This is a genomic window from Dokdonella sp., assembly GCF_019634845.1.
Classification (GTDB): Bacteria; Pseudomonadota; Gammaproteobacteria; order Xanthomonadales; family Rhodanobacteraceae; genus Dokdonella_A.
The window spans coordinates 1-54,007 of record NZ_JAHCAQ010000016.1 but is presented as its reverse complement, the minus strand read 5'-3'; the positions used below and the strand labels follow the sequence as shown (position 1 = coordinate 54,007).

57 protein-coding genes, 1 tRNA gene and 1 pseudogene are annotated in these 54,007 nt (G+C 69.6%); 38 read left to right on the top strand and 21 right to left on the bottom strand.

Features of this window, described 5'->3' with window-relative positions; genetic code table 11:
- Nucleotides 1-170 precede the first annotated feature (170 nt).
- Complete coding sequence (locus KF903_RS11890) at nt 171-1,313, top strand: hypothetical protein (protein ID WP_291215043.1); 1,143 nt, start codon at nt 171-173, stop codon at nt 1,311-1,313.
- A 59-nt stretch (nt 1,314-1,372) separates the two neighbouring features.
- Here KF903_RS11890 and KF903_RS11885 read toward each other — a convergent pair whose 3' ends face one another.
- From KF903_RS11885 to KF903_RS11875, 3 genes are all read right to left on the bottom strand, one after another.
- Complete coding sequence (locus KF903_RS11885; protein ID WP_291215041.1) at nt 1,373-2,770, bottom strand: PhoH family protein; 1,398 nt, start codon at nt 2,768-2,770, stop codon at nt 1,373-1,375.
- Between the two features lie 79 nt (nt 2,771-2,849).
- The gene (locus KF903_RS11880; RefSeq protein ID WP_291215038.1) at nt 2,850-3,311 is read right to left on the bottom strand and encodes a peroxiredoxin; all 462 of its coding nucleotides are present in this window, start codon (nt 3,309-3,311) and stop codon (nt 2,850-2,852) included.
- A 2-nt stretch (nt 3,312-3,313) separates the two neighbouring features.
- Nucleotides 3,314-3,901, bottom strand: coding sequence for a glycine cleavage system protein R (locus tag KF903_RS11875; protein ID WP_291215035.1), 588 nt, complete (start codon nt 3,899-3,901; stop codon nt 3,314-3,316).
- A 185-nt stretch (nt 3,902-4,086) separates the two neighbouring features.
- On the opposite strand from KF903_RS11875, the gene dapA reads away from it, so the two are divergent.
- Together dapA and KF903_RS11865 are read left to right on the top strand one after the other, a co-directional pair.
- Nucleotides 4,087-4,998 (top strand): 4-hydroxy-tetrahydrodipicolinate synthase, encoded by a 912-nt coding sequence (gene dapA, locus KF903_RS11870; RefSeq protein ID WP_291215033.1) that lies wholly within the window; start codon nt 4,087-4,089, stop codon nt 4,996-4,998.
- Between the two features lie 52 nt (nt 4,999-5,050).
- Nucleotides 5,051-5,653, top strand: coding sequence for a hypothetical protein (locus tag KF903_RS11865; RefSeq protein WP_291215031.1), 603 nt, complete (start codon nt 5,051-5,053; stop codon nt 5,651-5,653).
- A 50-nt stretch (nt 5,654-5,703) separates the two neighbouring features.
- Here the strand turns inward: KF903_RS11865 and fdxA are convergent, their stop codons facing one another.
- On the bottom strand, nt 5,704-6,027 hold the full coding sequence (gene fdxA, locus KF903_RS11860) for a ferredoxin FdxA (RefSeq protein ID WP_291215029.1): 324 nt from the start codon (nt 6,025-6,027) through the stop codon (nt 5,704-5,706).
- Between the two features lie 156 nt (nt 6,028-6,183).
- Nucleotides 6,184-6,259, bottom strand: a tRNA-Glu gene (locus tag KF903_RS11855).
- Between the two features lie 107 nt (nt 6,260-6,366).
- Between KF903_RS11855 and pcnB the strand changes: the two genes are divergently transcribed.
- The 6 genes from pcnB (at nt 6,367) to KF903_RS11825 (ending at nt 11,387) form a co-directional block, all read left to right on the top strand.
- On the top strand, nt 6,367-7,710 hold the full coding sequence (pcnB, locus tag KF903_RS11850) for a polynucleotide adenylyltransferase PcnB (RefSeq protein ID WP_291215027.1): 1,344 nt from the start codon (nt 6,367-6,369) through the stop codon (nt 7,708-7,710).
- 77 nt (nt 7,711-7,787) lie between these two features.
- The gene (gene panB / locus KF903_RS11845) at nt 7,788-8,603 is read left to right on the top strand and encodes a 3-methyl-2-oxobutanoate hydroxymethyltransferase (RefSeq protein ID WP_291215023.1); all 816 of its coding nucleotides are present in this window, start codon (nt 7,788-7,790) and stop codon (nt 8,601-8,603) included.
- Nucleotides 8,603-9,457: a pantoate--beta-alanine ligase gene (gene panC / locus KF903_RS11840; RefSeq protein ID WP_291215021.1), complete on the top strand. Its 855-nt coding sequence runs from the start codon at nt 8,603-8,605 to the stop codon at nt 9,455-9,457. Before panB ends, panC begins: the two co-directional genes overlap by 1 nt.
- A gap of 52 nt (nt 9,458-9,509) precedes the next feature.
- Nucleotides 9,510-9,923, top strand: coding sequence for a hypothetical protein (locus KF903_RS11835; RefSeq protein ID WP_291215018.1), 414 nt, complete (start codon nt 9,510-9,512; stop codon nt 9,921-9,923).
- A 396-nt stretch (nt 9,924-10,319) separates the two neighbouring features.
- Entirely contained in the window at nt 10,320-10,703 is a 384-nt protein-coding gene (gene panD, locus KF903_RS11830) for an aspartate 1-decarboxylase (protein ID WP_291215015.1), read from the top strand.
- A gap of 144 nt (nt 10,704-10,847) precedes the next feature.
- Complete coding sequence (locus KF903_RS11825; RefSeq protein WP_291215012.1) at nt 10,848-11,387, top strand: cytochrome b; 540 nt, start codon at nt 10,848-10,850, stop codon at nt 11,385-11,387.
- Nucleotides 11,388-11,418: 31 nt separating this feature from the next.
- Here the strand turns inward: KF903_RS11825 and queG are convergent, their stop codons facing one another.
- Nucleotides 11,419-12,492 (bottom strand): tRNA epoxyqueuosine(34) reductase QueG, encoded by a 1,074-nt coding sequence (queG, locus tag KF903_RS11820; protein ID WP_291215010.1) that lies wholly within the window; start codon nt 12,490-12,492, stop codon nt 11,419-11,421.
- 50 nt (nt 12,493-12,542) lie between these two features.
- Here queG and KF903_RS11815 point away from each other — a divergent pair, with 50 nt between their 5' ends.
- From KF903_RS11815 to KF903_RS11775, 9 genes are all read left to right on the top strand, one after another.
- Nucleotides 12,543-14,033 (top strand): NAD(P)H-hydrate dehydratase, encoded by a 1,491-nt coding sequence (locus KF903_RS11815; protein WP_291215007.1) that lies wholly within the window; start codon nt 12,543-12,545, stop codon nt 14,031-14,033.
- Entirely contained in the window at nt 14,030-14,503 is a 474-nt protein-coding gene (tsaE, locus tag KF903_RS11810; RefSeq protein ID WP_291215006.1) for a tRNA (adenosine(37)-N6)-threonylcarbamoyltransferase complex ATPase subunit type 1 TsaE, read from the top strand. Before KF903_RS11815 ends, tsaE begins: the two co-directional genes overlap by 4 nt.
- A gap of 189 nt (nt 14,504-14,692) precedes the next feature.
- The gene (locus KF903_RS11805; RefSeq protein ID WP_291215005.1) at nt 14,693-16,057 is read left to right on the top strand and encodes an N-acetylmuramoyl-L-alanine amidase; all 1,365 of its coding nucleotides are present in this window, start codon (nt 14,693-14,695) and stop codon (nt 16,055-16,057) included.
- Between the two features lie 44 nt (nt 16,058-16,101).
- On the top strand, nt 16,102-17,895 hold the full coding sequence (mutL, locus tag KF903_RS11800; RefSeq protein ID WP_291215003.1) for a DNA mismatch repair endonuclease MutL: 1,794 nt from the start codon (nt 16,102-16,104) through the stop codon (nt 17,893-17,895).
- Between the two features lie 135 nt (nt 17,896-18,030).
- Nucleotides 18,031-18,894: a DUF1684 domain-containing protein gene (locus KF903_RS11795; RefSeq protein WP_291215136.1), complete on the top strand. Its 864-nt coding sequence runs from the start codon at nt 18,031-18,033 to the stop codon at nt 18,892-18,894.
- A 168-nt stretch (nt 18,895-19,062) separates the two neighbouring features.
- Entirely contained in the window at nt 19,063-19,713 is a 651-nt protein-coding gene (locus tag KF903_RS11790) for an FKBP-type peptidyl-prolyl cis-trans isomerase N-terminal domain-containing protein (RefSeq protein ID WP_291215000.1), read from the top strand.
- Between the two features lie 179 nt (nt 19,714-19,892).
- The gene (locus KF903_RS11785) at nt 19,893-20,087 is read left to right on the top strand and encodes a DUF1289 domain-containing protein (protein ID WP_291214998.1); all 195 of its coding nucleotides are present in this window, start codon (nt 19,893-19,895) and stop codon (nt 20,085-20,087) included.
- Nucleotides 20,084-20,695 (top strand): CoA pyrophosphatase, encoded by a 612-nt coding sequence (locus tag KF903_RS11780; protein WP_291214995.1) that lies wholly within the window; start codon nt 20,084-20,086, stop codon nt 20,693-20,695. The genes KF903_RS11785 and KF903_RS11780 overlap by 4 nt, the downstream gene beginning before the upstream one ends.
- Nucleotides 20,692-21,549 carry a sulfurtransferase gene (locus KF903_RS11775; protein ID WP_291214992.1) on the top strand — a complete coding sequence of 286 codons (858 nt, stop codon included), beginning with the start codon at nt 20,692-20,694 and terminating at the stop codon, nt 21,547-21,549. The genes KF903_RS11780 and KF903_RS11775 overlap by 4 nt, the downstream gene beginning before the upstream one ends.
- 296 nt (nt 21,550-21,845) lie before the next feature.
- Here KF903_RS11775 and KF903_RS11770 read toward each other — a convergent pair whose 3' ends face one another.
- The 4 genes from KF903_RS11770 to KF903_RS11755 all read right to left on the bottom strand — a co-directional run bounded on the left by KF903_RS11770 (nt 21,846) and on the right by KF903_RS11755 (nt 25,784).
- The gene (locus KF903_RS11770) at nt 21,846-22,610 is read right to left on the bottom strand and encodes an enoyl-CoA hydratase/isomerase family protein (protein ID WP_291214989.1); all 765 of its coding nucleotides are present in this window, start codon (nt 22,608-22,610) and stop codon (nt 21,846-21,848) included.
- Between the two features lie 62 nt (nt 22,611-22,672).
- Nucleotides 22,673-23,551, bottom strand: coding sequence for a CPBP family intramembrane glutamic endopeptidase (locus KF903_RS11765; protein ID WP_291215133.1), 879 nt, complete (start codon nt 23,549-23,551; stop codon nt 22,673-22,675).
- 203 nt (nt 23,552-23,754) lie between these two features.
- Nucleotides 23,755-24,315 carry a hypothetical protein gene (locus KF903_RS11760; protein WP_291214987.1) on the bottom strand — a complete coding sequence of 187 codons (561 nt, stop codon included), beginning with the start codon at nt 24,313-24,315 and terminating at the stop codon, nt 23,755-23,757.
- 23 nt (nt 24,316-24,338) lie between these two features.
- On the bottom strand, nt 24,339-25,784 hold the full coding sequence (locus KF903_RS11755) for a hypothetical protein (RefSeq protein ID WP_291214984.1): 1,446 nt from the start codon (nt 25,782-25,784) through the stop codon (nt 24,339-24,341).
- 62 nt (nt 25,785-25,846) lie between these two features.
- Here KF903_RS11755 and KF903_RS11750 point away from each other — a divergent pair, with 62 nt between their 5' ends.
- Nucleotides 25,847-26,287, top strand: coding sequence for a copper chaperone PCu(A)C (locus KF903_RS11750; protein ID WP_291214982.1), 441 nt, complete (start codon nt 25,847-25,849; stop codon nt 26,285-26,287).
- Nucleotides 26,288-26,359: 72 nt separating this feature from the next.
- On the opposite strand, the gene KF903_RS11745 is transcribed toward KF903_RS11750, so the two are convergent.
- On the bottom strand, nt 26,360-26,809 hold the full coding sequence (locus KF903_RS11745; RefSeq protein ID WP_291214979.1) for a thioesterase family protein: 450 nt from the start codon (nt 26,807-26,809) through the stop codon (nt 26,360-26,362).
- A complete protein-coding gene (gene uvrA / locus KF903_RS11740; protein ID WP_291214976.1) occupies nt 26,806-29,676 on the bottom strand; it encodes an excinuclease ABC subunit UvrA in 2,871 nt (956 codons plus the stop codon). Before uvrA ends, KF903_RS11745 begins: the two co-directional genes overlap by 4 nt.
- 349 nt (nt 29,677-30,025) lie before the next feature.
- On the opposite strand from uvrA, the gene rplU reads away from it, so the two are divergent.
- From rplU to cgtA, 3 genes are all read left to right on the top strand, one after another.
- Nucleotides 30,026-30,343, top strand: a complete 318-nt coding sequence (rplU, locus tag KF903_RS11735) for a 50S ribosomal protein L21 (protein WP_291214974.1) — start codon at nt 30,026-30,028, stop codon at nt 30,341-30,343.
- A 14-nt stretch (nt 30,344-30,357) separates the two neighbouring features.
- Nucleotides 30,358-30,615, top strand: coding sequence for a 50S ribosomal protein L27 (rpmA, locus tag KF903_RS11730; protein WP_291214971.1), 258 nt, complete (start codon nt 30,358-30,360; stop codon nt 30,613-30,615).
- Nucleotides 30,616-30,734: 119 nt separating this feature from the next.
- Entirely contained in the window at nt 30,735-31,760 is a 1,026-nt protein-coding gene (gene cgtA / locus KF903_RS11725; RefSeq protein WP_291214968.1) for an Obg family GTPase CgtA, read from the top strand.
- A gap of 32 nt (nt 31,761-31,792) precedes the next feature.
- On the opposite strand, the gene KF903_RS11720 is transcribed toward cgtA, so the two are convergent.
- Entirely contained in the window at nt 31,793-32,353 is a 561-nt protein-coding gene (locus tag KF903_RS11720) for a nucleoside deaminase (RefSeq protein ID WP_291215130.1), read from the bottom strand.
- Between the two features lie 5 nt (nt 32,354-32,358).
- Complete coding sequence (locus tag KF903_RS11715; protein WP_291214965.1) at nt 32,359-34,101, bottom strand: glutamine--tRNA ligase/YqeY domain fusion protein; 1,743 nt, start codon at nt 34,099-34,101, stop codon at nt 32,359-32,361.
- Nucleotides 34,102-34,241: 140 nt separating this feature from the next.
- Here KF903_RS11715 and KF903_RS11710 point away from each other — a divergent pair, with 140 nt between their 5' ends.
- Nucleotides 34,242-34,520 carry a DUF2007 domain-containing protein gene (locus tag KF903_RS11710; protein WP_291214962.1) on the top strand — a complete coding sequence of 93 codons (279 nt, stop codon included), beginning with the start codon at nt 34,242-34,244 and terminating at the stop codon, nt 34,518-34,520.
- A gap of 12 nt (nt 34,521-34,532) precedes the next feature.
- On the opposite strand, the gene KF903_RS11705 is transcribed toward KF903_RS11710, so the two are convergent.
- From KF903_RS11705 to KF903_RS11695, 3 genes are all read right to left on the bottom strand, one after another.
- On the bottom strand, nt 34,533-35,057 hold the full coding sequence (locus tag KF903_RS11705; protein ID WP_291214959.1) for a hypothetical protein: 525 nt from the start codon (nt 35,055-35,057) through the stop codon (nt 34,533-34,535).
- 64 nt (nt 35,058-35,121) lie between these two features.
- Nucleotides 35,122-35,856, bottom strand: coding sequence for a 16S rRNA (uracil(1498)-N(3))-methyltransferase (locus KF903_RS11700; RefSeq protein WP_291214956.1), 735 nt, complete (start codon nt 35,854-35,856; stop codon nt 35,122-35,124).
- A 208-nt stretch (nt 35,857-36,064) separates the two neighbouring features.
- The gene (locus KF903_RS11695) at nt 36,065-37,435 is read right to left on the bottom strand and encodes an adenosylmethionine--8-amino-7-oxononanoate transaminase (protein ID WP_291214953.1); all 1,371 of its coding nucleotides are present in this window, start codon (nt 37,433-37,435) and stop codon (nt 36,065-36,067) included.
- Nucleotides 37,436-37,480: 45 nt separating this feature from the next.
- On the opposite strand from KF903_RS11695, the gene gspG reads away from it, so the two are divergent.
- The 9 genes from gspG to KF903_RS11650 all read left to right on the top strand — a co-directional run bounded on the left by gspG (nt 37,481) and on the right by KF903_RS11650 (nt 44,009).
- A complete protein-coding gene (gspG, locus tag KF903_RS11690) occupies nt 37,481-37,927 on the top strand; it encodes a type II secretion system major pseudopilin GspG (RefSeq protein ID WP_291214950.1) in 447 nt (148 codons plus the stop codon).
- A gap of 13 nt (nt 37,928-37,940) precedes the next feature.
- On the top strand, nt 37,941-38,453 hold the full coding sequence (gene gspH / locus KF903_RS11685; protein WP_291214947.1) for a type II secretion system minor pseudopilin GspH: 513 nt from the start codon (nt 37,941-37,943) through the stop codon (nt 38,451-38,453).
- Nucleotides 38,450-38,830, top strand: coding sequence for a type II secretion system minor pseudopilin GspI (gene gspI / locus KF903_RS11680; RefSeq protein ID WP_291214944.1), 381 nt, complete (start codon nt 38,450-38,452; stop codon nt 38,828-38,830). Before gspH ends, gspI begins: the two co-directional genes overlap by 4 nt.
- A gap of 50 nt (nt 38,831-38,880) precedes the next feature.
- Entirely contained in the window at nt 38,881-39,597 is a 717-nt protein-coding gene (gspJ, locus tag KF903_RS11675) for a type II secretion system minor pseudopilin GspJ (RefSeq protein WP_291214942.1), read from the top strand.
- Complete coding sequence (gene gspK / locus KF903_RS11670; RefSeq protein ID WP_291214940.1) at nt 39,591-40,580, top strand: type II secretion system minor pseudopilin GspK; 990 nt, start codon at nt 39,591-39,593, stop codon at nt 40,578-40,580. The genes gspJ and gspK overlap by 7 nt, the downstream gene beginning before the upstream one ends.
- A gap of 66 nt (nt 40,581-40,646) precedes the next feature.
- A complete protein-coding gene (gspL, locus tag KF903_RS11665; RefSeq protein ID WP_291214938.1) occupies nt 40,647-41,843 on the top strand; it encodes a type II secretion system protein GspL in 1,197 nt (398 codons plus the stop codon).
- A complete protein-coding gene (gspM, locus tag KF903_RS11660) occupies nt 41,840-42,331 on the top strand; it encodes a type II secretion system protein GspM (RefSeq protein ID WP_291214934.1) in 492 nt (163 codons plus the stop codon). The genes gspL and gspM overlap by 4 nt, the downstream gene beginning before the upstream one ends.
- An 81-nt stretch (nt 42,332-42,412) precedes the next feature.
- Entirely contained in the window at nt 42,413-43,183 is a 771-nt protein-coding gene (locus KF903_RS11655) for a type II secretion system protein N (RefSeq protein ID WP_291214932.1), read from the top strand.
- A gap of 1 nt (nt 43,184) precedes the next feature.
- Nucleotides 43,185-44,009, top strand: a complete 825-nt coding sequence (locus KF903_RS11650; RefSeq protein WP_291214930.1) for an inositol monophosphatase family protein — start codon at nt 43,185-43,187, stop codon at nt 44,007-44,009.
- 29 nt (nt 44,010-44,038) lie between these two features.
- On the opposite strand, the gene KF903_RS11645 is transcribed toward KF903_RS11650, so the two are convergent.
- Complete coding sequence (locus tag KF903_RS11645; protein ID WP_291214929.1) at nt 44,039-45,124, bottom strand: hypothetical protein; 1,086 nt, start codon at nt 45,122-45,124, stop codon at nt 44,039-44,041.
- A 110-nt stretch (nt 45,125-45,234) separates the two neighbouring features.
- Between KF903_RS11645 and nudE the strand changes: the two genes are divergently transcribed.
- From nudE to KF903_RS11625, 4 genes are all read left to right on the top strand, one after another.
- A complete protein-coding gene (gene nudE, locus KF903_RS11640) occupies nt 45,235-45,795 on the top strand; it encodes an ADP compounds hydrolase NudE (protein ID WP_291214926.1) in 561 nt (186 codons plus the stop codon).
- Nucleotides 45,792-46,607 carry a 3'(2'),5'-bisphosphate nucleotidase CysQ gene (gene cysQ / locus KF903_RS11635; RefSeq protein ID WP_291214924.1) on the top strand — a complete coding sequence of 272 codons (816 nt, stop codon included), beginning with the start codon at nt 45,792-45,794 and terminating at the stop codon, nt 46,605-46,607. Before nudE ends, cysQ begins: the two co-directional genes overlap by 4 nt.
- Nucleotides 46,608-46,611: 4 nt before the next feature.
- Nucleotides 46,612-47,430, top strand: a complete 819-nt coding sequence (mazG, locus tag KF903_RS11630) for a nucleoside triphosphate pyrophosphohydrolase (protein WP_291214921.1) — start codon at nt 46,612-46,614, stop codon at nt 47,428-47,430.
- A 105-nt stretch (nt 47,431-47,535) separates the two neighbouring features.
- Entirely contained in the window at nt 47,536-48,669 is a 1,134-nt protein-coding gene (locus tag KF903_RS11625) for a choice-of-anchor Q domain-containing protein (RefSeq protein WP_291214919.1), read from the top strand.
- Between the two features lie 9 nt (nt 48,670-48,678).
- Here KF903_RS11625 and KF903_RS11620 read toward each other — a convergent pair whose 3' ends face one another.
- Nucleotides 48,679-49,017: a DMT family protein gene (locus KF903_RS11620; protein WP_291214916.1), complete on the bottom strand. Its 339-nt coding sequence runs from the start codon at nt 49,015-49,017 to the stop codon at nt 48,679-48,681.
- Nucleotides 49,018-49,160: 143 nt separating this feature from the next.
- On the opposite strand from KF903_RS11620, the gene dcp reads away from it, so the two are divergent.
- Nucleotides 49,161-51,314 (top strand): peptidyl-dipeptidase Dcp, encoded by a 2,154-nt coding sequence (gene dcp / locus KF903_RS11615; RefSeq protein ID WP_291214913.1) that lies wholly within the window; start codon nt 49,161-49,163, stop codon nt 51,312-51,314.
- A gap of 153 nt (nt 51,315-51,467) precedes the next feature.
- Nucleotides 51,468-52,454 (top strand): isoaspartyl peptidase/L-asparaginase, encoded by a 987-nt coding sequence (locus KF903_RS11610; RefSeq protein WP_291214910.1) that lies wholly within the window; start codon nt 51,468-51,470, stop codon nt 52,452-52,454.
- Nucleotides 52,455-52,503: 49 nt separating this feature from the next.
- Here KF903_RS11610 and ppk2 read toward each other — a convergent pair whose 3' ends face one another.
- Complete coding sequence (ppk2, locus tag KF903_RS11605; RefSeq protein WP_291214907.1) at nt 52,504-53,280, bottom strand: polyphosphate kinase 2; 777 nt, start codon at nt 53,278-53,280, stop codon at nt 52,504-52,506.
- 49 nt (nt 53,281-53,329) lie between these two features.
- A pseudogene (locus KF903_RS11600) lies at nt 53,330-54,007 on the bottom strand (hypothetical protein); the annotation flags it as partial.

Sequence of the window (54,007 nt, the reverse complement as noted above, 5' to 3'; positions counted from 1 at the left end):
GGGAACGGCATGAAACAGGCGTTCTGGCGGGGTTTTGTGGCAAAAATGTGAACCGCTGCGCTTGACTTGTGTTGTGTTTTCGCCAACGATAGCGCCTCATTGCAACACAACTTACTGCAGAGGCCGCAGGCAGGGCGATGCGGGCACAGCGAACCAGCTTGGGGAGATGGATGGGAGCGCTCGGCACAGGGCTGGCGCTCCCGTTTTTTTCGTTGCCGCTCGCGGCCACGCCGAACCATGCCGCCGATGCACTGCAGGCGGCCGCCAGTTCGTCGGTGATGGCGCGCTGGCACGAGTACGCACGCTCGAGCATCACGCCGCAATTTTCGTGGGCGATCCAGCCGCAGCCGTTCGCTGCGCCTGGCGTGCTCGACAGTTACGTCGAGCCGGCGCAACGGCCCTCGCTGTTCGGCACGGGCGGCAGCGGCGCTTCGCAATTGTCGATATCGATTGCCAGTGGCCTCGTCGCCGACACGCCGAGCGTGCTGCCGGGCGGTCAGTCCACGCAGTTCACGGGCTTGGGCAACGCGGGGCTGCAGCGCACGGTGATCGCGCCCAGCCTGGTCACGCGGTGGGGTGAGCACGGCGACGTGCGTCTGACCGGAATCTTCGCCTACCAGCGCTTTGCCAGCCTCGACATCGGCACGCTCGGCGGTGGTTGGGCCTTGGCACCCGCCCAGCTCGGGACGAGCTATGGCGCCGGTGCGCGGGTCGACTTCGACAACCGGCTCGGCGAGCAGTTGCGCTGGAGCGTCGGCATGCAGTCGCGCGTTGGCATGACGCCGTTCAACAACTACCGCGGCGTGTTCGCCGACAATGGCGATTTCGATATTCCTGCCAGCGCCACGCTGTCGTTGAGCTGGCTGCTCACGCCCGATTTCTCGCTCGATGCGGGCCTGCAGCGCGTGCAGTACAGCGACATCCGGCCCTTCACGAGCCAGAATCTGCCGCGCCGCTTCCTCGCCCTGCTCGGCGACAGCTCGAGCCCGGTGTTCGCGTGGCGTGACCTCGACATCTACAGCGTGGGCTGGACCTGGCGCGACGACACGCTGGGCAACCTGCAGATGCGTTACACCACGCGGCAGCAGCCCGTGCCGACCTCGCGCCTGCTGGCCGAGGCACTGGCGCCGGTGACGGCCAACCGCATGCTGTCGGCCAGTTGGTCGCGCGCGTTCGGACCGTGGAACCAGCTGAGCTTCCAGGCCAGCTACGCCGATTCGCCCTACTACCTGCTCATGCCGACCTATGTCGCGCGCCCCAATGCCACCGCCGGACGGTTCGAGTTCCAGGCCTTGTGGTCATCGCGGTTCTGACAGCGCAGCAGCGGGCGTAGCGCGCTGCCGCGCAGCGCGCTGACTGCCACCATCCCGTGTTACAGCACTTCCGAGGCGTAATCGGCCAGGCGTGAACGTTCGCCGCGACGCAGCGTGATGTGGGCACTGTGCTGCCAGTCCTTGAAGCGGTCGACCGCGTAGGTCAGGCCCGAGGTGGTCTCGGTGAGGTAGGGCGTGTCGATCTGCTCGACGTTGCCAAGACACACGATCTTGCTGCCGGGGCCGGCGCGCGTGACCAGGGTTTTCATCTGTTTGGGCGTCATGTTCTGCGCTTCGTCGATGATGACGTAGCGGCTGAGGAAGGTACGCCCGCGCATGAAGTTCATCGACCGGATCTTGATGCGCGAGGCGAGCAGATCGTTGGTGGCGGCACGTCCCCAGGCACCGCCTTCCTGCGGATTGGTCAGCACTTCGAGGTTGTCGGTGAGCGCGCCCATCCATGGCGTCATCTTTTCCTCTTCGGTGCCGGGCAGGAAGCCGATGTCCTCGCCAACCGACACCGTGGCGCGCGTCATGATGATCTCGCGGTAGCGCTGCTGGTCCATGACCTGGGCCAGGCCGGCGGCCAGCGCCAGCAGCGTCTTGCCGGTGCCGGCCGTTCCGAGCAGGGTGACGAAGTCGATCTCGGGATCCATCAGCGCGTTGAGCGCGAAGTTCTGCTCGCGGTTGCGTGCCTGGATGCCCCACACGGTATGCGAGCCGTGGCGGTAATCGTCGACGATCTGCAACATGGCCTTCTTGCCATCGACCTGCAGTACGCGCATCTCGACTTCATCGTCGCCGGCCAGGTACAGGTTTTCGTTGGGATGCCAGTCCTCGCCCTTGCGCCGCCGCAGTTCGTAGAAGGTGTGGCCGCGCTCCGACCACGAGCGCAGTTCGCTGTGGCGGTCCCAGAAGTCGGCCGGCAGCTGCGTCACACCGTTGTAGAGCAGGCTGAAGTCGTCGAGCGCGCGGTCGTTCTCGTAGTCCTCGGCCGGAATGCCGTAGATCTTGGCCTTGATGCGCAGGTTGATGTCCTTGGACACCAGCACCACGCGCTCGCGCGGGCGCGCGTCGCGCACGGCGACGACGGCGGCGAGGATGAGGTTGTCGGGCAAGGTGTGCGACGAACGCTTGTCGGCCACCACATGGGCGGTGGTCTGGAAATACAGCCGCCCCGGCTTGCCGCGCCGGCTCAGTTGCAGTCCTTGCGGCAAGCGCAGCTCCACGCCTTCCTCGATCGGTCGGCCGTTGGCGGCCAGCATGAGTTCGTTGAGGAAACGGCTGACCTGGCGCGCGTTGCGCGACGTTTCCGAGGTGCCCTTCTTGGCGGCGTCGAGTTCCTCCAGCACCGTCATCGGGATGAACACGTCGTGTTCTTCGAACCGGAACAACGCGGTGGGGTCGTGCATGAGCACGTTGGTGTCGAGGACGTAGATGCGCTTGCCACGGGTCATGCGGAACCTTCATGCAGTGGGAGGAATGTCGCCGCGCCGGGGTGGGGCGGCGGATGCGGACCTGGTGCGGGGCGCGCCGTCACGATTGTGCCAGCCGCTCCAGCACGGCATCGGCGTGGCCGGGCACCTTGACCTTGCGCCATTGCGCGACGAGCACGCCAGCGGGGTCGATGAGGAAACTGCTGCGGATCACACCGATCGTCTTGCGGCCATACAGCGTCTTTTCGCCGAGCACGGCGAAGGCTTCGCACCAGCGCTCGTCGGTATCGGCCAGCAGCGCGAACGGCAGCGCGTGACGGGCGCGGAAGCGCGCATGCGAGGCCACGCTGTCACGCGACACGCCGACGATCGCGCAATCGTGCCGGCGGAACTGCGCGTAGCGATCGCGAAAGGCCAGCGCCTCGTTGGTGCAGCCCGGCGTGTTGTCCCTCGGATAGAAGTAGACGAGGCAGTGGCTGCCGCGCAGATCGCTCAGCGCCAGCGTGGTGCCGTCATCGATGGTTCCGCTGAGTCGAGGCGCTTTGTCGCCGATGTCGATCATGGTCAGAACTTCATCGGATCCATGATCGCGTCGAGGTTGAGCCCGTCGCAGAACTCGAGGAAATCGTCGCGCAGCGCGGCGATGTGGGTGGTATTGGGAATGCCGATCGTGAGCTGCGCCGAGAGCATGTCGGCGCCGGTCTGCATCGCGCGATAGCGCGTGGACTGCAGTTGTTCGATCGTGATCGCCTGGCGCTCGAAGAAATCGGCGAGCTGGAACAACACGCCGGGCTTGTCGGCGGCGATCACCTCGACCACGTAGGGCAGCAGGGTCGACTGCGGCTGGCGCGCACTGGTGCGGAAGTGGGTCAGACGCAGCTCGCCGTCACGGTCGAGGCGGGCAAGCGCGTTCTCGAGCTTGGCGATCGCGTCCCAGGCGCCTTGCGCGAGCACTTGCACGCTGAGCTCGTTGCCGAGCGTCGCCACGCGCGCCTCGACCACATTGCAGCCGCACTCGGAGATGCGCCGGCTCAGCGCGACCAGCGGCGAACGCCCCGGGCTGCCGAACGCGCTGACCAGCAGGTAGTTTTCGTTCGAGGCGGGGCGCGTCGCGTTCCCCGCCGCTTCGGTCTGCTTGCCAGCCTGCTTCACGTATGCGTTGCCTGGGCGGTGGGTCGCAATGGACTGCTCGGATGAGAATACTGGCGTGCCGGAGGGGTCGCAACCCGGCCGCGACGACGGCGCCATCGCGCGCGCACGCTTGCGTGGCCTGCGCATGGACTTGTCGCGCCACGCGCCCGTACCATGGTCGGCCCGCCTGCCATGGATCCGCCGTCATGCCCCTGTCCGGCAGCATCTGCGCCATCGCCACGCCGTTTCGTCCATCCGATGACGCGATCGACCTGCCTGCATTCGCGGGCCTCATCGACCATCTGATCGACGCCGGCACCAGCGCCATCGTGCTCGGTGGCTCGACCGGCGAAGCGGCGATGCTCGATGCCGGCGAATTCGAGCAGTTGCTCGCCGCCGGCGTGAGTCACGTCGGCGGGCGCGTGCCGACACTGGCCGGCACGGGCCTGTCGGGCACGCGCAACACGATCGCGCAGACCCAGCGCGCGCGAGACATGGGTGTGGATGGCGCGCTCGTTGCCACGCCACCCTACGTGCGCCCGACCCAGGAAGGCCTGTACCGGCACTACTGCGAGGTGGCCGAGCACGGCGGCCTGCCGGTGGTGCTCTACAACGTGCCCTCGCGCACGGCCTGCGACATGCTGCCCGACACCGTGGCGCGCCTGGCCAGGCACGGCAACATCGTCGGCATCAAGGAGGCAGTCAGTGAGCCGGCGCGCATGCAGGCGCTGCTGGCGCTGCGTGGTGCGGACTTCGTCGTGCTGTCGGGCGACGACGCCAGCGCAGCACGCGCGATGCTGGCGGGTGCCGACGGCGTGGTGTCGGTGGCCGCCAACGTCGACCCGGCACGCATGGCACGGCTGGCGCGACTGTGTCGCACCGATCCGCTGGCGGCCCAGGCGCTCGACGGCGAATTGCAGGCGTTGTATGCGTTGCTCGGCTGCGAACCCAATCCGATCCCGCTCAAGTGGTGCCTGGCGCAGCTCGGCCATGGCCAGGCGCAGCTGCGCCTGCCGCTGCTGCCACTGAACGCGCGCCATCACGCGGCGGGTCGCGCGGCATTGGTCAGCCTCGGCCTGGTAGAGGCGAGCGCGGCTTCGGGTAGACTAGCGGGATGACTTACGACCGGACATGCCCGTGAGACGCGCTATCGTCGCATTGCCCGCCGCCATGGCGGCCGTCCTCCTGCTCGGCGGCTGCAGTTTCTTCAGCCGCCAGAGCGATCGCCGCGCCAACGAGTACAAGAGCGCGCACGAAACGCGGCCGCTCGAAGTGCCACCGGACCTCGATACACCCAATGGCAGCTCGGCGCTGACGCTTCCGGCTGCCAGCGCGACCGCACCGCGCGCCTCCGCCGATGCTGGCGCCAGCGTGCCGGGCACCGTGACCGGCGCGCCACCGGCGGCCGGTGTTGCCAGTGGCGTGAGCCTGGGCGGCGATGGCTTGGCGGTGAACGACACCGTCGCCAGCACGTGGACGCGCGTCGGCCTGGCGCTGGAGCGTTCGGGGGCCGCCACGATCCTCAGCCGCGACGAAGCGGCCACCAGTTACGTGGTCGAAACCACGGGCCAGACCACCGTGCGGCCGGGCTGGTTCAAGCGTGCGGTCACGCTTGGTCGCGCCGGCAACAAGGTGACGGCCAAGGTGCAACTGACCGTGCGCGTCGGCGCCGCCGGTGCTGGCAGCCGTGTCAGTGTCGAGGGTGCCGATGGCGATGCCGCGCGCGACGCGGCACGCGCGCTGTTGCAGACGCTGCGCGAGCGCCTGTCCTGAGTCTGGGCGTCGCGCCGGCCGCGCAGCATCGCGCGGCCACCGCGGCCGTGTCAGCGTTGCAGCAGGGCGAGCTTGCCGGGCTTGCCGTCCCACGCGGCCGCATCGCTCGCCGGTTCACTGCGCTGGTTCAATACCGGCCACACCTTGGCCAGCTCGGCATTGAGCGCGACGAAGCCTTCCTGCCCGGCGGGCACGTCATCGGCCGGATAGATCGCGTTGGCCGGGCACTCGGGCTCGCACAGCGTGCAGTCGATGCACTCGTCGGGGTCGATCACGAGGAAGTTCGGCCCGCCGTGGAAGCAGTCGACCGGACACACTTCGACGCAGTCGGTGTATTTGCAGCGAATGCAATTTTCGGTGACCACGTAGGGCATGGTGGGCCGTTGCTTGGAAATCAGGGAGGCTGCGCTGCCGCCGCCGCGCACCGCTCGTGCAGCGCGGCATCGCCACGGCCTGCGGTCGGTCGCCTGCTTCAGCTGCGCGCGACGGGCACTGGCGCGAATGTCGCGCATCGGCGCCGCGGAATCCGCTGGCGCTCCCTACGAGGTTCGAACTCGTGTTCCCGCCTTGAGAGGGCGGTGTCCTGGACCACTAGACGAAGGGAGCGTGTTGGGAATCGCGGAGCCGCGTAGTATAACCAATGCACGACTGGCGGCAATATTCCCGAATGCGAGCGACGGATGACTTCGATAAGCGATGATGGAGCCACGCCCATGCAGGGCGTCTTTCGCGTCATTCCCCGTTCGCAACACTCGATCTCGCGCAAGAACATCTCCAATGGCGCGTTGCGTGTGCTGTACCGGCTGCACGAGGGCGGCTTTCGTGCCTGTCTGGTCGGCGGCGCCGTGCGCGACCTGTTGCTGGGCAATCGGCCCAAGGACTTCGACGTCGCCACCGACGCCACGCCCGAACAGGTGCGCACGCTGTTCCGCAACTGCCGTCTCATCGGTCGGCGCTTCCGCCTCGCGCACGTGGTGTTCGGTCGCGAAATCGTCGAGGTGGCGACCTTTCGTGGCAGCAGTGACGATGGCAGCGGCGACCGCCACCTGGTCGACGGGCGGCTGGTGCGCGACAACGTCTACGGCAGCATCGAAGAAGATGCGCTGCGCCGCGATTTCACCATCAATGCGCTGTACTACGACATCGCCGATTTCAGCGTGCTCGACGCGGTCGGTGGCATGGACGACCTTGCGCGCCGCCAGTTGCGCCTGATCGGCGATCCGCAGCAGCGCTACCGCGAGGATCCGGTGCGCATGCTGCGCGCGGCACGGCTTGCCGCCAAGCTCGATTTCGCGATTGAACCGGCCACGGCAGCGCCGTTCGCCGAGCTCGGTGCCTTGTTGGGCGAGGCCGCGCCGGCCCGCCTGTTCGATGAATCGCTCAAACTGTTCCTTGGCGGCTACGGTCTGGCGAGCCTGCATGCGCTGGAGCGCCACGACCTCCTCGAACGCGTGTTTCCCGCCACCGCACGCGCCTTGCAGACCGATGTCGACGGCCAATTCCGCGCGCTGCTCGAGCAGACCTTGGCCAACACCGATGCGCGGGTCCGCGAGGACAAGCCTGTGACGCCGGCATTCCTGTTCGCGGCGATGCTGTGGGGCCCGGTACGGCTGCGCGCCCAGGCCGGCATCGAACGCGGCGCGGATGCGGCGGGCGCGTGGTCGCAGGCGGTCGATCACGTGCTGCGCGAGCAGGCGCAGCGAGTGGCGATCCCGCGCCGCTTCACGCTGGCGGTGGAGGAGATCTGGACCCTGCAGTCGCGTTTCGAGCAGCGCACGCGCAAGCGCGCGCTGCGCCTGCTCGAGCATCCGCGCTTTCGCGCCGCCTACGATTTCCTGGTCCTGCGGCGCGGTGAATCGGCGCAGATCGACGAACTGGCGGCGTGGTGGACGCACCTGCAGTCGCTCGGCAACGAGGCTCTCGCGCAGGAATTCGCGGCGACGCCGGCCAGCGCCGCCGAGCCGACCGCCGCGGCGCCAGCCAAGCGCAAGCGTCCACGCCGGCGTCGGCGCAAGGGCAAGGCCGCCACGACCCCGCTGGCGGAGAGCGCCGAGTAGACACGCCACGCTGCGCGGCTTGAGCTTGCTCGCCCGCGAGGGGAATAATGCCGCGTTTTGCGCCGTGCCCAAATACGATGTACGCCAACGACTCCGACACCACGCCGATCAGCCTGCCCGATCTCGCGCTGCGCAAGCACAGCGGTACGCGCATCGCCTGCGTGACCGCCTATGAAGCGAGCATCGCCGCGCGCGCGGACGAGGCCGGCGTCGATCTCGTGCTGGTCGGCGATTCGCTGGGCATGGTGGTGCAGGGCCACGCCAGCACGCTGGCGGTGACGATGGATGCGATGGTCTACCATTGCCGCTGCGTCGCGCGCGGCCTGCGCCGCGCCTTCCTCGTCGCCGACCTGCCGTTCATGGCCTATCGCGACGTGCCGACCGCGTTCACCAACGCCACGCGACTCGTCGCCGAAGCGGGCGCGGCGATGGTCAAGCTCGAAGGCGCCGACTGGGTCTGCGAGGTGATCGCGGCGCTGTCCTCGCGCGAGATTCCGGTGTGCGCGCACCTGGGCCTGACTCCGCAATCGATCAATCGGCTCGGCGCCTACCGGGTGCAGGGGCGTGACGAGGCTGCTGCGCAGCGCCTGCGCGAGGACGCGCGGCGCGTGCAGGCCGCCGGTGCACAACTGCTGGTGCTCGAATGCGTGCCGGCGCGGCTCGCGGCCGAGATCAGCGGCGAACTGACGATCCCGGTGATCGGTATCGGTGCCGGCCCGCAGTGCGACGGCCAGATTCTCGTCATGCATGACCTGCTTGGCATCACGCCGGGCAAGCGGCCGCGCTTCAGCAAGGACTTTCTTGCCGACAGCGGCTCGATTCCCGCCGCGATCGCCGCCTACGTGCAAGCCGTGCGCGCCGGCAGTTTCCCCGGCCCCGAACACAGCTACTGATGCAGACCGCACGCACCATTGCGCAACTGCGCCAGCGCCTGGCGGCGGCACGGCGTGCCGGCCATCGCGTCGGCTTCGTGCCGACCATGGGCAACTTGCACGAGGGGCACTACTCGTTGCTGCGCCTCGCGCGCGAACACGCCGATTGCGTGGTCGCCAGCGTGTTCGTCAACCCGACCCAGTTCGGCCCCAACGAAGACTTCGCGCGCTATCCGCGCAGTCCCGATGCCGACGCTGCGGGCCTGCAGGAAGCGGGCTGCGATCTGCTGTTCCTGCCCAGCGTCGAGGAGGTCTATCCCTACGGCGTCGAGCAGTGCGTGAAGATCAGTGTGCCGGTGGTTGGCGCCACGCTCGAAGGTGCCTTGCGACCCGGACACTTCGACGGCGTGGCCACCGTGGTCGGCAAGTTGTTCAACCTCGTGCAGGCCGATGTCGCGGTGTTCGGCCAGAAGGACTACCAGCAGTTGCTCGTCATCCGGCGGCTGGTGCGCGACCTGGCTTTTCCGCTCGAGATCGTCGCCGCGCCGATCGTGCGCGAGGCCCATGGCCTGGCCATGAGTTCGCGCAACCAATACCTCGACGCCGCCACCCGCGCCAAGGCTGGCGTGATCCATGCAACGCTGCTGGCGATGGCCGAGGGCGTGCGCAATGGTGACTCGCATGCTGCCGTCGAAAGCGCCGCCGCGGCGGCGCTGGCCGCAGCAGGACTGAGCCCTGACTACGCCGTACTGCGACGCGCCGCCGACCTCAGCCAGCCCGATCCGGGCGAGCGCACTGGCCTGGTGGCGCTGGTGGCGGTACGCGCCGGCAGCACGCGCCTGATCGACAACACGCTGATCCAGCCCCAGTCGTGATGGATGTCGCGCATGGCGCTGAGCGTGCCTGCGCTGCCGAGTGGAGACGACGATGCGTGATGCGACGACGGGTCGGCTGATCGGCATCGCGCTGCTGATCTGGTTGCTGATCCTGTTGCTGGCGATCGGCAACGGCGTGCTGCGCGAGAGCGTGTTGGTGCCGCGACTGGGTGCGGTGCGCGGGCTCGCGGCGAGCGGCTTGCTGCTCACCGCGCTCATCATCGGCGTGACGCTGGTGGCGCTGCCATGGCTCGGCCGGTGCGGCCAGCGCGAGCTGTTGCTCGTCGGTGCCGGCTGGCTGCTGGCGACACTCGTCTTCGAGGTCGGATTCGGCCTGCTGCGCGGCCAGCCGTTGGCTGCGATCCTCGCCGCCTGCGACATGCGTGGCGGCAACCTGTGGCTGCTCGTGCTGGCGACCACTGCACTGGCGCCGTGGCTGGCCGGCAAACTGCGCGGCTGGTTCTGAGTGGCGCGTCGATGCGCCGATGGCGTGATCCGGCGCGGCCATTCCGGCTGCGCCCGGTGGCCGCCTGGCGACCGCAAGAGGCTCCGTGGCGAGGCGGGTGTGGCGCCCATGCACAGGGTGTAGCTTTTTGTTCGCGGCCTGTGGTATTCTCCCCACGTCGTCCGGATTTCCTGCTTCACAGCAGGGGTTCACGACAGCAGGGCGCATCGCAGGTAATCGTCACTCCAAAATTGAAACCCTCGCAGCGATCTTCGCGCGGGGGTTTTTTTTGTGCTGGTGCAAGCACTTGCGCGCGTCTGTCGCGATCCGGCGCGGGATGCTGCAACGCGCCAAGCGCACTTGCTATACTTCTGGCCTCGTTTGTTGCGCCGATGCAACATGCTCGCCGGAGTGTCCATGCAGCTCAACATGCTCAAGGCCAAGATCCACCGCGCCAACGTCACCCAGGCCGAGCTTCATTACGAAGGCTCCTGCGCGATCGATGGCGACCTGCTCGATCTGGCAGGCATCCGTGAGTACGAGCAGATCCACATCTACAACGTCAACAACGGCGAGCGCTTCTCGACCTACGCCATCCGCGCCGACGAAGGCTCGGGCACGATCTCGATCAATGGCGCCGCCGCCCATCGCGCCCATCCCGGCGACATCATCATCATCTGCGCCTACGGCGTGTACGACGCCGCCGAGGCCGCGCACTACCAGCCCACGCTGGTGTATGTGGATCGCCACAACAAGGTCACCCACACCAAGCATTCGATCGCCAAGCAGGCCGCCGCCTGAGGCTCGCCGGCATTGCCGGCGCTGCGCTAAGCTGGTGCGGCTGCCTGCGACACCGTGCGCGCCCAAGCGCACGGTCGTTGCCGGTATCGCCTCGTCGATCCCGGTCCGGCGCCTCGCGCATGGGCCCAGCACTGGAGTCATGCGATGAATGCGACAGCCCGCCCGCGTTACGCCCCCACGTTGCGCCGCCTGCATTGGCTGATGGCGCTGCTGATCCTCGTGACCTACGTGCTCATCGAGCAGCGTGGCCTGTTCCCGCGCGGCAGTGCCGGCCGCAGTGCGATGATGCAGGGACATTTCTGGAGTGGCATCGCGATCTTCCTGCTCGCGTGGTGGCGACTCGTCAGTCGCAAGCGCAACGGCGCGCCCGCGATCACGCCGCCGCTGGACTGGTTCAGCGCCGTGGTGGCCAAGACCGTGCACCTGCTGCTGTATGCATTCTTCATCGTGATGCCGGTCCTCGGCATCATGACCGCGTGGAGTGACGGCAAGCAGGTGCTGATTCCGTTCACCGGCATTGCGCTGCCGGCCCTGATGCCTGTCGACAAGCCGCTTGCGCATTCGCTGGAGGATCTGCACGGCGCGATCGGCACCGCGTTCTACTGGGTGATCGGCCTGCACGTCCTCGCCGCGATCTGGCACCACCGCATCCGCCGCGACGACACCCTCAAGCGCATGCTGTGACGCGCGCGGTCGTCGCCTCGCGGCCGTGCGCCTACCGCGCCGGCTCCTGATCGTCGTCGCGGGCGTGGCGCGCCAGTGCCCAGGCGACATGCTCGCGCACCACCGCCGAGGGGTCGTCGGCGCGCGTGTGCAGCGCGGCGACGATGGCGGGCGAGGTCGGCGCATTGCCCAGCGCAACGGCGATGTTGCGCAGCCAGCCTTCATAACCGGCGCGGCGGATCGCCATGCCTTCGGTGCGCTGCAGGAATTGCTGCTCGCTCCAGGCAAACAGCTCGACCAGTGCGCTGCGACCCAGGCCATGACGTTCACTGAAGTCGGCTTCGCCGGTTGGCCGCGCGAACTTGTTCCATGGACACACCAGCTGGCAATCGTCGCAGCCGAAGATGCGGTTGCCGATCAGCGGTCGCAGCTCGGGCGGGATCGCGCCGCGCAGCTCGATGGTGAGATACGAAATGCAGCGCCGCGCGTCGAGCTGGTAGGGAGCGACGATGGCGCCCGTGGGACAGGCCTCGATGCAGCGCGTGCAACTGCCGCAATGGGCGCTGGCGGGCGCATCCACCGGCAACGGCAGATCGGTGAGGATTTCGCCGAGGAAAAAATACGAACCGGCCTGACGGTGGATGAGCAGGGTGTGCTTGCCGACCCAGCCCAGCCCCGCGTTGCGCGCCAGTGGTTTCTCGAGCACCGGTGCCGAATCGGTGAACGCGCGGTAGCCGAACGGGCCGATCTGCGCGGCGATGCGGTCGGCGAGCTTCTGCAGGCGGCCGCGGATCAGCTTGTGGTAGTCGCGCCCCAGCGCGTAACGCGAGACGTAGCCGCGCGTACCATCCTCGAGCACGTCCCAGGCCGTTGCGATGTCGGGCGGCGCGTAGTCCATGCGTGCCGAAATCACGCGCAGCGTGCCCGGTTGCAGCTCGGCGGGGCGTGCGCGCAGCGCGCCGTGGCGCTGCATGTAGTCCATCTGGCCGTGGCGACCGGCCTGCAGCCATTGCTGCAGACGCGCTTCGTCCTCGCCGAGCTCGATGCCGGCGACGCCGATCTGCTGGAAGCCCAGTTCGGTGCCCCAGCGGCGGATGTCCTCGACGAGGGCGACGTGGTCGATCATGCGGCGGCTGGCGGGCGCATTGGATGCGGGTGGCTCGATAGAATGCGCCGATGACAGACGATCCGCGCCAACGCGCACTCTACAGCGCCGAGCAGGTGCGACGCATCGACCGCGCCGCGATCGAAGGCCACGCCATTGCCGGCCGCACGCTGATGCAGCGCGCCGCGGCGGCGGCCTTCGCGCTGCTGCGCCGGCGCTGGCCACGCGCGCAACGCCTGCTGTTGCTGGTCGGCCACGGCAACAACGGTGGTGACGCGCTGCTGCTTGGCGCGCTCGCGTGCGAGGCTGGCCTGTCGGTGCTGGCGGTGGCGCTCGGCGCACAGTCGCAGGGCGATGCCGCCAGCGCGCGCGCGACCTACCTTGCCGCGGGCGGCACGCTGTGGATCGCCACCGACGATACCGAACTGCCGGCCGCCGACGTCATCGTCGATGGCCTGTTCGGCAGTGGCCTGTCGCGTGCGGTCGACGGCGTGGCGGCGCGGCTCATCGCGCAGGCCAACGCCGCGGCAGGTGGCGTGCTCGCGCTCGATGTGCCGTCGGGACTCGATGCCGATTGCGGCGTGCCGCGCGGCGTCGCGCTGCATGCCGACGCCACGATCTGCTTCGTGGCCTGGAAGCAGGGACTGTTCACGGGCGCCGCGGCCGATCATTGCGGTGCGCGCGAGCTGGCGCTACTCGAGCTGCCATCGAGCGTGCATGCCGGCTTCGCGGCGCAGGCGATGCTGCTCGACGTCGGCGTGTTTGCCGCCCTGCCGGCCCGGCGCGCCGACAGCAACAAGGGCAGTTTTGGCCACGTGCTCGTGGTCGGTGGCGACGCCGGCTATGGTGGCGCGGTGCAACTGGCGGCTGGCGCCGCGCTGCGCAGCGGCGCGGGCCTGGTCAGCGTGGCCACGCGCAGCGCGCATGTCGCAGCGCTCAATGCCGCGCTGCCCGAGGCGATGGCGCGCGGTGTCGAGACGGCAGAGGACTTCGACGCGCTGCTCGCGCGCGCCAGCGTGCTTGCGCTCGGTCCCGGCCTCGGCGGCAGCGAATGGTCGCAGCACCTGCTCGCGCGCGCGCTGGCCAGTGCCAGGCCGCAGGTCGTCGATGCCGATGCGCTCAACCTGCTGGCCCGCGCGCCGCGTGCGCTCGGCGCGGCGAGCGTGATCACGCCGCATCCGGGCGAGGCCGCGCGCCTGCTCGGTTGCCCGGTCGGCAGCGTTCAGGCCGATCGTTTCGCGGCGGTGCGTGCGCTCGCGCAGCGCCACGACTGCGTGGCCGTGCTCAAGGGCAGCGGCAGTCTCGTCGCCGCACCCGACGGGCGCATCGCAGTGTGTCGGTGGGGCAACGCGGGCATGGCCAGCGGCGGCACTGGCGACGTGCTCACGGGTGTCATCGCCGCATTGATGGCGCAGGGTCTGGCCGCGTGGGATGCGGCCTGCGTCGGCGTCGCCGCCCACGCGCGCGCGGGCGACCTGGCCGCGCGCGAAGGCATGCGCGGACTCGTTGCCCGCGACCTGTGGCCATGCCTGCGGCGCGTGCTCAACGGACTCGACGCATGAACGCGGCCGTGCAGTTGCAGAACCTCGACGAAGCCGCGCTGGTCGCCCTCGCGCAGCGCCTCGCGCCGGCGCTGCGTGGCGGCGCCGTCGTGCATCTGCGCGGCGAGCTCGGTGCCGGCAAGACCACGTTCGCACGCGCCCTGCTCAAGGCGCTCGGCGTGGGCGAGCGAGTCAAGAGCCCCACCTACAGCCTGATCGAGTCGTATCGCGTCGCGCAGCGCGACATCCATCATCTGGACCTGTATCGCATCGCCGATCCGCAGGAGCTCGAATGGCTTGGACTGGGCGAACTGGCCGACCCGACGGCGCTGCTCGTGGTGGAGTGGCCCGAGCGCGGCGCCGGCCTGCTGCCGATGCCCGACCTGATCGTGCATCTGCACCATGCGGGTGGACGGCGTGACCTGTCGATCGACGCCACGGCGCGCGGCAGGCAGCTGCTCGCCGACGCGGGCTTGCTGGCGCGGCACTGAAGCGCGCCGCCATCGCGGCGCGGTCCGTTCGTGCCCGGGGTGCGCCGGGGCGGCGCTCGATGGCGGCCGGGCGCGCGCAGCCGAGCGCCGGCCATATCCTCGACGAGCGTTCACGAACATTTTGCAGCTAGCGGATTTGCAAGGAAAAATGCTTGCATTTCCAGGTCCGATTCGGGTTGAATACGCGCCATGTGGGGATTCGCACGCCATCGCTGGCTCGGGATCGGTCTGGCTGCGCTGGGCGCAGGCGGCAGCCTGCAGGCCGCCGAGGTGCAGTCCTCGCGCGTTTGGGCCGGGCCCGAATCCACGCGTGTGGTGTTCGATGTGTCCTCGCGCGTCGACTACAAACTGCTGCGCCTGAGCAAGCCCGAGCGGCTCGTGCTCGACCTGCGCGACAGCCGCCTGGGCAGCGACTTCACCACGCCGGCCAGCGTCGGCGTGCTCAAGGGCCTGCGCGCCGGTCGCCAAGGCAAGGACGACACGCGCATCGTGTTCGACCTCGCCGATGGCGTGCAGCCCAAGACCTTCCTGTTGCCGCCGGCCGACAAATTCGGCTACCGGCTCGTGGTTGACCTGTATCCGGCCAGCGCGGCCAAGCCGGCGCCGGTCAAGAGCGTGGCCGATGTCGCCACCGGCCAGCCGCGCAAGGTCATCGTCGCGATCGACGCCGGGCATGGCGGCGATGATCCGGGTGCGATCGGCGCCAGCGGCACGCGCGAGAAGACCATCACGCTCGCGGTGGCGCGCCAGCTCAAGCAGGTGATCGACGCGGCGCCCGGCATGAGCGCCGAGCTCACGCGCGATGGCGATTACTTCATCCCGCTGGAAGAGCGTTACCTGAAGGCACGCAAGGCCAAGGCCGACCTGTTCATCTCGATCCACGCCGACGCCTTCACCAACAGTGACGCGCGCGGATCGTCGGTGTGGGTGCTGTCGCCGCGCGGCGCCAGCAGCGAAGCCGCGCGTTGGCTGGCCGACCGCGAGAATCGCGCCGACCTCGTCGGCGGCATCTCGCTCGACGACAAGGACGACACCCTGGCCAAGGTGCTGCTCGACCTGTCGCAGGGCGCCACCATGGGCGCCAGCAATGCGGTCGCCGAGCAGGTGCTGCAGGCGCTGCGCAAGCTCGGCCCGACCCATCGTCACTACGTCGAACGCGCCAACTTCGTCGTGTTGCGCTCGCCCGATGTGCCCTCGGTGCTCGTCGAGACGGCCTTCATCACCAATCCGGCCGAGGAAGCACGCCTCACCGATCCGCGCCATCGCGACAAGCTCGCCGACGCGATCCTCGATGGCGTGCGCGCCTATTTCCAGGCCAGCCCGCCGCCGGGCACGCTGTTTGCGCAGCAGGCCGCGCGCGGCAAGGGCGAAGTGGCAGCGGTGGCGGCCGCGAAGCCGGCGAAGAAGCCCGCGCGCTACGTGGTGCGGCGTGGCGAGACACTGAGCGCGATCGCGCAGGCGCATGGCGTCAGCCTGACGCAGCTGCGCGCCGCCAACGCTCTCGCGAGCGACCGCGTGCGCGTGGGCGCGGTGCTGGAAATCCCGTCCGGTTGAGGCTGAACCATCGGGTATGATGCGGGGCCGTCGCCGCATCGCCCATGTCCCGCATCCATCCGCTGCCGCCCGAACTCGTCAACCAGATCGCCGCCGGCGAGGTCATCGAGCGTCCCGCCTCGGTGGTCAAGGAACTGGTCGAGAACAGCCTCGATGCCGGTGCGCAGCGCATCGACATCGATCTCGAACAGGGCGGCATGCGGCTGATCCGCGTGCGCGACGATGGCGAAGGCATCGAGCCGGACGACCTGCCACTCGCCGTGAGCGCGCACGCAACCAGCAAGATCGGCAGTTTCGACGACCTCGAGCACGTCGCGACACTCGGGTTCCGCGGCGAGGCCTTGCCGTCGATCGCTTCGGTGTCGCGCTTTGCGCTGACCTCGCGCCGCCGCGGCAGCGAGGTGGCGTGGCGCATCGAGATCGACGCTGGCCGGTCGCGCGCGCCGATGCCGGCGCAGCATGCGCCGGGCAGCGCGGTCGAGGTGCGCGACCTGTTCTACAACCTGCCCGCTCGACGCAAGTTCCTGCGCGCCGAACGCACCGAGTTCGGCCATGTCGAGGAGTGGGTCAAGTCGATGGCGCTGGCGCGGCCCGCGGTCGAGTTCCGCCTTGGCCACAACGGCAAGTCGGTGCGCTGGTTCAAGCCCGTGCGCGAGGCGGCCGAGCTCGAGCGGCGCCTGGCCGATGTGCTCGGCGCGCCATTCGTCGCCAACAGCCTGCGCGTCGACCACGCCGCGGCCGGGCTGCACCTGCACGGCTGGGTCGGTCTGCCCACCGCCTCGCGCGCGCAGGCCGACCAGCAGTATTTCCACGTCAACGGCCGCCTCGTGCGCGACCGTCTGGTGGCGCATGCGGTGCGCCAGGCCTATGCCGACGTGCTGTTCCACGGCCGCCACGCGGCCTTCGTGCTGTTCCTCGAGCTCGATCCCGCGCTGGTCGACGTCAACGTGCACCCGGCCAAGCACGAGGTCCGTTTCCGCGCCGGGCGGCTCGTGCACGACTTTCTCTATCGCACGCTCGACGAGGCGCTCGCGCATGCACGCGCGGGCGCGGTGCTGCCGGCCGCTGCGGACGCGCCGCCCGCCACGCTGCCAGCGCGCGCCTACGCGCCGGCCCAGGGTGGGCTCGGTCTGGGTGTGCGCGAGCCGCTGGCCGACTATGCGGCCCTGCTTGGGCGGGCGCCGGGCGCAGCGCCCGGTTTGCCGGCGGCACCGCCCACCACGGCCACGCTGGCAGCGAGCGATGACACGCAGGTGCCGCCGCTCGGGTTTGCGCTGGCGCAACTGCATGGCATCTACGTGCTGGCCGAGAATGCGCACGGACTGGTGCTGGTCGACATGCATGCCGCCCACGAGCGCATCACCTACGAGAGGCTCAAGGACGCCTGCGCAGGCGAGGGCATCCGTTCGCAGCTGCTGCTGGTGCCGCTCGCGCTGGCACTGAGCGAGCGCGAGGCGGCCATCGTCGAGGAGCAGCAGGCGCGGTTCGCCGAGCTCGGCTTCGATGTGGTGCGCAGCGGCCCGCAGGGCGTGCTGGTGCGACGCATCCCGGTGTTGCTCGATGGTGCCGACGTGACCGGACTCGTGCGCGACGTGATCGCCGACCTCGCCGTGCATGGCCAGTCGCGTCGCGTCGAGGAAAGCAGCAACGAACTGCTGGCGACGATGGCCTGCCACGGTTCGGTGCGCGCCAACCGCCGGCTGACGATTCCCGAGATGAACGCGCTGCTGCGCGAGATGGAAGCGACCGAGCGCTCGGCCCAGTGCAACCACGGTCGGCCAACCTGGGTGCAGTTGGCGATCGCCGATCTGGACCGCCTGTTCCTGCGCGGGCGCTGAAGCGGCAATTGACTTTGCACAGGTGTTTTTCGACCCTGTGCGGCCAGCCGTCGCGTTCGCGCGACACATGAGGATCCATCCATGCTGATGTTGAAGACCGCCGCGTTGCTCGTCGCGGGTTTCGCCGGAGTGCAAATGATGTCCGCCAAGGTCGAGTCCACGCCGTCCGCCAGTTCCGACTACATCAAGCAGATCGAGCAGTGGCGCCAGGGTCGCCTGCAGCGCCTGACCGCGCCCGATGGCTGGCTCAGCCTGGCCGGCCTGCATTGGCTCAAGGACGGCGCCAACCGCATCGGCAGCGCCACTGACAACGACCTCGTGCTCGGCGTCGGCCCGGCGCATTTCGGCGTAGTCACGCTCGATCATGGCAAGGCCACGTTCAAGCTCGATCGCCGGGCCAAGGCCACGATCGACGGCAAGGCCCGCAGCTCGGCCGAGCTGCTCGACGATTCGCATGAACATCCGACCACGGTCGCCGCCGGCCCGGTCAGCTTCTACCTGATCGATCGCAACGGCCGCAAAGGGCTGCGCGTCAAGGACAGCCAGGCCGCCACGCGCACGCAGTTCCGTGGCATCGAGTCGTTCCCGATCGACCCGAGCTGGCGCATCGAGGCGCGCTGGGTGCCGTTCGAGCCGCCGCACACGCTCGAGACGCCCAATGTGCTCGGGCAGATGGACAGCTATCCGGTGCCGGGCAAGGCCGTGTTCGAGCGTGACGGCAAGACCTTCGAACTGCTGCCCGTGATCGAAGTACCCGGCGACACGCAGCTGTTCCTGATCTTCGCCGACCGCACCAGCGGCAAGGAAACCTATGGCGCGGCGCGCTTCCTGTACGCGGACATGCCGCGCGACGGCAAGATCGTGCTCGACTTCAACCAGGCCTACAACCCGCCATGCGCGTTCACGGCGTTCGCGACCTGTCCGCTGGCGCCGCCCGGGAACCGCCTCGACCTACGCGTGACCGCCGGCGAGAAGAAATATGCGGGCGGGCCGCACTGACGGGGCGGGTCCGGTTCAGGCGCGATCGGCAAGATGTGCGGCGGCCGGCCAGTCCGGGCGCCCGCGAGGCACCGGTTGGGCGCGCCGCGCGGCTCGGGTACACTAGCCCGCTTTGTTTGGCTCGCCGCGCCGCGGCGGCCGCATGACCATTCACTCGGAGACACACGCATGAAGCTCGGTTGGTCACTCGCCCTCGCGGCGTTGCTGGTTGCAGGGTCCGCGTTCGCGCAGGACACCACGTCGGACAAGGGCAAGCTGTCGTACGCGATGGGCTTCCAGATGGGTTCGCGCCTGTCGGCGCAGAAGCAGGACGTGGACATCGCCACCTTCACCAAGGCCGTGCAGGACGCCTTCGCCGGCCGCGAGCCGACCGTGCCGGTCGCCGCAATGCAGGAAGCGGTGCAGAAGTACGAGCAGAAGATGAAGGCCGCACAGGACAAGGAACTGGCCGACAACAAGCGCGAAGCCGATGCGTTCCTGGCCTCGAACCGCTCCAAGCAGGGCATCGTGGCGATGCCCGACGGCACCCAGTACCGCGTGATCGACGCCGGCAATGGCCGCGCCATCACGCCCAACAGCGAGGTCACGTTCCATGTGCGCGTGTCGCTCACGAGCGGCCGCGAGATCCGCAGCTCCTTCGTCGGCGAGCCGATCAAGGCCAAGGTGTCGGAGATGGGCAACCTGTTCGGTTCCAAGGCGCTGGTCGACGTGATCCAGAAGATGCGCGTGGGCGACCACTGGATGGCCTACCTGCCGCCGGATCCGGCCTCGGGCAACCAGGTCTACGTGTGGGAAATCAAGATCGTCGACGTCAAGTGACGCCGGCATGGCGTCGGCGGGATCAGCCGGTGGCAGTGCGCGCCGTCGGCAGCGGGCGCCGCTGGGCCTGACCTGAACCCGTCCGCTGCATGGCGGCCGATCGCGCTGCAAGCGCGCGTACCGCCCCGTTGTCCCGCCAACGCCGCGCCCGTCGCGGCGTTGGCATTTCGAGGAACCCGATGAACGTCCCCGCCGCGCGCATCGCCACGCCCTGCATCGGCATCTGCGAATTGGGCGCCGACGGCTTGTGCGTGGGTTGCCGCCGCACGGGGGCCGAGATCGCGCGCTGGCGCGAGTTGGACGACTCCGAACGGCGCCGCCTGATGGACGAGATCCTGCCGGCGCGTCGCGGCGGTTCGGGCGCCGCGTCATGAACCTCGAGGTGGAGCGTCTGCGGCGGGCGGTGCGCGCGCTCTCCAACCCGCCCACCACGCCAGGCTGGAATGCGCCCGAACTGGCGGACCTGTTCGAGGGCGACACGCAGCATCGCGAAGCGGCCGTGCTGGTGCCGTTCGTGCGCCGCGGCGACGCGCTGTCGCTGCTGTTCACGCAGCGTGCGGCGAGCCTGCGCCAACATGCGGGACAGATCAGCTTTCCCGGCGGCGCGGTCGATGCCGGCGACGCCGGCATCATCGCCACGGCGCTGCGCGAGACGCACGAGGAAACCGGCATCCAGGTCGATGCGGTGGAACCGTTCGGCTTCCTCGACCGCCTCGACACCGTGTCGGGATTCAGCGTGACGCCAGTCGCCGGTTTCGTGCGCGGGGATTACCATTTGCGCCTGCAGCGCAGCGAAGTCGACGATGCCTTCGAAGTGCCGCTGGGCGTGATCCTCGAGCCACGCGCGTTGCGCTGCGAGACGATCCACTGGCGCGGCCGCGACCGCGACATCCATGTGCTGGAATGGCAGGGACGCCGCATCTGGGGCGCGACCGCAGCCATGCTCAAGAACCTCATCGACCGCCTGGAGCGTTCGCCATGACCGTCACACCGCTCATTTCCGCCAGCGAACTGGCCGCGCTGCTGCCCGGCGGCGAGGTGCTCGTCGTCGATTGCCGCTTCGAGCTGTCCGATCCCGGCAAGGGCGAGCGCGACCATCAGGCCGCGCATGTCCCCGGCGCGGTCTACGCGCATCTGGATCGCGACCTGTCCGACCACACGCGCCAGGGCCAGGGTCGCCATCCCTTGCCTGACGCCGCCCGCTTCGCGGCCACGCTGTCACGTTGGGGCTGGCGACCGGGGCGGCGCGTGGTGGCCTACGACGCGGCCGGTGGCGCCCTGGCGGCGGCGCGGCTGTGGTGGATGCTGCGCCTGATCGGCGAGCGCGCGGCGCAGGTCCTCGATGGCGGCTGGGGCGCGTGGCTGGCGGCCGGGCTGGCGCAGGAGGCTGGCACGGTGACGGCAGCCGCGAGTGCCGTGGAGGTGCAATTCGACGCCGCGGCGCTGGTCGGCTACGACGAATTGCAGCGCCACCTCGCAGCACGCGACATCTGCCTGCTCGATGCGCGCGGACCGAGCCGATTCCGTGGCGACGAGGAGCCGCTCGACCGCGTCGGCGGCCACATTCCCGGCGCGCGCAACCGGCCGTTTGCCGACAACCTCGACGGCAACGGCCGCTTCAAGCCGGCCGATCAGTTGCGCCGCGAATTCACGGCGCTGCTGGGGCCGTATGCGGCCGGCGCGGTGGTGCACTCGTGTGGCTCGGGCGTCACTGCCTGCCACAACCTGCTGGCGATGGAATACGCCGGGCTGACCGGTTCGCGCGTGTTCGCGCCATCGTGGAGCGGCTGGATCAGCGATCCGGCGCGACCGGTCGCCACCGGCGACGCGGGCTAGGCCCAGCGGCGCAGGTCGTCGCCCGGTCGCGGCCTGTGGTCGCTGCTGGCGATGGTCTGCTCGCTCGTCGGCTGGTTGCTTCCCCGCCCGTGGGGCGAGCTGGCCGGCAGGCCGCAAGGGACGCTCGCCGCGCTCCACTGCGTGTGTGTGGTGATCGCCAGGTTCTGATCGCGGATCGCGACAACCGACTCACGTCCCTGATGGGTTCGTCCCGCTGCCCTGCGGGCCGGTTCCTTTTCCTTGTTTGTGCAAACGAGGGCAACCCCGGGAAAGGGCAGTCCGCCGGCCACGGCGCATCATTTCTTGAGCCGCGCCACCAGCGCCTGCAGCACGGCCTGCGTCGGCGCCGCGAACCAGGCGTCGACGAATTCGTCGATGCCGAAGCTCGCGGGATCGGCGAACGTGGCCGCGAGGTCGGCGCGCGCGATGCGGCGCGTGGCGGTGAGTGCATGCGGCGGCAGCGTGAGCAGCTCGGCAAGCCAGGCGCGTGCGCGCGGCACCACGGCATCGATCGCGGCCAGTTCATCGACGAAGCCGAGCGGCTGCGCCTCCTCGGCGGTCAGCATCGTGCCGGCCACCATGAGCCGCTCGGCGCGATAGGTGCCGACGAGGCGGCGCAGCGCGAACTGGATCACTTCGGGCACGACGAGACCCACCTGCACCTCGTTGAGCCCGATGCGGAACGGCTTGGCCGGATCGACGCTGCGCGCCATGACGCGGTAGTCGCACAGGATCGCGAGCACCGCGCCGCCGGCCGGGCTGTGGCCCGTGATCGCGGCAGCGAGCGGCAGCGGGCAGCGGGCGAGCGCGGCGCAGAGGTCGAAGAACTCGACCCAGAACGCGCGCATCGCCGCGCGGTCGAGCTGCAGCAGCGTTGGCACGTCGAGACCGGCCGAGAACATGCCGGGCGCGCCCGACAGCAGCAGCGCCTGCGCGCCTTGCGCGGGCGCCGCGACGATGGCCTCGCGCAACCCGCGCACGAGCGCCGGATCGAGCGCGTTGACCGGCGGGCGCGCCAGGCGCAGTTCGTGGATCGTGTCGTGGCGGATCAGTTCGAGCATCGCAGGACCTCCCGGAAAGCCACGAGTCTAGCGAAGCAGGGCTGCGGCGGTGCAGGATGTCGCTACGGAACGAGGTACCAGCGTCCGATGATCTGGAGGCTGTTGTACAGGCCGTGCGCGATGATGCAGGCGGGCAGCGAGCGCGTGCGCAGCCACAGCAGGCCGAGCACGATGCCCCCCCCGAACAGCATGCCCGCATCGGCGAGGTTGTCGGGCGCATGGGGCAGGACGAAGCAGAAGCTGCTGAGCGCCAGCGCGAGCCAGGCCGGCAGCGCGCGGCGGTAGCGCTCGAGCGCCCAGGCGCGGAACAGGTATTCCTCGTAGATCGGCGCCTCGATGCTGCCCACCAGCAGCATCCACGGCAGTTGGCTGGTCGGCATGCCGTGCGGCTCGTGCGGCACGCCGGCCAGCTCGCGCACGATGGCGGCGGCGATCATCGCGGCCGCGATCGCGACGAAGCCGCCGACGCCCCACGCCACGGCCCACTTGCGATCGATGCGCGGCTGCCAGTCGAGCCAGTTGCGCAGCCAATGCCGGCCGCGATGCGATCGCCACATGAGCACGAGCAGGATGAGGGCAAGCAGGCTCCCGCCGTTGAGCATCGAGGCGCCACGGTCGATGCTCACGACCCGCACGCTCGCTCCGCTGCAGGATGCACCGAGCCCGGCGGCACCCCCGATCTCGGGCAGGATGCGATGAAGACCGAAGCGCTCGTTCGCGGTGGCATCAACAGTGAGGGTGAGTTGCACGAAACGCGTACCGCAGTCTGGATAGGCCGCATTGGTGTCGCTCCAGACAAGCTCGAGCGAGCCGTTGCGCGCGACCGCCGGGGCCGCCGCCCAAGCCTGTTCGACGCGTGCCCGTGCCGCGGCAAGGTCAAGCGAGGTGTCCGATGGCCGATAGGCAAGCGTGATCGTCGTCGCACTCGGGCGCCATAACACGCTGGCCAAGTCGAAAACGCCAACTGCGATCAGGCAGGCTACGACGCCGAGTGTGGTGGCGAGGGCAGCGCGAAGCCGCGTGCCCAATGATCGTGACGTCAACTCCACGGTGGCTATCTGCGAATTTTCCGGTAATACGAGGGGCAGCGATAGCACCGGGGCGAGTCTGATGGACTCACCCCGGGCTGATCAGAGCGGACTCATCAATATCCGAGCCAGAACAGATTGAGTGGTCCGAGAGGTTGCTGGATCGTGAAGGGGCCGAAACTCAAGGCTCCGGGGTTCTGGCTTGCGGGCGGGGGCGGCGGTGGACGCTGGTAGCAGTCGTACTTCGCAACGCCGCAACTGTTTGTCTCATAGTGACTCATCCCGCCGCTCAAACTGCAATCAAGGGTGGCCATGGCGTGCGCGATCGACTCAACTAGCGGGCAGTACAGTAGTATCGCGACCGTCCATGGGCCGGCTCCACTCGTCTCGTTGCCAGGCGCTGTCTGGCTCGTAAAGCTGCTGCCACTGCCAATGCCCAACGGCACCTGCGGAAAGCCACCGCCACCACCGCGTGGATTGCCGCCACCGGCTCCGGCGCCGCTGAAACCGATATTCCACGAGGCTGCAGGAACATACTGCGAGCCGAATATCTCCAGCGAGACGCTGTATTGCCCCGTGGCGAGACCTTCATAGGACACGACTTCAGTTGGACCGTTGGCACGCTGGATGACCATCTTGTCAATCGCGAAAGCTGCAGACTGTGATTGGCTCGACACATGCCGCTCCGCGGCGCGGCGGTTCAGCTGCGCTCGTCGCTCGCGGTCCAGGTGTAGCGCACGAGGTAGTCGAGCGTGGCCTTGCCGTGGGCGGGCACTTCGACCACGAATTCGAGCAGGTCGGGCGTCTTGCGCGTCGCTGGCTGGCTCGAGCTCGCCAGTTGCCATGCGCGCCAGCGGTTGGGGTGCTCGCGCAGCGTGAAGCGGCGCGCGCTGTCGCTGCCGTTCTCGAGCGTGATGCGGAAACCCTCGTCGAGCGTGCGGGCGGCGCGATCGAGACTGAACGTGGTGCGTTCGCGCTCGCCACGCAGGCCGAATGCGGCGCCGAGGTTGAGGGTGACTTCGCGGCCCTTGGCGGTGTCGGCGCTGCGCGCCTCGCCGAGCAGTTCGCGCTGGCCGTCGCGATCGCGCGTGAGCACGCGCACGCGGCCGGCCGGCAGGTTTTCGGGCGCGGTGAACAGCACCTGGCTGGTGACCGCCAGTGCGCTGGTGGTGGCGCCGCCGTCCTGCCAGTTCGGCGTGGCCGGGAACCAACTGCCGCCGGACTCGACGAGCCAGCGCCGCGTGCAGTCGAGCTCGCGGCTGGCGTACAGCGGCACCTGGGTCACGCTCGCATCGGGCAGGTCGAGCGCGCCGTCGATGACGTAACTGCGGTAGTCGCCGAGTGCGGATTGCTCGGGCAGGGCCTCGGGCGCCGGAGCAGCCGCGACCTTCATCGCCATCATGCGCGGCGGGCCGGAGTAGCCGCCGCTGGCGAAATTGGGGCTGCCGGCGATGAGCTTGAGCGTGCTGCCGCGGTAGTCGCGGCCGCTGCGGTTGGCGATGCTGGCCAGAGCGTCCAGGCGCAGGCGACACGACTTGCCGCCATCGTCGAGCAGGGCGGCGTAGGCGGCGCGCCAGCCCAGACCCGAGGTCGGATAGTCGAGCATGGCGTCCTGACGGCCGCCGCGAGCGACCTCGAGCGCGACCTGCAGGCTGCTGCCGGCCAGCGTCGCGCTGTCGGGGAACTCGACGCGCACATAGTTGCGCAGGTAGCTGATGTGGCCCTGGGCATCGCGCACGCCGAGGCCATCGCCATCGACCGCGATGAGTTCGCCCTCGGCCAGCGTTTCGTGGTTGGCGCCGCGCACGAGGATGCGCTCGCCGCGATGCGCGCCGAGCAGGCCGGCGTCGCCGGGCGCGATGACGCGCTGGCCCAGCACGCGCGCGGCGCCACCGAAATCGATGCTGACGGCTTCGCTGTCGAGCAGCGTCGGCAGGCCGCCGACGGCAAGGTCGTGGCGGCCGCCGGCAAGCGTGATGCTGCGCTTCTCGTGCACAACGGCGTGCCCCTCGTCGAGCGGCTGGCTGCCGGGGCTGAACAGCGCATCGCCATCGGCGCGGTAGATCGTGAGGGCGGTGTCGGCGGCGGCGGCGGAGGCGGAGAGTGTGGTCATCATGGCGGCAAGGGCCAGCGGCAGCGGGTTCATCGAGGATTCCTTTCGACGCGAGGCATGCGGCTATCATAGCCACCCCGATGGAGGTTGCGACGATGACGATGCGAGCCTGTGGTCTGGCACTGTTGCTTGCGGTCGCCGGAGCCGCGCATGCCGAGGGACGCCTCGCGGTGCACGACGCCTGGGTGCGGGCGATTCCGCCCGGCGCGTCGATGACGGCAGGCTATGCCACGTTGTCGAACGACGGCGACAGCCCGGTCACGGTGCTCACCGCGCAGAGCGACACCTTCCGCAACGTGAGCCTGCACGAGACGATCCTCACCCAGGACATCGCCAAGATGCGCGAGGTGCATCGCCTCGTGGTCGCGCCCGGTGCCACGGTCAAGCTCGAACCGGGCGGCTACCATCTCATGCTGATGTCGCCACGGCGCAACATCGCGGTCGGTGACAAGGTCGGCATCACCTTCCTGTTGCAGGACGGTCAGCGCGTGGACACGTCGTTCGACGTGACCGATCCCTCCGCGGTCGACGACTGACGCCGGGTCGATCGCAGGCGCCGGGCCGGCGCACGAGCGGGCGTGCCGGGTGCGCCGCACCACGCGGCCGCGTCACGGTGCGCTTGCGGCGGACGGATCGTGTGGCACGGCAGCCGGCGCCAGCGCGCGGATCGCCGCCGGCAGCGCAATCGCGCGTCCACTGGCCGGGTCGATCCAGACCATGACCGTGTCGCCATCGGCGTACACGCAGGCATCGTCGTCGGCGGCGACGATGCGATGGGCCAGCGTCAGCGACGAGTTGCCCAGCCGCGCCACCGACAGCTCGACCACGATGCGCGCGGGCCAGCCGAGCTGGCGGCGGAAGTTGAGACTGGCGGCCGCGACGACCGGCATCATCGTGGCATCGCGCAGGCTGGCGCCGAGCTGGCTCAGCCACACGATGCGCGCTTCCTGCGCGTAGACGAGGAAGGCCGCGTTGTTGACATGGTCGAACGCGTCCAGATCACCCCAGCGCACCGTGATCGGCACGCGTGCGACGACGACGGCGGCGGTGCTGCTCATGCGGCCTCCTTGCGGCTGCGTTTCTTGCGCGCGCCGGCGGTGATGCCGAGCGTGCGGGCGAGGAACTGGCCGGTGAACGATTCGGCTGCCTGCGCCACCTGTTCGGGAGTGCCGGCGGCGATGATGCGGCCGCCGCGCTCGCCGCCTTCGGGGCCAAGGTCGACGATCCAGTCGGCCGTCTTGATGACGTCGAGATTGTGTTCGATCACGACCACGGTGTTGCCGTCGTCGACGAGTCGTTGCAGCACGTGCAGCAGTTGCTCGATGTCGTGGAAATGCAGGCCCGTGGTCGGTTCGTCGAGGATGTAGAGCGTGCGTCCGGTGTCGCGCCGCGACAGCTCGCGCGACAGTTTCACGCGCTGTGCCTCGCCGCCCGACAGCGTGGTCGCGCTCTGGCCGAGCCGGAGGTACGCCAGGCCGACATCGACCAGGGTGTCGAGCTTGCGCTTGAGCACGGGCACGTTCTCGAACAGGCGCGCCGCGTCCTCGACCGTCATGTCGAGCACGTCGGCGATGGTGTGGCCCTTCCAGCTGATTTCGAGCGTCTCGCGGTTGTAGCGCTTGCCATGGCACAGGTCGCACGGCACGTAGACATCGGGCAGGAAATGCATCTCGACCTTGATGAGGCCGCCGCCCTCGCAGGCCTCGCAGCGCCCGCCCTTGACGTTGAAGCTGAAGCGACCCGCCCCGTAGCCGCGTGCGCGCGCCTCGGGCACCTGCGCGAACAGCTCGCGCAGCGGCGTGAACAGGCCGGTGTAGGTCGCCGGGTTGGAACGCGGCGTGCGCCCGATCGGTGACTGGTCGATGTCGACGACCTTGTCGAACAGCTCGAGTTGCTCGATGGCGCGGAACGGAGCCGGCTGCTCGTTGGCGCCATTGAGCTGCGCGGCGGCGAGCTTGCGCAGGGTCTCGTTGATGAGCGTGGACTTGCCCGAGCCCGACACGCCGGTGATGCAGGTGAACAGGCCGGCCGGAATCTCCAGGTCGACCTCGCGCAGGTTGTTGCCGCTGGCGCCGAGCAGGCGCAGCAGGCGTGCCGGATCGCGTGGCCGGCGCTGGCGCGGGATCTCGATGCGGCGCGCCCCCGACAGGTACTGGCCGGTCAGCGAACCGGTGGCCCTGACCAGCGCCGCGACATCGCCCTGCGCCACGACTTCGCCGCCGTGCGCCCCCGCTCCGGGGCCGATGTCGACGACGTGGTCGGCATGGCGGATCGCGTCTTCGTCGTGTTCGACCACGATCACGGTGTTGCCCAGGTCACGCAGGCGCGTCAGCGTGGCGAGCAGGCGTTCGTTGTCGCGCTGGTGCAGGCCGATCGACGGCTCGTCGAGCACGTACAGCACGCCGACGAGGCCGGCGCCGATCTGGCTGGCGAGGCGGATGCGCTGCGCCTCGCCGCCCGACAGCGAGTCGGCCTTGCGCTCGAGCGTGAGGTAGTCGAGGCCCACGTCGACGAGGAAGCGCAGACGCTCGCGGATCTCCTTGACGATCTTGGTGGCGATGTCGCCGCGCCAGCCATCGAGCTTGAGGCGGTCGAAGAACGCCAGCGCCTGCCCGATCGGCAGCGCGGCCAACGCGGGCAGGTTGGCGTCGCCGACGAACACGTTGCGCGCGCTGCGGTTGAGGCGTTGTCCGGCGCAGGCGGGGCAGGGACGCTCGCTGATGAAGCGAGCCAGTTCCTCGCGCACGGCGGGCGACTCGGTTTCCTTGTAGCGGCGCTCGAGGTTGACGACGATGCCCTCGAACGGATGCTTGCGCGTGACCGCGCCGCTGGCGTTGCCGGGCGTGTGGCGGAACGCGATCGACTCGCTGCCGGAGCCGAACAGCACGGCCTCGCGCGTGGCCTTGGGCAGCTTTTCCCACGGCGTGTCGACGTCGAACTTGTAGTGTCGCGCCAGCGACTGGATGAGCTGGAAATAATACGGGTTGCGCCGGTCCCAACTGCGGATCGCGCCGCCGGCCAGGCTCGCCTGCGGATGCGCGACCACGCGCGCCGGGTCGAAGAACTGGGTCACGCCCAGGCCGTCGCAGTCGGGGCAGGCGCCGAGCGGTGAATTGAACGAGAACAGGCGCGGTTCGAGCTCGGGCAGCGCGTAGTCGCAGATCGGACAGGAGAAGCGCGAGGAATAGGTGAGTTCGGCCGCGTCGGTATCGTCGAGGTCGGCGACGAGCGCAATGCCGTCGCCCAGACGCAACGCCGTCTCGAACGACTCGGCCAGACGCTGCTGGAGATCGGCGCGCGGGCGGAAGCGGTCGATCACGACCTCGATCGTGTGCTTGACGCGCAGCGCCAGCGGCGGCACCGCGTCGAGTTCATGCACCACGCCGTCGACGCGGGCGCGCACGAAACCCTGCGCCCGCAACTGCTCCAGTACCTGCACGTGTTCGCCCTTGCGCTGGCGAATCACCGGCGCGAGCAGCATCCAGCGGTGCCCCGCATCGAGTGCCAGCACGCTGTCGACCATCTGGCTGACGGTCTGCGCCTGCAGGCTGGTGCCATGCTCGGGGCAGCGTGGCGTGCCCACGCGGGCGTACAGCAGGCGCAGGTAGTCGTGGATCTCGGTGATGGTGCCGACCGTGGAGCGCGGATTGTGCGAGGTCGATTTCTGCTCGATCGAGATCGCCGGCGACAGCCCCTCGATGTGGTCGACGTCGGGCTTCTCCATCATCGACAGGAACTGGCGCGCGTAGGCCGACAGCGACTCGACGTAACGGCGCTGGCCTTCGGCATAGATCGTGTCGAACGCGAGCGAGGACTTGCCCGAGCCGGACAGGCCGGTGATCACGATCAACTGGTTGCGCGGCAGGTCGAGATCGATGTTCTTGAGGTTGTGCGTGCGCGCACCGCGGATGCGGATCGAGTCCATGCTGAAGGCAAATGGGGCAGTGGGCCAATATAACAAGCGCATCCGCCGACCAGCGCGCCGCGCGGCGCCGGCAGCAGCGGCACTCCGAGGCTGGTCGTTGGCGGGTGGCCGGAGGCGGGCCCGGCGGTGCGGCGATGGCCGCCGCGCGTTCTCGGCCTGGAGCGGCCTGATGGCACGGCCGACCGACGGGGGGCCGGCTGAGCGGCGTGCCGCCGCCTCGCACTGGCCGGCGTGGGCATGCAAAACAACGGCTTGCATGGGACTTTGGCGCGCGGCTATACTGCGCGGCTCGCTGCCGGACAATTCCGTCGGCGCAGGCTGTAACCAGAATAACTACAGAGGCATGGCCATGTACGCAGTCGTAGTCACCGGCGGTCGTCAGTACCGCGTGGCGCAGGGCGAGACCCTGCGCGTGGAAAAGCTCGTCGCCGATGTCGGCGCCGAGGTCAAGCTCGATCAGGTGCTGCTGGTCGGCACCGGCGAAGGCGTGACGGTCGGTACGCCGACCGTGGCCGGCGCTGCGGTCACCGCCAAGGTGGTCGCGCACGGCCGCGCCGACAAGATCCGCATCGTCAAGTTCCGCCGCCGCAAGCACCATCGCAAGGAGATGGGCCATCGGCAGCATTACACCGAAATCGAAATCACCGGCATCACCGGCGCCAAGTAAGGAGCTTTGCAGTCATGGCACACAAAAAGGCAGGCGGCTCCACCCGTAACGGCCGCGATTCCAACCCGAAGTACCTCGGCGTCAAGATCTACGGTGGCCAGGCGGTCGAGGCCGGCAACATCATCGTGCGCCAGCGCGGCACGCGCTTCCATCCGGGCGCTGGCGTCGGTCTGGGTCGCGACCACACGCTGTTCGCGCTGGTCGACGGCACGGTCGAGTTCAAGGCTAAGGGTCCGCTCGCGCGCAAGACGGTCAGCGTGATCCAGGGCTGAGCCCCACGCTCGCTGTCGAGGCAAGAAACCCCGCGCCGAGCGGGGTTTTTTGTTTGTCGCGGCGCGCGCCGGCCCGACTTCACCCATCACGAACCCCGGATCCAGACTTCCCCAGCCCCATGAAATTCGTCGACGAAGCCATCATCCACGTCCACGCCGGCAACGGCGGCAACGGTTGCGTCGGCTTCCGCCGCGAGAAGTTCATCCCGTTCGGTGGTCCCGATGGCGGCGACGGCGGTGCCGGTGGCAGCGTCTGGCTGCTCGCCGACGAAGGCCTCAACACGCTGGTCGATTTCCGCCACCAGCGCGTGTTTCGCGCGCAGCGCGGCGAGAACGGTATGGGGCGGCAGATGGCCGGCAAGGCCGGCGCCGACACCGTGATCCGCGTGCCGGTCGGCACGGTCGTGATCAACACCGCCACCGACGAGCAGATCGGCGACCTCACCGCGCATGGCCAGCGCCTGCTGGTGGCGCAGGGCGGGCACGGCGGCCTCGGCAACATGCACTTCAAGAGCTCGGTCAACCGCGCGCCGCGCAAGGCCACCTCCGGCTCGCCCGGCGACGAGCGCGAGCTCAAGCTCGAGCTCAAGGTGCTGGCCGACGTCGGCCTGCTCGGCTTTCCCAATGCTGGCAAGTCGACCCTGATCCGCGCGGTGTCGGCGGCCACGCCCAAGGTTGCCGACTATCCGTTCACGACGCTGCAGCCGCACCTGGGCGTGGTGCGCATCGGTACCGACCAGAGTTTCGTCATCGCCGACATTCCGGGCCTCATCGAAGGCGCCGCCGACGGCGCCGGGCTCGGCGTGCAGTTCCTCAAGCACGTGGCACGCACGCGCCTGCTGCTGCACGTGGTCGATCTTGCACCGCTCGATGGCAGCACCGATCCCGTCGCCGAGGTTCGCGCGATCGAGAACGAGCTCAAGAGCTACGATGCCAAGCTGTTGCGACGGCCGCGCTGGCTGGTGCTCAACAAGGCCGACCTGCTCGCACCCGAGCAGCGCGAGCCCGCCGCCCGCGCGATCGTGCGACGCCTGCGCTGGAAGCAGCCCTGGTATGTCGTGTCGGCGATCTCGCGCGAGGGCACCTGGCCGATGTGTCTCGACATCCAGCGCTTCTTCGACGAGAGCAAGGCCGCGGCCGGCTGACCGCGCCGCGGGCGGTCACGCACCGCCGGCACTCAGTAGGCCGCGCCGCCCAGCTCGCGGTAACGCACGAACACCTGCCGTGCCTCGTCGCGCCGGATGTCGCGGCGGACCGCGATGCCGCGCCGGGTGAGCTCGCCGATCCAGTCGGTTGGCAGCGGGCCTTCGTCGAACTCGCTCAGTTCCATCACGTCCTCGCTGCGCGCGCCGATCAGCAGCTCGTCGATGCCGGCCCAGATCGTGGCGCCGTAGCACTGGCAGCATGGCTGGGCGCTGGTGGCGAGGATGAAACGGTTGCCGTCGTCGTTGAGGCGGTAGCGTTGCAGGCGCTGCTGCGCCAGCATGTAGGCCATCATTTCGGCATGGGCGACCGAGCAGTTCTGCGGCACCACGCGATTGACGCCGACCGCGACGAGCCGGCCCATGGCCGTGAACACGGCCGCGCCGAACGGGCCACCGGCACGATGCTCGACATTGCCGCGTGCCAGCTCGATCGCGAGGCCGACCTTGGCCGCGTCATCCTCGTACAGGCGCTGCGAATCGATATGCTCGCGCAGCCACAACGGCAGGGTCAGGTGCAGTTGCGCCGGAATCATCGTGCTCACTTGCCGGCGACCTTGGCCCAGGTGTCGCGCAGCGTCACCGTGCGATTGAACACCGGGCGCTGCGGCGTGTGGTCGCGGCGGTCGGCGGTGAAATAGCCAAGCCGTTCGAACTGCAGTGCGGCTTCGGCGTCGACATCGGCCGCGGCCGGTTCCAGCCACGCGCCGACGACGCGCTTGGAATCACGGTTGAGGTGGTCGGCGTAGCTCTTGCCATCGCTGTCGTCGTCGGGATCGGCCGCCGTGAACAGGCGGTCGTACAGACGCACTTCGGCGGCGAGCGCATGCGCGGCGCTGACCCAGTGGATCGTGCCCTTGACCTTGCGCTCGGCGCCCGGCATGCCATGCCGCGTATCGGGGTCGAGCGTGCAGTGGACCTGCGTCACGTTGCCGGCGGCATCCTTGACCAGATCGGTGCAGCGCACGATGCCGACACCGCGCAGGCGCACTTCGCCACCGGGCACGAGGCGGTGGAAGCCCTTGGGCGGAACCTCGGCGAAATCCTCGCGCTCGATCCACAGCTCGCGCGAAAACGGCACCTGCCGCGTGCCGAAGTCGGGATTCTTCGGATGGTTGGCAAACCCGATCGTTTCGGTGTGGCCGGCGCCGAGGTTGTCGATGACGAGCCTGAGCGGGTCGAGCACGGCCATGCGCCGTGGCGCATTCGCGTCGAGCACCTCGCGCACGCAGTTTTCGAGCACGCTGAACTCGATCACCGAGTTCTGCTTGGTCACGCCGGCGCGTTCCCAGAACGCGCGGATCGCGGCCGGCGGAAAGCCGCGGCGGCGCGCCCCCGCAAGCGTGGGCATGCGCGGATCGTCCCAGCCATCGACGAGGCGCTCGGCGACCAGTGCCATGAGCTTGCGCTTGCTCATCACGGTGTAGTCGAGGTTGCCGCGCGCGAACTCGATCTGCTGCGGGCGGCTGGGCTGCTGCCACAGGCCGGCGCGCCGCAGCGGTTCGGTCAGGCTCGCGTCATTGGGCAGGTCGAGCTGGTCGAGGAACCAGTCGTACAGCGGCCGGTGGTCCTCGAACTCGAGGGTGCAGAACGAGTGCGTGATGCCTTCCACCGCGTCGGACACCGGATGCGCGTAGTCGTACATCGGGTAGATGCACCAGGCATCGCCGGTGTTCTGGTGGCTGAGGCGGCGGATGCGGTAGATCGCCGGGTCGCGCAGGTTGATGTTGCCGGCGGCCATGTCGATCTTGGCGCGCAACGTGCGCGCGCCGTCGGCGAACTCGCCCGCGCGCATGCGCCGGAACAGGTCGAGGTTTTCCTCGATGCCGCGCTCGCGGTACGGCGAGTTGCGTCCGGCCTCGGTCAGCGTGCCGCGCTGCGCGCGCACCTGCTCGGCACTGAGGTCGCAGACGTAGGCCTTGCCGAGCCGGATCATCTTCTCGGCACCCAGATACAGCACCTCGAAATAGTCCGAGCTGTGGCGCAGCGTGTCCCACTGGAAGCCGAGCCATTGCACGTCGGCCTTGATCGCCTCGACGTATTCGACGTCTTCCTTGGCCGGGTTGGTGTCGTCGAAGCGCAGCGCGGTGCTGCCGCCGAACTCGCGCGCGAGGCCGAAGTCGAGGCAGATCGCCTTGGCGTGACCCAGGTGCAGATAGCCGTTGGGCTCGGGCGGAAAGCGCGTGCGGACCGCGCCACCATGCTTGCCGGCGGCGACGTCGGCGACGACGATCTGGCGGATGAAGGAATGGCCCGCGGTGGGCGCGCTGCTGGCGTCGGTCATGCGAAGGCGCCGCGTGGCGGCGTCCATGGTGGCGGAAATGCGCGAGTTTAGCGGTCGGGCCCGCGAAAGCGAACCGGGACGCCGCCGCGCGTGCAGCGCGGCGGCGACAGGTTCATGATGGCGCGCGGAGGTTGCCGCCCATGAAGATCGTTTACCGCGCCGACACGCTCATCGATGCCAACCTCGTCAAGGGTGCGCTCGAGGCCGAGGGCATGTTCGCCCATGTCGCCGGCGAGCAGCTCACGGGCGCGCTCGGCGAGCTGCCGTGCTGGAACCTCGTCAGCGTGATGGTGGCCGATTGCGACATCGAGCGGGCGCTGCCGATCGTGCGCGCGATCGAGGCCGCGCTGGCCGGGCCGCATGCCGACGAGGCCGATACCCGCGCAGCCGAAGGCGGACTTGGCCCAGCGCTGGCCTGAGCGCGACCGGCTTCAGTCGGCCAGTGGCGCCACGCCCAGATAGGCGCCGGCCGCAGCGACGGTGGCCCAGAACTCGGAGGTGATCGCGAAGGACTTGGCGAACAGAGCCTCGGCGTGGTCGCGGTCGCCGGCGAGCAGGTAGTAGGCGCCGATCTCGGCGATTTCCTTCTCGTCCTTGGGGTTCTTCGTCACGTAGGTGTCGAACAGCGGCTTGGCGCGGCTCCATTCGCCCGCCTCGCGGTAGACACGGGCGATGCGCATCTCGTCGCTGGCGGCGTGCTTGCCGGCGAGGATCGCATCGAAGATCGCCTGTCCCTGCGGCTTCTGCCCGCCCAGGTACTGGATGCGGCCGACCGCGATGCGTTCCCAACTGCCATCGTCGGCCTGCACCAGCGCGGCGTCGACCAGCGCCTGTGCGGCTGCGGCCTTGGACTTGCCTTCGAACAGACTGGGGCCGAGTTTCTGCGCGGCCATGCCGACACCGATGCCGGCGATGAACACCGTTGCACCGACCGCTGCTGCAATTGCCTTGCTCATGCTGTTGCCTCCCTGGGTGAAGGTTCAAGCATAACGGTCGAGCCGATTCCGGTGCGCGGCGCGGTCACAGGTCGCCCTGCAGCGCCTGCAGCACGGCCAGCGCGGCGATGCCGGCGGTCTCGGTACGCAGGATGCGCGGACCGAGCCGCAGGCCGCGAAAGCCGGCCTGCGCGAGCAGGCCCAGATCCGCATCGGACAAGCCGCCCTCGGGACCGACCACGAGCGTCATCTGGCTGGCCTGTGGCAGGGTCTGCACGCATCTCCCGGCCTGCGGATCGAGCACGAGTCGCAGTTCGCCGGCGACGGCCGGCTGCGTCGCGAACTCGGCCAGGCGCAGCGGTTCGTCGAGTTGCGGCAGCCGGTTGCGTCCGCACTGCTCGCAGGCCGAGCCGAGCACGGCCTGCCAGTGCGCGAGGCGCCGCTCGGCGCGCTCGGCGTCGAGCCGCACCTCGGTGCGCTCGGTCACCACCGGCACGATGCGCGCCACCCCCAGTTCGGTCGCCTTCTGCAGGATCCAGTCCATCTTCTCGCCGCGCGCGATGCCCTGCACGAGAGTCAGTCGCAGCGGGCTCTCCAGCGACGGAACGTCCTGCAGCGTGAGCACGCGCGCGGTCACCGCGCGCTTGGCCAGCGAGGCGATCTCGCCGCCGTATTCGTTGCCATCGCCGTTGAACAGGCGCAGCGGATGACCGCGCTCCAGACGCAGCACGCGCACGAGATGTTCGCCGGCCTGCACGGGCAGGGCGACTTCGCTGCCCGGTTGCAGCGGCTGCGGGACATAGACGCGGGGAATGCGCATGTTGAACTCCGGCGCGATCGAGGCCGGATTGTGCGCAAGCGTGCCCCCGGATGCCAACTCCCCGGCGCGCCCGCGGCCTGGGCTGCGCCTGCCTCGCGTCGGGTTAGCGGTCGCTTGCCCCGCATCGCGCGCGACTCGATCGACGATGCGTTGCGCCGGGGTTGGGCAGCGCGGCGCGCGGCTGCCGCGGCAGTCCACGGCGTGGTGGTCAGGCGACGGCGCGCTCGATGCCCGCGCTCGCGACCTCGACCATGAGGTCGATTTCCGCTGGCGTGATGCAGTAGGGCGGCATGAAATAGACCACGTTGCCGAGCGGGCGCAGCACGACGCCGTGTTCGAGGCCGTGGCGGTAAACGCGCAGGCCGCGCCGCTCGGCGGCCGGGAACGGCTCGCGCGTGCGCCGGTCGCGCGCGAGCTCGAGTGCGGCGATCATGCCGGTCTGGCGTACATCGGCGATGTGCGGGTGCTCGCGCAGCGGCGCCAGCCGCGCGGCCAGTTGCGCGGCCAGTACACGGTTGCGTTCGAGCACCGGTTCCTCGCGCAGCACGGCCAGCGTCGCCACCGCGGCGCGGCAGGCCAGCGGATTGCCGGTGTAGCTGTGCGAGTGGAGGAAGGCTTTGCCGCTCGCGTAATCGGCGTAGAACGCGGCGTACACCGCGTCGGTGGTCAGCACCGCCGACAGCGGCAGCGTGCCGCCGGTGAGACCCTTCGACAGGCACAGGAAGTCGGGAACGATGTGGCCCTGCTCGCACGCGAACAGCGTTCCCGTGCGGCCGAAGCCGACCGCGATCTCGTCGGCGATGAGGTGCACCGCGAACTCGTCACACAGCGCGCGCAGCCCGCCGAGATAGCTGGCCGCGTGCATGCGCATGCCGCCCGCGCATTGCACCAGCGGCTCGATGAGGACCGCGCACACCTCGCCGGCGTGGCGCTCGAGCAGCGCGCGCAGCTCGCCCAGGCGGCGCGCGGCGCAGGCGTCGGCATCCTCGCCGGGCGCGGCATCCCAGGTGTCGGGCGAGGGAACGAACAGCGGTTCGAGCAGCAGCGCGGCATAGGTTGCGCGGTACAGCGGTACGTCGGTCACCGCGAGCGCGCCGAGCGTTTCGCCATGGTAGCTGCCGGTCAGCGCGACGAAGCGCGTGCGCCGGTGCTCGCCGCAGTTGCGCCAGTAGTGGAACGAGAGCTTGAGCGCGACCTCGATCGCGGCCGAGCCGTTGTCGGCGTAGAACACGCGGCCGAGACGCCGGCTGTCGCCGGCCGCACGCGGCGCGATGCGCACCAGCTCCTCGGCCAGTTCGATGGCCGGTTCGTGGGTGAAGCCGGCCAGCATCACGTGGTCGAGGCGGTCGAGCTGGTCCTTGAGCGCGGCGACGATGCGCGGGTGGCGGTGGCCGAGCAGGCAGGTCCACCACGAGCTCACCGCGTCCAGGTAGTGTCGCCCGTCGTGGCCGTGCAGCCACGCGCCCTGCGCGCCGGCGATCGGCAGCATCGGCACGAAGCTGTGGTCGTGCATCTGCGTGCACGGGTGCCAGACCACGGCGAGATCGCGCGCGGCCAGTTCGACATGGGGGGCAGTCATGGCCTGATATGATCGGCGCCAGCCCCGCTGCCGCACAAGCTCGCCATGCGCCATCCACCGATTTCCCGCCGCGCTGCTGCGCGCGGTTTCACGCTGATCGAGATCCTCGTCGTGGTCGTCATCCTCGGCATCCTTGCCGCGATCGTGGTGCCGCGCGTGATGGATCGACCGGGCGAGGCGCGCATCGTCAAGGCGCACCAGGACATCTCCAGCATCGTCAGTGCACTCAACCTCTACAAGCTCGACAACTTCGTCTATCCGTCGACCGAGCAGGGGCTCGATGCGCTCATCGCCAAGCCCGGCGGCCAGCCCGATGCGCCGAACTGGAAGGGCCCCTACCTGCAGTCGCGCAGCGTGCCCAAGGATCCGTGGGGCCGGCCCTACCAGTACGTGCAGCCGGGCCAGCATGGCGAGTTCGACGTCTACAGCCTCGGTGCCGACGGCAAGCCAGGCGGCGAGGGCGAAGCCGCCGACGTCGGCAACTGGGAGTAGGCGGCGCGCGGCCATGGCGGTCCTGCAGCGGTCACGCCTGCGTAGCGCCAGCAACGGTTTCACGCTGCTCGAAATCCTCGTGGTGGTGGCGATCGTGGCCGTGCTCGCGGTGGTGCTCACCCTGGCCGTGGGCGGCAACGCCGAGCGCCAGCTCGACGACAGTGCCGCCCAGTTCCGCGCACGACTCGCGCATGCCTGCGACGAGGCCGAGTTGGCTGGCCGCGAGATCGGTGTCGCGCTCGGCGGCGAGGGCTATGCCTTCGCACGTCTCGACGGCGACCGCTGGCAAGGCTTTGGCCGCAACGATGAACTGCGCGATCGCGCCTGGCCGACCGGCCTGCGCGTGACGCTCGAACGCGACGGCCGCGTGCTCGCGCTCGGTGGCGTCGCCGCGCGCGTGCCGCAGGTGGTGTGCTTCTCCTCGGGTGAGCTCACGCCGTTCACGCTCACGCTGCGACTGGGCGAGCCGGCGCTGCAGCGGCGCCTGCTCGGCAGCGCCGACGGTGTCGTGAGCGTGGCGCCGTGAACGCGCGCGCCGCGCCGCGCCGCGGCTTCACCCTGCTCGAAGTGCTGATCGCGCTGGTCGTGATCGCCATCGCACTGCTTGCGCTGGCTCGCGCCGCCAGCCTGCAGGTCGCCGATTTCGATGCGCTGCGCGAGCGCGCACTGGCTGGCTGGGTCGCCGCCAACGTGCTCGCCGACACGCGGCTGGCGCCGCAACTGCCGGCGCCGGGGCGCAGCGATGGGCGCGTCGAGCTGGGCGCGCGGCAGTGGCGCTGGCAGCGCGAGGTGCAGGCGACGCCGACGCCCGGCATCGTGCGCATCGACATCACCGTGTTCGCCGGCAGTGCGCAGGCCCCGTCGGCCAGCCTGCGCGGGTTTCGCAGCGAGGCCGAGCCGTGATCGGAAGCGGGCACCGGTCCGATTTGATCGTCGCCGCTCGGCACCGGCAGGTGCCGTCGTGGCGCGCAACGCCCGGCATCGCGCGCCGCTGCGCGCTGTCGTATCGCCGCGCCGGCCGAGGCCGGTCGGCCAGCGGCTTCAGCCTGCTCGAGCTCGTCGTCGCCGTGGCGATCTTCGCGCTGGTTGCCGCGGCCGCCTATGGCAGCCTCGCCTCGATCGCGCACACGCGTGGCGCGCTGGCGGCCGAGCAGGACCGTTTCGCCCAGGTGCAGCGCGCCGTGGGCACGCTCAGCGGCGCGCTGCGCCAGGCTGCCGGCCGCGCGGTGCGCGGCAATGATGGTCGCCTGCTGCCTGCGTTCATCGGCAGCGCCGACCAGGTCGAGTTCACGCGGGTCGGGTTTGCCAACCCGCTGGCCGAGCCGCGCAGCAACCTGCAGCGGGTCGTGTTCGCGCTGGTCGATGGCGGGCTGCAGGAAGGGCGCTATGCGGCGCTCGACCGCGCGCCCGGCAGCGCGCCGCTGCGGCGCGAACTGCTGCCGCGCGCCGGTGGCTTGCGTCTGCGCTACCTGGGCTGCGATCGCGCCTGGCGCGAGAGCTGGCCGCCGCGCGAATTGCTGCCGTGCCAGCGCGAGGCCGCTGCGCTGAGCCAGTTGCCGCGTGCGGTGGAAGTGCGCATCGCGCCGCCCGAACTGGGCGAGATCCGCCGCATCGTCGAACTGCCCGAGCCCGCGCCCTGCCGCGCGCGCTGGGACGGGCAGCCATGCTGACGGCAACGGGCCGCCGCCGTTTGGCGCGCTGCTGCGGCAAGGCCGAGCGCGGTGTCGCGCTGGTGGTCGCCCTGCTCGTGGTCGCGCTGGCGACGATCCTCGTCGCCGCGCTGCTCGATCGCGGCGAACTGGCCCTGGCCCGCACACGCAACGCGCTGCGCGCCGAGCAGGTGCAGGCGTACGCTCAGGGCCTGGAGGCCTACGCGATCGAGGCACTCATGCTGCCGCGCGATGGCCCCGACACGCACCTGAGTCGCTGGGCGCAGCCGCTGCCGCTGCAGGACGTACCGGGCGGCAGGCTCACGGCGACGCTGCGCGATCTCAACGGCTGCTTCAACCTCAACAACCTCGCGCCCGGCCAGGCGACGCAGTGGCGCGAGCTGTTCACGCGGCTGCTCGCCGCGCTGGCGCTCGAGCCGCGACTGGGCGAGGCGGTCGCGCAGTGGCTCGATCCCGATCCGGACGCGGCACCGGCGGCCAGCGCCTACCTCGGCGGGGCGGTGCCCTACCGCGCCCACGGCGGTCTGTTCACGCACGTGTCGGAGCTGCGCCTCGTGCGCGGTGTCGATGCGGTGGTCTACGCGCGACTGGCGCCGCATGTGTGCGTGCTGCCACCGGGTTCGCGGCTCAATGCCAATACCGCCAGCGCGGCCGTGCTGCAGGCGCTGGCCGGCAGCGGCACGGCGCCGGCCACTGCGGCCTTGGGCCAGCAGTTGTGGCAGAACGGGCGGGCGCAGTGGAGCGATGCGCCGAGCTTCTGGCGCGCCACGCCGCTGGGCAGCGCGCCGCCCGGGCTGGCCGCGCTCGTCGACGTCCACAGCGACGCCTTTCTCGCGCGCGGCGACATCGTGCTCGACGATCTGCCGTTCACGGTGTTCAGCGTGCTGCTGCAACGCGGCGGGCGCGTCATTGCCGTACAGCGCAGCAGCGGTGCCGACGAAGCCCTGGTGGCTGCGGTCGCGCTGGTGCCGGACCCGCCCTGAGTGCGCGCCCACGAGCGGTGCCGGCGCCTCGCGTACAATCGCCGCGATTGACTGCCAGCCGCGACGATGTCCGACCGACTGTTCCTGCGCCTTGCCCCCGACGGCAGCCTGCACTGGCTGGCCGCGGGTGCCGCGCGGGCCGAGGTCGGGGTGCCGCCGGCAGCGGTGCTGGCGCGCGCGGGCGAGGTGGTGGTGCTGGTGCCGGGCACCGAGGTGCTGCTGACCGAAGTGACCTTGACCGCGCGCAACCGCGCGCAGTTGCTCAAGGCGGTGCCCTACGCGGTCGAGGATTTGCTGCTGGCGCCGGTGGAAAACCTGCATTTCGCGGTGGCGACGCCGCACGAGGGCCGCGTCGGTGTCGCCGTGGTCGCCCGCGACACGCTTGCGCGCTGGCTCGACCAGCTCGCCGCGGCCGGCATCGCGGCCGACGTGGTGCTGCCCGACACGCTGGCATTGCCGGTCGAGCCCGCCACTGCCGCGCTGCTGCTCGAGGCCGAGCGCGCGACGCTGCGCCCGGCCACCTGGTCGGCTCTGGCCTGCAGTCTGGCTGAACTGCCGGGTGTCCTGGCCGAGCTTGCGCCGCTGCCCGCGCTCAGCGTCCACGATTGCCGTGCGGCGCCGCGCCTGGCCTTGTCGACCGCGGTGGCGGCCTATCGCGAGCGCGCCGGCGATGCGCTGGCGTGGCTCGCCGCCGGGTTGGGCCCGGCGCCGCTCAATCTGCTCGATGGCGCGTTCGCGTCGTCGCGACGGCGGCGCAACGATGGTGCGCGCTGGTGGCGCCGCGCTGCGCTGCTGGCGGCGGGCGTGGCTGCGCTCGCGGTGTTCGCGCTGGCGGCCCAGGTGTGGCAGTTGTCGCGCGCGGTGAAGCGGGTCGATGCCGCCGCGCGCGAGGCCGTGCAGGCGGCGTTGCCCGAGCTCGATGCGGGCGTGTTCGATCGCCTCACGCCGCTGCAGCTCGTGCAGTCGCGCCTCGGTCGCAGCGACGGCGCTGGCGCGGGCGGCGCGCTGGCCGTGCTCGAGCGCATCGGGCCGGTGCTGGCGAGCAGTCCGAGCCAGGTGCAGTTGCGCGCGCTCGACTATCGCAACGGGGTGCTTGAGCTGAGCTTGCACGCACCCGATGTCAACGCGCTCGACCTCGTGCGCGAACGCATCGGCATGCTGCCCGGCTGCAAGGCCGAGCTGACCGCCGCCAATCCGGGTGCCGACGGCATCGATGGCCGCGTTCGCGTCGATGCCGCTGCCGGCAAGGCGGCGGCGCCATGATCGGCCATTGGTGGCAGGCGCAATCCGAGCGCGACCGCCGCACGCTGCGTTGGGGCGCCGCCGTGGTCGCGTTGCTGCTCGTGTGGGCGCTCGTCTGGCACCCGCTGGCGCAGCGCCGCGCCCTGCTCGAACAGGACCTGGTTGCCGGTCGCGATGAACTGGCCCGCGTGCAGCGCGCGGCGGCGCAGCTCGCACAGCAGCACGGCACGGCGCAGCGTGCACGCGGCGACCGCGCCGGCAAGTCGCTGCTGGCGCTGGCCGACACCAGTGCGCGCGATGCCGGCCTCGGCGCCGCGCTGCGCCAGGTCGAGCCGGCCGGCGCGCGCCACGTCAAACTCAGTTTCGAAGCCGTGCAGTTCGATGCGCTGGTGCAATGGCTGGAACTGCTCGCCAGCGGTTATGGCGTGCAGACCAGCGAGCTGAGCGCCGACCGCGCCGACGGCGCGGGTCTCGTCAATGCGCGCATCACGCTGCAGGACGCGCCATGACGGCGGGCGCCTGCGTTCAACCAACCCGGCGGTGCGGCTGACTGCGCGTCCTGCCTCCTGCCTGCAACGGATCCTCGTCCCATGCGCGTGTTCAAACTCCTGCTCGTTGCCTGCGTGTTCGTCCTCGTCGCGGCCGGCGTGTATCTGTGGCGACTGCCGGCCCGCGTGGCCTGGCAATACCTGCAGGTGCGCGTGCCGGCACTGCATCTGAACGGGATCGAGGGCACGCTGTGGGATGGCCATGCCGACGGCATCAGCCTGCTCGGCCGCGACCTTGGCAGGCTCCACTGGCAGCTGCCCAAGTGGCCGTTGCTGGCCGGCAAGCCGATGGTCGATCTGCGCATCGAAGGCGGTGAGGTCGAGCTGGCGGGGCAGGTCGAGCGACTGGGTGCGAGTCGGTTCGAGCTGCAGGACCTGCGCTTCAGCGTGCCGGCGGCAAGGTTCGAGCGGCTGTTCGCCGCCGGCGACGTGCAGTTGCAGGGCACGCTGGCCGGCACGCTCGGGCATGCCTCGCTGGCCGGCATCGACCTGCGCCAGGTGGCCGGCACGGCGCGCTGGAGTGACGTCGGCGTGCGCACGCCGCGCGGCGAGCTGCATCTGGGCGCTCTCGCCGGCGACTTCGCCAGCCAGGCCGACGGCTCGATCGTCGGCAGCTTCAAGGACGATGCCAGCGGCACGCTGGCCGTGGACGGAACCTTTCGCCTGCGCCTGCCCGCTTACGAAGCCGAAGCGATCTTGCGCGCGCGCAATGCCGATGCGCAGACCCAGGAGCTGCTGGGCGGCATCGGCGAGCCGCAGCCCGACGGTTCCAGACTCGTGCGCGTGCAGGGCGTCCTGCCGGCGGGGCACTGACATGGCCGCTGGTCCACCGCTGCCCGCCGCTGCGCTCGAAGTGGCGCAGGCCGCTGCCGACGCCGCGCGTGCAGTCATCGTGCCACGCTATCGCGCGCAGGACTTCCACGTCGTCACCAAGGCCGATCTCACGCCCGTCACCGAAGCCGACCGCGAGGCCGAGGCCGCGATCAAGCGCGTGCTGCGCGCGGCGTTCCCCGCGCACGCCTTGCATGGCGAAGAGGAGGGGCGCGAAGGCACTGGCGACTGGCTGTGGCTCATCGACCCGATCGACGGCACCAAGGCCTTCGTGCGCGGCTATCCGTTGTTCTCGACCCAGATCGCGCTCATGCATCGCGGCGAACTCGTGCTCGGTGTATCCGACGCCCCGCTGTACGGCGAGCGCGCCTGGGCCGTGCGCGGCGGTGGCGCTTTCGTGCGCGAAGACGGCGGCGTACCGCGACCCTTGCAGGTGTCGGCGCTGCGCCAGTTCGATGCGCAGGCGGCGGTGTCGACCGGCAACCTCAAGAGCCTGGCCGCCGATGCGCGGCGCTGGCAGGTCTACGCCGAACTCACGCGCCGCGTTGGCCGCATCCGCGGCTATGGCGATTTCCTGCACTACCACCTGCTCGCACGCGGCGCGATCGATCTCGTGATCGAGTCGGATCTCAACATCCTCGACATCGCGGCGTTGGTGGTGATCGTGCGCGAGGCCGGGGGCGTGTTCAGCGATCTCGACGGCGCCCCGATCGGCATGGCCACGCGCAGCGCACTCGCCGGCCCGCCCGCGCTGCATGCGCAGGCGCTGGCGCTGTTTCGTATGGCGCAAACCTGCCGCGATGCGTGAGCGCGTGATTGCCGGCGATCCGCCGGCAATCAATCGAAGCCGTTGTCGAAGATCAGGTCGCCGGGCGCGTAGGGGTCGATCACGATGACGTCGTAGCTGATCGTCGACGGTGCGCCGCCACCGCTGATGCCGCTGATCGTGACGTGGTAGGTCACGTCGGCTGCGGGCTGCACATAGGTGACGCCCTGCGGCAGCCACACCAGGGTGTTGTCGCCGTAGCCGTTGGCGATCGTTTCGTAGGTCGGCGCGCCAAGCGGCACACCATTGCGCGTCATGCTGACGGTGGCGGCGCTGAAGTTGGCGCCCTGCCATGAGAACGACCAACGGTTGGACGTCTTCGGCAACACTTGCCAGGGGACGTAGCCGCGCGGCGGCCAGGCCACGCCGTCGGGCGTCGCCGGCCGGCTGCCGAACGGACCCAGCACCCACAGTGCGTTGGCGGCCCACTGCGGGTTGTACGGAATCGAGCCCGAGGCCATCTGCGCTTGCGGTGGATACAGCAGCCAGCGGCGGTGGCCGGCCATGCCGTTGCCGCTGCCCGGATCGTCCATGTACATGACGACCGCGTTGGGCCCGGCCGCCGTGTCGCTGCCGTAGCTGAGCGCGATGTTGGACTTGGCCGCGGCGTCGTGACCCGCTTGCGTCCAGCAGGCCCAGTTCGATGGCGGATCGTGGCTGAGCGCGTGCTGTGCGCTGTAGATCAGCGCGGCGGCCTGCGTGCCGGCTGGCTCGCTGCCGTTGAAGATCGTGACGTTGCCGGGCAGGCCGGCCTGGACGCGGAAATAGTTGACGCGGTCGATCGTGGCCTGGTGGTAGGCGGCGCTCGTGGTGCCGGGATTGCAGCTGCCCACGTTGCCATTCCAGCCGCTGGGCACGAGCTGCGGCACGAAGATGTTCTGGTAGGCCAGCGCGACCTCGTTGCGGTTGAGCGGATTGAAGCTGACCGCGGCCGGCGCCACCGGTTGCGGCTGCGCGAGCCGTTGCGGAACCGCGTCCACTTGCAGGCGCGGCGCCGGACCCAGCTCGGGCAACTGCTGCGCGTGCAGCGCGCAAAAGGCCGCCCCCATGACGAGGGTCACGAGGCTGCGGGAGGGAAGTGTTGATTTGCCTGACATGAACTGTCTCCGCCTGCCGCAGGTGACGCATCTCGCGGCGAGGCTGCCAAGAATCGACGGGATCGTCCAGCATGGCGGCCGGCGGGCGGCGGGCAGGCTAGAATGCAGCGATGCGCACGCCTCCCCGGATCCTCGCCACGCGGCCATTGCCGAGCAGCCGATTCCTGCGCGCCGAGCAGGTCGACCTGCAGTTCTCCAACGGCCAGCAACGCAGCTTCGAGCGCCTGCTAAGTTCGGGCCTCGGCGCCGTCATCGTGGTGCCGCTGCGCGACGAGGACACCGCATTGCTGGTGCGCGAGTATGCGGTCGGTGTGGACCGTTACGAGCTCGGTCTCGTCAAGGGCCGGCTCGATCGCGACGAGATCGCGGTGCAGGGGGCCAATCGCGAACTCAAGGAAGAGATCGGCTACGGCGCGCGCGAGCTGCACGTGCTCGGCACGCTGGCGGTGTCGCCCGGCTACATGACGGCGCTGACCCAGGTGGTGCTTGCGCGCGAGCTCTATCCCGAGCGACTCGAAGGCGACGAGCCCGAACCGCTCGACGTGGTGCCCTGGCGCCTGTCGCAGCTGCACACGCTGCTCGAGCATCCCGAAGTCAGCGACGGTCGTTCGATCGCGGCGCTGTTCATGGCGCGCGAGTACCTCGCGGGTCGCTACCAGCCGCAGCCATGAGCGCTGCCGCCGAGCCGGATCTGGGCGCGCTTGCCGCCGCCGCCGGCGCGATCGCGCAGCGCGCGGCGCAGGCGATCCTCGCGGTTTACGAATCGGAGTTTGCCGTCGCCAGCAAGGACGACCGCTCGCCGCTGACCGAGGCCGATCTGGCGGCCAACCGCCTCATCGTCGCGGCGCTGCGCGAGCTCACGCCGCAACTGCCGGTGCTGGCCGAGGAATCGGCCGCGGTCGACTGGAACGAGCGTTCGCGCTGGCAGCGCTACTGGCTCGTCGATCCGCTCGATGGCACGCGCGAGTTCGTCAAGCGCAATGGCGAGTTCACGGTCAACATCGCGCTCATCGACGGCCACGAGCCCGTGCTCGGCGTGGTGCAGACGCCGGTGACGGGCGAGCTCGCCTGCGCTTGGCGTGGCGGCGGCGCCTGGCTGTCGAATCCCGCGGCCGGGATCGCGCCGCGGCGCATCGCCACGCGCGCGCGCCCAGCCACGCTGCTCGTCGCGGGCAGCCGCTCGCATGCGAGCGAGCGCGAGAGCGAATTGCTGGCGCGACTCGGGCCATGCGAGAAGTGGCCGCTCGGTTCTTCGCTCAAGTTCGTGCGCATCGCCGCGGGCGAGGCCGATCTGTACATCCGCCTCGGACCGACCTCGGAGTGGGACACCGCGGCGGGCCAGTGCGTGCTCGAGGAGGCCGGTGGCGCCGTGCTCGACTTTGCCGGCCAGCCGCTGCGCTACAACGCCCGCGCGTCGCTCATCAACGGCGATTTTCTCGCGCTGGGCGACCGCCGCGCCGATTGGCGCCTGCTCATGGAGTGATGCGATGGACACGCCCCCTGGACGCAGCATCGACGACCTGCTGGCGATCATGGCGCGCCTGCGCGATCGCGAGCATGGCTGCCCGTGGGACGTCGAGCAGGATTTCGACACCATTGCGCCGTACACGATCGAGGAGGCCTACGAGGTCGCCGATGCGATCGACCGCAAGGATTACGCCGACCTGCGCGACGAACTGGGCGACCTGCTGCTGCAGGTGGTGTTCCATGCGCGCATGGCCGAGGAGGCCGGCCACTTCGGGTTCGCCGACGTGGTGGCGGCCATCTGCGACAAGCTCGTGCGGCGCCACCCGCACGTGTTCGGCGCGGCCCGCTTCGACTCGGCGGCGGCCCAGACCCGGGCCTGGGATGCGCTCAAGGCAGCCGAGCGCGCCGACAAGGGTGACGCCGACGACAGCGCGCTGGCCGGCATCGCGCGCGGCCTGCCCGAGTGGCAGCGCGCGCTGAAGTTGCAGCAGAAGGCGGCGCGGGTCGGTTTCGACTGGCCCGAGGTTGGCCCCGTGCTGGCCAAGCTCGGTGAGGAGATCGAGGAAGTGCGGTGCGAGTTCGCGGCCGGCGCCGATGCCGAGCGCCTGACCGACGAAGTCGGCGATGTGCTGTTTGTCTGCGTCAACCTGGCGCGCCACGCCAAGGTCGATTTCTCGCAGGCGTTGCGCCACGCCAACGCGAAGTTCGAGCGGCGGTTCCGCCGCATGGAGGCGCTGGCCGTGGCGTCAGGCCAGGCGCTGGGCGAGCGGACGCTGGCCGAGCAGGATGCGCTGTGGGACGCGGCCAAGGCCGAGGAGCGGCAGCGGCCGACGCGCTGAGCGCGCCGACATCGCGGCGATGGCGTGTCTGGTCGCCGTTTGGCGTTACCTGACTCGATGCGATGATCGGGTCGTCGCATGCAACCAACAGAGGGAGGTGGTGACATGCGTGGCACGACGGCGAACATCCTCATCCGCGGCACGGCCTGCATGGCCGCTGCCTTTGCGCTGCCGGCCTGGGCCGCCAACGGCGTGGTCGGTCCGGGCAACTGCAACCAGGCTGGCTTCGACAGCGTGCTCGCTGCCGTCGATGGCAGCGGCGGCGGCACGATCACCTTCAATTGCGGCACCGCGACGATCGTGTTCACCAACCGCAAGGCGATTGCGCATGCGGTGGTCATCGACGGCGGCGGCAGCATCACGCTCGACGGCGGTGGCACGTCGGCGCTGTTCCAGATCTACGCCAGCGCCAACGTCACGCTCCGGCGCCTGACGCTGCAGCACGGCGTGTTCAATGGCGGGCACATGCTCGAGAACTTCGGCAGCCTGCGCCTGCGTGAAGTGACCGTGCGCAACAACATCTCGGGCGCCGCGCCGTTGCTCAACCAGAACAGCCTCGTGGTCGAGGCAAGCACGTTTGCCGACAACACCAACAACGGCGCCGGCAGCAGCGGCCACGGCGGCGCGATCCTCAACGATGGCGGGCCGGCGACGATCCGCTTCAGCACCTTCAGCAACAACACCGCCACCACCGGCGGCGGCGCGATCTACAGTACTTCGACGCTCAACGTGAGCAATTCCACCTTCAGCGGCAACCGCGCCACCGCCTCGAGTTCGGGCGGCGGCGCCATCTACGTCGACAGCAGCGACGCCGGCAGCCTCGTCCACGTGACGATCGCCGACAATTCCGGCGGGACCTTTGGTGGTGGCTTCTACAGCGCCAATGGCGCCCTGTTCGTCAGTCGCTCGATCATCGCCAACAATGCCAATGGCAACTGCGACGGCATGCTGACTTCGGGTGGCTACAACGTGTGGGCGGGTTCGACCTCATGCGCGCTGTCGGCCACCGGCGACGGTGCCGGCAATCCGATGCTCGGCGCGCTCGCCAACAATGGCGGCCCGACCTGGACCCGCATGCCGGGCAACACCAGCGCCGCAATCAACCGCATCCCGAACGCGCAATGCGTGCTGTCGGTCGACCAGCGCGGCGGCGGGCGGCCCGCCGGCAACGGTTGCGACAGTGGCGCGGTCGAGGCGGGCGCCGCGCTCGACCTCATCTTCTACGACGGCTTCGAGTAGGCGCCTGGCTCAGTCGCGGAACAGGAAAAATGCCGCGGCCACCAGCAGCGCGAAGCCGACCACGTGGTTCCAGCGGATCGCGCTGCCGAGGTAGAGCACCGAGAACACGCTGAACACGAGCAGCGTGATGATCTCCTGCATCGCCTTGAGCTGGGCCGGGTTGTACACCGTGTAGCCGAGGCGGTTGGCCGGCACCTGCAGGCAGTATTCGAAAAAGGCGATGCCCCAGCTCGCGATCACGACGAGCCACAGCGGCCGGTCGGTGAAGCGCAGGTGTCCGTACCAGGCGAACGTCATGAACACGTTGGAGCCCACCAGCAGGGCGATCGGCAGCAGGTGATTCCACATCTCGGCGGCACCGGGGCGAAAAGTGCGATGGTAGTGGCGGCGCGGCGGATCGGCTGCACCGGGCCGAAAGTCACTTGGCGCCGGCCATGCCGAGCCGCTAGATTGCCGACTTTCCCCTTCCCGCATTCGCCGAGGATTGCGCCATGCTGCGAACCCGACTCATGACGACCACACTCAGCCTGGCGATCGCCGCCGCTGCCGGCTTCGCGCCGGCGGTGCTGGCCAAGGGCGGCGGCCTGCCGGCCAGCAACCCGTTCGCCGCGCCGAGCACGCTGCCGCTGCAGGCGCCGCCGTTCGACAAGATCAAGGACTCCGACTACCTGCCCGCATTCGAGGCCGGCATGCGCGAGCAACTTGCCCAGATCGAGCAAATCGCCAACAACAAGGCCGCGCCGACCTTCGACAACACGCTGGTGGCGATGGAAAAGACCGGCCGCCTGCTCGCGCGCGTCGGCGGTGCCTTTGGCGTGGTGTCGAGCGCCAACACCGACCCGGCGCTGCAGAAGGTGCAGGAGGATATCGCGCCCAAGCTCGCCGCCCATAGCGACGCGATCCACTTCAACGCCAAGCTGTTCGCGCGCATCAAGGCCGTGTACGACCAACGCGCAACGCTCAAGCTCGATCCCGAGTCGCAGCGCCTGCTCGAGGTGACCTACCGCGAGTTCGTGCATGCCGGCGCGCAACTGTCGGCGGCCGACCAGGCCCGGCTCAAGAAGCTCAACGGCGAGGAGTCCTCGCTCAGCGCGCAGTACGTCAACAAGCTGCTGGCCGCGGCCAACGCCGCCGCGCTCGTGGTTGGTGACAAGGCCCAGCTCGCGGGCCTGGGCGAGGCCGAGCTGGCCGCCGCGGCCGAGGCCGCCAAGGCGCGCAAGCTCGACGGCAAGTGGGTGCTCGCGCTGCAGAACACCACCCAACAGCCCGACCTGCAGTCGCTGACCGACCGCGCCACGCGCGAACGCCTGTTCGAGGCGTCGTGGACGCGGGCCGAGAAGGGCGATGCCAACGATACCCGCGCCACCATCGCGCGCATCGCGCAGATCCGCGCCGAGAAGGCCAAGCTGCTCGGCTTTGCCGATTTCGCCGCCTGGCAGCTCGAGGACCAGATGGCCAAGACGCCTGCCACCGCGCTCAAGTTCATGCGCGATCTGGTGCCGGCCGCGACCGGCAAGGCGCGCGCGGAGGCGGCCGACATCCAGGCGCTCATCGACAAGTCGGACGGCAAGTTCAAGCTCGCGGCTTGGGACTGGCTGTTTTATTCCGAGCAGGTGCGCAAGGCGCGCTACGACCTCGATGACAGCCAGCTCAAGCCCTACTTCGAGCTCGACAACGTGCTCAAGAACGGCGTGTTCTACGCCGCTCATCAGCTCTACGGCCTGAGCTTCGTCGAGCGCAAGGACATTCCGGTGTACAACCCGGACGTGCGCGTGTTCAACGTGATCGACCACGATGGCCAGCAGATCGCGCTGTTCTACTGCGACTATTTCAAGCGCGACAACAAGAACGGCGGCGCCTGGATGGACAACCTCGTCGGCCAGTCGAAGCTGCTCGGCACCAAGCCGGTCATCTACAACGTCGGCAACTTCACCAAGCCGGCGCCGGGCCAGCCTGCGCTGCTTACGCTCGATGACGTCAACACGATGTTCCACGAGTTCGGCCACGCGCTGCATGGCATCTTCGCCGATGAGCAGTATCCGAGCCTGTCGGGCACCAACACCGCGCGCGACTTCGTCGAGTTCCCCTCGCAGTTCAACGAATACTGGATGACCGAGCCGAGCGTGTTCGCGCATTACGCCCGCCACTACCAGACCGGCGAGCCGATGCCGCAGGCGCTGGTCGACAAGATGAAGAAGGCCAAGACCTTCAACAAGGGCTACGACATGACCGAGCTGCTGTCGGCGGCGCTGCTCGACATGTCCTGGCACATGCTCGGGGCCAGCGCGCCGCTGCAGGACGTCGACAAGTTCGAAGCGGCCGCGCTCAAGGACAATGGCACCGACCTGGCCTATGTGCCGCCGCGCTACCGTTCGAGCTATTTCCTCCACATCTGGGGCAATGGTTATTCGGCCGGCTATTACGCCTACCTGTGGACGCAGATGCTGGCCGATGATGCCTATGGCTGGTTCGGCGAGCATGGCGGCCTCAGTCGCGAGAACGGCGACCGCTTCCGCGCCATGATCCTCTCGCGCGGCAACAGCGAGGACTTGGCCACGCTCTACCGCGACTGGCGCGGCCGCGATCCGAACGTCGCCGCGATGCTCAAGCAGCGTGGCCTGGAGGATGCAGCCGACAAGAAGTAGGCGCGAGCGCCCGGCGCAGCCGTTGCCGCGCCGGGCGCCGCCGGTTCGTTCCCTGTCGTCGCGGCGTTTCCATCGGGGCGCCGCGACCCAGCCTTGCCACCGCCGGCGCTGCTGCGCCGGTCCTGTTCGAGTTTCATCGACCGGATTCCAGCCATGCACCTGCGCCGCCTCGCCCTGCTCACCGCCGCCATGCTGTCCACGACCGCTGCCATCGCCGCCACGCCCGTGCTCGTCATCCACGGTGGCGCCGGCGTGATCCGTTCCGAGCTGTCGCCCGAGGCGCAGCAAGCCGTGCGTGCCGATCTCGAAGCCGCACTGGCTGCCGGCTACGCCGTGCTCAAGGAGGGCGGCACGAGCCTCGATGCGGTCGGCAAGGCCATCGTCATCCTCGAGGACTCGCCGCGATTCAATGCCGGCAAGGGCGCCGTGTTCACCCACGACGGCCGCAACGAGCTCGATGCGGCGATCATGGACGGTGCCACGCTGCGCGCCGGCGCGATCGCCGGCGTGCATCGGATCAAGAATCCGATCCTGCTGGCGCGTGCGGTCATGGAGAAGTCGCCGCACGTGTTCATGGTCGGCGATGGCGCCGAGGCGTTCGCACAGAGCGTCGGCATCGAACTCGTCGATCCGTCCTACTTCCGCACCGAACAGCGTTGGCAGCAGTTGCAGGAAGTGCTGCGCAAGGAAGCGGCAGGCCAGCAGTCCTCGCTCGGCCGCATGGTCCACTACGGCACCGTCGGCGCCGTCGCACTCGACGCGGCCGGGCATCTGGCCGCCGCCACCTCGACCGGCGGCATGACCAACAAGCGCTACGGCCGCGTGGGCGATTCACCGATCATCGGCGCCGGCACCTACGCCAACGCGCAGTGCGCGGTATCGGGCACGGGTTGGGGCGAGTACTACATCCGCACGGTGGCCGCGCACGACATCTGCGCACGCGTCGCCTATGCCAAGCAGCCGCTGGCGAAGGCCGCCGACGAGGTCGTGATGAAACTCATCCCGCAGCTCGGTGGCGACGGCGGCGCGATCGCGCTCGACGCCAAGGGCAACATCGCGATGCCGTTCAACACCGATGGCATGTATCGCGGCTGGGTCGACAAGTCGGGCAAGGTGCACGTGGCGATCTTCAAGGACTGACCACGCGCGGCGCAGCGGTCGCCGTGCCTGCGTCGCCATGTGCGGCGCTTCAATCGCGGGCGTTGATCCAGCGCTGGCTGTCGGCGAGTTGCTCGCGGCCCGGGGCGCCGCGCAGTCGTGGCAGGCGCAGCGGCTTGTCGGGTGGCGCGCGCTCGGGAAGGTGGCGCAGCAGGTGCGCGATCAGATCGAGGCGGCCTTGGCGCTGGTCATTGAAGTCGACCACGAACCATGGCGCCCACTCGTGATGGGTCGCCGCGATCATCGCATCGCGCGCCTGCCCGTAGGCCGCGTAGAGCTCGCGTGCCTTGAGGTCGATCGGCGAGATCTTCCAGCGCTTGAGCGGGTCGCTGGCACGTTCGGCAAAGCGCTCCTCCTGCCGTTCCTGGTCGACCGCGAGCCAGTACTTGACGAGGATGATGCCGTCGTCGACCAGCATCTTCTCGAACACCGGGCAGGCGGTGAGAAAGCGGCGGTATTGCGCCGGCGTGCAGAATCCCATGACGTGTTCGACGCCGGCGCGGTTGTACCAGCTGCGGTCGAACAGCACGAGCTCGCCTGCCGCCGGCAGGTGGGCGACATAGCGCTGGAAGTACCACTGCGTCGCCTCGCGATCGGTCGGCCGCGGCAACGCCACGCTGCGCACCTGGCGCGCATTGAGCGGCGCCAGCAGCGTGTTGATCACGCCGCCCTTGCCGGCTGCATCGCGCCCCTCGAAGATCACGACCACACGCTGGCCGCGCGCCACGATCCAGCGCTGCAGCGCAACGAGGTCTTCGTACAGCGCATCGAGGGCGTGGTTGTAGGGCTTGCGCTTGAGGGGCTTCATGCCGGCTCCGGAATCACGGCGGGTGGCCGCAGCATAGCGTGGTCGCGGCTCAGTCCAGATCGGCCGGTGCAAGCCCGGCGCGCTGGCGTTCGACCATGCGCCGCAGCAGGGCGAGCAGGTCGCGCGCGAGCGCGGGCATGTCGAACAGGCCGCTCGAGGCGCGCAGCGTGGCGAGCCGCGCGCGCAGTTGCGCGCGCGCCGCGTGGTCGCGGCCAAGCGCGAGCGCGCGGGCGATGAAGGCGGCATCGTCGCTGCAGTTGAGTTCGGCCAGGCCCAGATGGGCATTGAGGCTGGCCGCGACGCGCGCGGCGAACGTCGCGCCCGGCACCGTCAATACGGGACAGCCGGCCCAGATCGCGTCGGAAGCCGTGGTGTGCGCGCCATAGGGCAGCGTGTCGAGGAACAGGTCGGCGTGGCGGTACAGCGCGAGGTATTGCGCATGCGGCAGACGCGGCTGGAACACGAGCCGGGCGGGATCGACACCGCGCCGCTGCGCTTCCTCGCGCAGGCGCGCGTCGGCGCCCTCGGGACCGCACAGCAGCCACAGCACCGCGTCGGGCAGGCCGCGCAGTACCGCGAGCAGACGCTCGAAGCTGGCTGGATTGAGCTTGTAGCTGTTGTTGAAACAGGCGTACACGGGGCCGTGTTCGGGCAGGCCCAGTGCGACCCGCGCAGGTGGTTGACCGACCTCGCGCGTGGTGTCAGACGGCTGGAAGCAACGCGGCAG

Bases quoted from the DNA above. Each gene is read 5' to 3' on its own strand.
- KF903_RS11890 (WP_291215043.1), top strand. From the start codon at position 171: ATGGGAGCGCTCGGCACAGGGCTGGCGCTCCCGTTTTTTTCGTTGCCG.
- KF903_RS11885 (WP_291215041.1), bottom strand. From the start codon at position 2,770: ATGACCCGTGGCAAGCGCATCTACGTCCTCGACACCAACGTGCTCATG.
- KF903_RS11880 (WP_291215038.1), bottom strand. From the start codon at position 3,311: ATGATCGACATCGGCGACAAAGCGCCTCGACTCAGCGGAACCATCGAT.
- dapA (WP_291215033.1), top strand. From the start codon at position 4,087: ATGCCCCTGTCCGGCAGCATCTGCGCCATCGCCACGCCGTTTCGTCCA.
- KF903_RS11865 (WP_291215031.1), top strand. From the start codon at position 5,051: ATGGCGGCCGTCCTCCTGCTCGGCGGCTGCAGTTTCTTCAGCCGCCAG.
- fdxA (WP_291215029.1), bottom strand. From the start codon at position 6,027: ATGCCCTACGTGGTCACCGAAAATTGCATTCGCTGCAAATACACCGAC.
- pcnB (WP_291215027.1), top strand. From the start codon at position 6,367: ATGCAGGGCGTCTTTCGCGTCATTCCCCGTTCGCAACACTCGATCTCG.
- panB (WP_291215023.1), top strand. From the start codon at position 7,788: ATGTACGCCAACGACTCCGACACCACGCCGATCAGCCTGCCCGATCTC.
- panC (WP_291215021.1), top strand. From the start codon at position 8,603: ATGCAGACCGCACGCACCATTGCGCAACTGCGCCAGCGCCTGGCGGCG.
- KF903_RS11835 (WP_291215018.1), top strand. From the start codon at position 9,510: ATGCGTGATGCGACGACGGGTCGGCTGATCGGCATCGCGCTGCTGATC.
- panD (WP_291215015.1), top strand. From the start codon at position 10,320: ATGCAGCTCAACATGCTCAAGGCCAAGATCCACCGCGCCAACGTCACC.
- KF903_RS11825 (WP_291215012.1), top strand. From the start codon at position 10,848: ATGAATGCGACAGCCCGCCCGCGTTACGCCCCCACGTTGCGCCGCCTG.
- queG (WP_291215010.1), bottom strand. From the start codon at position 12,492: ATGATCGACCACGTCGCCCTCGTCGAGGACATCCGCCGCTGGGGCACC.
- KF903_RS11815 (WP_291215007.1), top strand. From the start codon at position 12,543: ATGACAGACGATCCGCGCCAACGCGCACTCTACAGCGCCGAGCAGGTG.
- tsaE (WP_291215006.1), top strand. From the start codon at position 14,030: ATGAACGCGGCCGTGCAGTTGCAGAACCTCGACGAAGCCGCGCTGGTC.
- KF903_RS11805 (WP_291215005.1), top strand. From the start codon at position 14,693: ATGTGGGGATTCGCACGCCATCGCTGGCTCGGGATCGGTCTGGCTGCG.
- mutL (WP_291215003.1), top strand. From the start codon at position 16,102: ATGTCCCGCATCCATCCGCTGCCGCCCGAACTCGTCAACCAGATCGCC.
- KF903_RS11795 (WP_291215136.1), top strand. From the start codon at position 18,031: ATGATGTCCGCCAAGGTCGAGTCCACGCCGTCCGCCAGTTCCGACTAC.
- KF903_RS11790 (WP_291215000.1), top strand. From the start codon at position 19,063: ATGAAGCTCGGTTGGTCACTCGCCCTCGCGGCGTTGCTGGTTGCAGGG.
- KF903_RS11785 (WP_291214998.1), top strand. From the start codon at position 19,893: ATGAACGTCCCCGCCGCGCGCATCGCCACGCCCTGCATCGGCATCTGC.
- KF903_RS11780 (WP_291214995.1), top strand. From the start codon at position 20,084: ATGAACCTCGAGGTGGAGCGTCTGCGGCGGGCGGTGCGCGCGCTCTCC.
- KF903_RS11775 (WP_291214992.1), top strand. From the start codon at position 20,692: ATGACCGTCACACCGCTCATTTCCGCCAGCGAACTGGCCGCGCTGCTG.
- KF903_RS11770 (WP_291214989.1), bottom strand. From the start codon at position 22,610: ATGCTCGAACTGATCCGCCACGACACGATCCACGAACTGCGCCTGGCG.
- KF903_RS11755 (WP_291214984.1), bottom strand. From the start codon at position 25,784: ATGAACCCGCTGCCGCTGGCCCTTGCCGCCATGATGACCACACTCTCC.
- KF903_RS11750 (WP_291214982.1), top strand. From the start codon at position 25,847: ATGACGATGCGAGCCTGTGGTCTGGCACTGTTGCTTGCGGTCGCCGGA.
- KF903_RS11745 (WP_291214979.1), bottom strand. From the start codon at position 26,809: ATGAGCAGCACCGCCGCCGTCGTCGTCGCACGCGTGCCGATCACGGTG.
- uvrA (WP_291214976.1), bottom strand. From the start codon at position 29,676: ATGGACTCGATCCGCATCCGCGGTGCGCGCACGCACAACCTCAAGAAC.
- rplU (WP_291214974.1), top strand. From the start codon at position 30,026: ATGTACGCAGTCGTAGTCACCGGCGGTCGTCAGTACCGCGTGGCGCAG.
- rpmA (WP_291214971.1), top strand. From the start codon at position 30,358: ATGGCACACAAAAAGGCAGGCGGCTCCACCCGTAACGGCCGCGATTCC.
- cgtA (WP_291214968.1), top strand. From the start codon at position 30,735: ATGAAATTCGTCGACGAAGCCATCATCCACGTCCACGCCGGCAACGGC.
- KF903_RS11720 (WP_291215130.1), bottom strand. From the start codon at position 32,353: ATGATTCCGGCGCAACTGCACCTGACCCTGCCGTTGTGGCTGCGCGAG.
- KF903_RS11715 (WP_291214965.1), bottom strand. From the start codon at position 34,101: ATGACCGACGCCAGCAGCGCGCCCACCGCGGGCCATTCCTTCATCCGC.
- KF903_RS11710 (WP_291214962.1), top strand. From the start codon at position 34,242: ATGAAGATCGTTTACCGCGCCGACACGCTCATCGATGCCAACCTCGTC.
- KF903_RS11705 (WP_291214959.1), bottom strand. From the start codon at position 35,057: ATGAGCAAGGCAATTGCAGCAGCGGTCGGTGCAACGGTGTTCATCGCC.
- KF903_RS11700 (WP_291214956.1), bottom strand. From the start codon at position 35,856: ATGCGCATTCCCCGCGTCTATGTCCCGCAGCCGCTGCAACCGGGCAGC.
- KF903_RS11695 (WP_291214953.1), bottom strand. From the start codon at position 37,435: ATGACTGCCCCCCATGTCGAACTGGCCGCGCGCGATCTCGCCGTGGTC.
- gspG (WP_291214950.1), top strand. From the start codon at position 37,481: ATGCGCCATCCACCGATTTCCCGCCGCGCTGCTGCGCGCGGTTTCACG.
- gspH (WP_291214947.1), top strand. From the start codon at position 37,941: ATGGCGGTCCTGCAGCGGTCACGCCTGCGTAGCGCCAGCAACGGTTTC.
- gspK (WP_291214940.1), top strand. From the start codon at position 39,591: ATGCTGACGGCAACGGGCCGCCGCCGTTTGGCGCGCTGCTGCGGCAAG.
- gspL (WP_291214938.1), top strand. From the start codon at position 40,647: ATGTCCGACCGACTGTTCCTGCGCCTTGCCCCCGACGGCAGCCTGCAC.
- gspM (WP_291214934.1), top strand. From the start codon at position 41,840: ATGATCGGCCATTGGTGGCAGGCGCAATCCGAGCGCGACCGCCGCACG.
- KF903_RS11655 (WP_291214932.1), top strand. From the start codon at position 42,413: ATGCGCGTGTTCAAACTCCTGCTCGTTGCCTGCGTGTTCGTCCTCGTC.
- KF903_RS11650 (WP_291214930.1), top strand. From the start codon at position 43,185: ATGGCCGCTGGTCCACCGCTGCCCGCCGCTGCGCTCGAAGTGGCGCAG.
- KF903_RS11645 (WP_291214929.1), bottom strand. From the start codon at position 45,124: ATGTCAGGCAAATCAACACTTCCCTCCCGCAGCCTCGTGACCCTCGTC.
- nudE (WP_291214926.1), top strand. From the start codon at position 45,235: ATGCGCACGCCTCCCCGGATCCTCGCCACGCGGCCATTGCCGAGCAGC.
- cysQ (WP_291214924.1), top strand. From the start codon at position 45,792: ATGAGCGCTGCCGCCGAGCCGGATCTGGGCGCGCTTGCCGCCGCCGCC.
- mazG (WP_291214921.1), top strand. From the start codon at position 46,612: ATGGACACGCCCCCTGGACGCAGCATCGACGACCTGCTGGCGATCATG.
- KF903_RS11625 (WP_291214919.1), top strand. From the start codon at position 47,536: ATGCGTGGCACGACGGCGAACATCCTCATCCGCGGCACGGCCTGCATG.
- KF903_RS11620 (WP_291214916.1), bottom strand. From the start codon at position 49,017: ATGTGGAATCACCTGCTGCCGATCGCCCTGCTGGTGGGCTCCAACGTG.
- dcp (WP_291214913.1), top strand. From the start codon at position 49,161: ATGCTGCGAACCCGACTCATGACGACCACACTCAGCCTGGCGATCGCC.
- KF903_RS11610 (WP_291214910.1), top strand. From the start codon at position 51,468: ATGCACCTGCGCCGCCTCGCCCTGCTCACCGCCGCCATGCTGTCCACG.
- ppk2 (WP_291214907.1), bottom strand. From the start codon at position 53,280: ATGAAGCCCCTCAAGCGCAAGCCCTACAACCACGCCCTCGATGCGCTG.